This window comes from Brevundimonas sp., from assembly GCF_036405315.1.
GTDB lineage: Bacteria > Pseudomonadota > Alphaproteobacteria > Caulobacterales > Caulobacteraceae > Brevundimonas.
In genome coordinates, this window is record NZ_DASWXW010000058.1 from 1 (window position 1) to 57160 (window position 57160).

General features: G+C 67.1%; 52 protein-coding genes and 1 tRNA gene (1 of these 53 cut by a window edge). 24 read left to right on the forward strand and 29 right to left on the reverse strand.

Features of this window, described 5'->3' with window-relative positions; all coding sequences use genetic code 11:
- The 4 genes from VGE49_RS03655 to VGE49_RS03670 all read left to right on the forward strand — a co-directional run.
- Window positions 1-421, forward strand: a 421-nt coding sequence (locus VGE49_RS03655; protein WP_331033224.1) for an FAD-linked oxidase C-terminal domain-containing protein, incomplete at its 5' end; no start/stop codon positions are given.
- A 94-nt stretch (window positions 422-515) separates the two neighbouring features.
- A complete protein-coding gene (gene yaaA / locus VGE49_RS03660) occupies window positions 516-1289 on the forward strand; it encodes a peroxide stress protein YaaA (RefSeq protein ID WP_331033225.1) in 774 nt (257 codons plus the stop codon).
- 64 nt (window positions 1290-1353) lie between these two features.
- Complete coding sequence (locus tag VGE49_RS03665; protein WP_331033226.1) at window positions 1354-2151, forward strand: 3-hydroxybutyrate dehydrogenase; 798 nt, start codon at window positions 1354-1356, stop codon at window positions 2149-2151.
- Window positions 2152-2285: 134 nt separating this feature from the next.
- A complete protein-coding gene (locus VGE49_RS03670; RefSeq protein WP_331033227.1) occupies window positions 2286-3314 on the forward strand; it encodes a patatin-like phospholipase family protein in 1029 nt (342 codons plus the stop codon).
- Here the strand turns inward: VGE49_RS03670 and VGE49_RS03675 are convergent.
- Both VGE49_RS03675 and VGE49_RS03680 read right to left on the reverse strand, forming a co-directional pair.
- Complete coding sequence (locus VGE49_RS03675; RefSeq protein ID WP_331033228.1) at window positions 3311-4234, reverse strand: L-threonylcarbamoyladenylate synthase; 924 nt, start codon at window positions 4232-4234, stop codon at window positions 3311-3313. The two genes, VGE49_RS03670 and VGE49_RS03675, sit on opposite strands and share 4 nt — an antisense overlap.
- On the reverse strand, window positions 4231-4782 hold the full coding sequence (locus tag VGE49_RS03680) for a cytochrome b (RefSeq protein ID WP_331033229.1): 552 nt from the start codon (window positions 4780-4782) through the stop codon (window positions 4231-4233). Before VGE49_RS03680 ends, VGE49_RS03675 begins: the two co-directional genes overlap by 4 nt.
- 122 nt (window positions 4783-4904) lie before the next feature.
- On the opposite strand from VGE49_RS03680, the gene VGE49_RS03685 reads away from it, so the two are divergent.
- Both VGE49_RS03685 and VGE49_RS03690 read left to right on the forward strand, forming a co-directional pair.
- Window positions 4905-6689 (forward strand): acyl-CoA dehydrogenase, encoded by a 1785-nt coding sequence (locus tag VGE49_RS03685; RefSeq protein ID WP_331033230.1) that lies wholly within the window; start codon window positions 4905-4907, stop codon window positions 6687-6689.
- A 36-nt stretch (window positions 6690-6725) separates the two neighbouring features.
- On the forward strand, window positions 6726-7523 hold the full coding sequence (locus VGE49_RS03690) for an energy transducer TonB (protein ID WP_331033231.1): 798 nt from the start codon (window positions 6726-6728) through the stop codon (window positions 7521-7523).
- A gap of 3 nt (window positions 7524-7526) precedes the next feature.
- Here the strand turns inward: VGE49_RS03690 and VGE49_RS03695 are convergent, their stop codons facing one another.
- The gene (locus VGE49_RS03695; protein WP_331033232.1) at window positions 7527-8324 is read right to left on the reverse strand and encodes a trypsin-like serine peptidase; all 798 of its coding nucleotides are present in this window, start codon (window positions 8322-8324) and stop codon (window positions 7527-7529) included.
- 65 nt (window positions 8325-8389) lie between these two features.
- On the opposite strand from VGE49_RS03695, the gene VGE49_RS03700 reads away from it, so the two are divergent.
- The 3 genes from VGE49_RS03700 (at window position 8390) to VGE49_RS03710 (ending at window position 11327) form a co-directional block, all read left to right on the forward strand.
- Window positions 8390-10612, forward strand: coding sequence for a S9 family peptidase (locus tag VGE49_RS03700; protein WP_331033233.1), 2223 nt, complete (start codon window positions 8390-8392; stop codon window positions 10610-10612).
- Window positions 10609-11151, forward strand: a complete 543-nt coding sequence (locus VGE49_RS03705; protein WP_331033234.1) for a GNAT family N-acetyltransferase — start codon at window positions 10609-10611, stop codon at window positions 11149-11151. The genes VGE49_RS03700 and VGE49_RS03705 overlap by 4 nt, the downstream gene beginning before the upstream one ends.
- A 99-nt stretch (window positions 11152-11250) precedes the next feature.
- Window positions 11251-11327, forward strand: a tRNA-Asp gene (locus tag VGE49_RS03710).
- A gap of 111 nt (window positions 11328-11438) precedes the next feature.
- Here the strand turns inward: VGE49_RS03710 and VGE49_RS03715 are convergent.
- A complete protein-coding gene (locus tag VGE49_RS03715) occupies window positions 11439-12689 on the reverse strand; it encodes a glycosyltransferase (protein WP_331033235.1) in 1251 nt (416 codons plus the stop codon).
- Window positions 12690-12992: 303 nt separating this feature from the next.
- Between VGE49_RS03715 and VGE49_RS03720 the strand changes: the two genes are divergently transcribed.
- The 4 genes from VGE49_RS03720 to VGE49_RS03735 all read left to right on the forward strand — a co-directional run bounded on the left by VGE49_RS03720 (window position 12993) and on the right by VGE49_RS03735 (window position 20624).
- Entirely contained in the window at window positions 12993-16280 is a 3288-nt protein-coding gene (locus VGE49_RS03720; protein WP_331033236.1) for an autotransporter family protein, read from the forward strand.
- A 151-nt stretch (window positions 16281-16431) separates the two neighbouring features.
- Window positions 16432-17868, forward strand: coding sequence for an amino acid permease (locus VGE49_RS03725; protein ID WP_331033237.1), 1437 nt, complete (start codon window positions 16432-16434; stop codon window positions 17866-17868).
- Between the two features lie 316 nt (window positions 17869-18184).
- On the forward strand, window positions 18185-19717 hold the full coding sequence (locus tag VGE49_RS03730) for a tyrosine-type recombinase/integrase (RefSeq protein WP_331033238.1): 1533 nt from the start codon (window positions 18185-18187) through the stop codon (window positions 19715-19717).
- 706 nt (window positions 19718-20423) lie between these two features.
- Entirely contained in the window at window positions 20424-20624 is a 201-nt protein-coding gene (locus tag VGE49_RS03735) for a hypothetical protein (protein WP_331033239.1), read from the forward strand.
- Window positions 20625-20716: 92 nt separating this feature from the next.
- Here the strand turns inward: VGE49_RS03735 and VGE49_RS03740 are convergent, their stop codons facing one another.
- The 3 genes from VGE49_RS03740 to VGE49_RS03755 form a co-directional block, all read right to left on the reverse strand.
- On the reverse strand, window positions 20717-21964 hold the full coding sequence (locus VGE49_RS03740; RefSeq protein WP_331033240.1) for a copper resistance protein B: 1248 nt from the start codon (window positions 21962-21964) through the stop codon (window positions 20717-20719).
- Window positions 21961-23733 (reverse strand): copper resistance system multicopper oxidase, encoded by a 1773-nt coding sequence (locus VGE49_RS03745; RefSeq protein ID WP_414643595.1) that lies wholly within the window; start codon window positions 23731-23733, stop codon window positions 21961-21963. Before VGE49_RS03745 ends, VGE49_RS03740 begins: the two co-directional genes overlap by 4 nt.
- A 388-nt stretch (window positions 23734-24121) precedes the next feature.
- Complete coding sequence (locus tag VGE49_RS03755) at window positions 24122-24274, reverse strand: hypothetical protein (protein WP_331033242.1); 153 nt, start codon at window positions 24272-24274, stop codon at window positions 24122-24124.
- A 157-nt stretch (window positions 24275-24431) separates the two neighbouring features.
- On the opposite strand from VGE49_RS03755, the gene VGE49_RS03760 reads away from it, so the two are divergent.
- Both VGE49_RS03760 and VGE49_RS03765 read left to right on the forward strand, forming a co-directional pair.
- Window positions 24432-24659: a heavy-metal-associated domain-containing protein gene (locus VGE49_RS03760; protein ID WP_331033243.1), complete on the forward strand. Its 228-nt coding sequence runs from the start codon at window positions 24432-24434 to the stop codon at window positions 24657-24659.
- A 2-nt stretch (window positions 24660-24661) separates the two neighbouring features.
- Window positions 24662-25150, forward strand: coding sequence for a DUF411 domain-containing protein (locus VGE49_RS03765; RefSeq protein ID WP_331033244.1), 489 nt, complete (start codon window positions 24662-24664; stop codon window positions 25148-25150).
- Between the two features lie 272 nt (window positions 25151-25422).
- On the opposite strand, the gene VGE49_RS03770 is transcribed toward VGE49_RS03765, so the two are convergent.
- From VGE49_RS03770 to VGE49_RS03780, 3 genes are all read right to left on the reverse strand, one after another.
- Window positions 25423-25560 carry a hypothetical protein gene (locus VGE49_RS03770; RefSeq protein ID WP_331033245.1) on the reverse strand — a complete coding sequence of 46 codons (138 nt, stop codon included), beginning with the start codon at window positions 25558-25560 and terminating at the stop codon, window positions 25423-25425.
- A 167-nt stretch (window positions 25561-25727) separates the two neighbouring features.
- Window positions 25728-25871, reverse strand: coding sequence for a hypothetical protein (locus VGE49_RS03775; RefSeq protein WP_331033246.1), 144 nt, complete (start codon window positions 25869-25871; stop codon window positions 25728-25730).
- Between the two features lie 9 nt (window positions 25872-25880).
- Window positions 25881-26549 carry a methyltransferase family protein gene (locus VGE49_RS03780; RefSeq protein WP_331033247.1) on the reverse strand — a complete coding sequence of 223 codons (669 nt, stop codon included), beginning with the start codon at window positions 26547-26549 and terminating at the stop codon, window positions 25881-25883.
- Window positions 26550-26841: 292 nt separating this feature from the next.
- Between VGE49_RS03780 and VGE49_RS03785 the strand changes: the two genes are divergently transcribed.
- The gene (locus VGE49_RS03785; RefSeq protein WP_331033248.1) at window positions 26842-28050 is read left to right on the forward strand and encodes an MFS transporter; all 1209 of its coding nucleotides are present in this window, start codon (window positions 26842-26844) and stop codon (window positions 28048-28050) included.
- Window positions 28051-28103: 53 nt separating this feature from the next.
- Here the strand turns inward: VGE49_RS03785 and VGE49_RS03790 are convergent, their stop codons facing one another.
- The 12 genes from VGE49_RS03790 to VGE49_RS03845 form a co-directional block, all read right to left on the reverse strand.
- Entirely contained in the window at window positions 28104-28538 is a 435-nt protein-coding gene (locus VGE49_RS03790; protein ID WP_331033249.1) for a CBS domain-containing protein, read from the reverse strand.
- 354 nt (window positions 28539-28892) lie between these two features.
- On the reverse strand, window positions 28893-29267 hold the full coding sequence (locus VGE49_RS03795; protein ID WP_331033250.1) for a copper-binding protein: 375 nt from the start codon (window positions 29265-29267) through the stop codon (window positions 28893-28895).
- A complete protein-coding gene (locus VGE49_RS03800; RefSeq protein WP_331033251.1) occupies window positions 29264-32413 on the reverse strand; it encodes an efflux RND transporter permease subunit in 3150 nt (1049 codons plus the stop codon). Before VGE49_RS03800 ends, VGE49_RS03795 begins: the two co-directional genes overlap by 4 nt.
- Window positions 32410-33699 carry an efflux RND transporter periplasmic adaptor subunit gene (locus tag VGE49_RS03805; protein ID WP_331033252.1) on the reverse strand — a complete coding sequence of 430 codons (1290 nt, stop codon included), beginning with the start codon at window positions 33697-33699 and terminating at the stop codon, window positions 32410-32412. The genes VGE49_RS03800 and VGE49_RS03805 overlap by 4 nt, the downstream gene beginning before the upstream one ends.
- On the reverse strand, window positions 33696-34880 hold the full coding sequence (locus tag VGE49_RS03810; RefSeq protein ID WP_331033253.1) for a TolC family protein: 1185 nt from the start codon (window positions 34878-34880) through the stop codon (window positions 33696-33698). Before VGE49_RS03810 ends, VGE49_RS03805 begins: the two co-directional genes overlap by 4 nt.
- 455 nt (window positions 34881-35335) lie before the next feature.
- Window positions 35336-35701, reverse strand: a complete 366-nt coding sequence (locus VGE49_RS03815; protein WP_331033254.1) for a hypothetical protein — start codon at window positions 35699-35701, stop codon at window positions 35336-35338.
- Between the two features lie 109 nt (window positions 35702-35810).
- Window positions 35811-36212: a copper resistance CopC family protein gene (locus VGE49_RS03820; RefSeq protein ID WP_331033255.1), complete on the reverse strand. Its 402-nt coding sequence runs from the start codon at window positions 36210-36212 to the stop codon at window positions 35811-35813.
- 420 nt (window positions 36213-36632) lie between these two features.
- The gene (locus VGE49_RS03825; protein WP_331033256.1) at window positions 36633-37286 is read right to left on the reverse strand and encodes a copper resistance protein B; all 654 of its coding nucleotides are present in this window, start codon (window positions 37284-37286) and stop codon (window positions 36633-36635) included.
- Window positions 37287-37930: 644 nt separating this feature from the next.
- Complete coding sequence (locus VGE49_RS03830; RefSeq protein WP_331033257.1) at window positions 37931-39763, reverse strand: copper resistance system multicopper oxidase; 1833 nt, start codon at window positions 39761-39763, stop codon at window positions 37931-37933.
- A gap of 131 nt (window positions 39764-39894) precedes the next feature.
- Complete coding sequence (locus VGE49_RS03835) at window positions 39895-40458, reverse strand: RNA polymerase sigma factor (protein WP_331033258.1); 564 nt, start codon at window positions 40456-40458, stop codon at window positions 39895-39897.
- Between the two features lie 5 nt (window positions 40459-40463).
- On the reverse strand, window positions 40464-40904 hold the full coding sequence (locus VGE49_RS03840) for a periplasmic heavy metal sensor (protein WP_331033259.1): 441 nt from the start codon (window positions 40902-40904) through the stop codon (window positions 40464-40466).
- The gene (locus VGE49_RS03845; protein WP_331033260.1) at window positions 40904-41173 is read right to left on the reverse strand and encodes a hypothetical protein; all 270 of its coding nucleotides are present in this window, start codon (window positions 41171-41173) and stop codon (window positions 40904-40906) included. Before VGE49_RS03845 ends, VGE49_RS03840 begins: the two co-directional genes overlap by 1 nt.
- Before the next feature lie 398 nt (window positions 41174-41571).
- On the opposite strand from VGE49_RS03845, the gene VGE49_RS03850 reads away from it, so the two are divergent.
- Window positions 41572-42048 (forward strand): nuclear transport factor 2 family protein, encoded by a 477-nt coding sequence (locus VGE49_RS03850; protein WP_331033261.1) that lies wholly within the window; start codon window positions 41572-41574, stop codon window positions 42046-42048.
- Window positions 42049-42221: 173 nt separating this feature from the next.
- Entirely contained in the window at window positions 42222-42767 is a 546-nt protein-coding gene (petA, locus tag VGE49_RS03855) for a ubiquinol-cytochrome c reductase iron-sulfur subunit (RefSeq protein WP_331033262.1), read from the forward strand.
- Between the two features lie 93 nt (window positions 42768-42860).
- On the opposite strand, the gene copD is transcribed toward petA, so the two are convergent.
- The 3 genes from copD to VGE49_RS03870 form a co-directional block, all read right to left on the reverse strand.
- The gene (gene copD, locus VGE49_RS03860) at window positions 42861-43787 is read right to left on the reverse strand and encodes a copper homeostasis membrane protein CopD (RefSeq protein ID WP_331033263.1); all 927 of its coding nucleotides are present in this window, start codon (window positions 43785-43787) and stop codon (window positions 42861-42863) included.
- Window positions 43788-43790: 3 nt separating this feature from the next.
- The gene (gene copC / locus VGE49_RS03865) at window positions 43791-44153 is read right to left on the reverse strand and encodes a copper homeostasis periplasmic binding protein CopC (protein WP_414643596.1); all 363 of its coding nucleotides are present in this window, start codon (window positions 44151-44153) and stop codon (window positions 43791-43793) included.
- 105 nt (window positions 44154-44258) lie between these two features.
- Window positions 44259-46604, reverse strand: coding sequence for a heavy metal translocating P-type ATPase (locus tag VGE49_RS03870; RefSeq protein ID WP_331033265.1), 2346 nt, complete (start codon window positions 46602-46604; stop codon window positions 44259-44261).
- 175 nt (window positions 46605-46779) lie between these two features.
- On the opposite strand from VGE49_RS03870, the gene cueR reads away from it, so the two are divergent.
- Window positions 46780-47175, forward strand: a complete 396-nt coding sequence (gene cueR, locus VGE49_RS03875; protein WP_331033266.1) for a Cu(I)-responsive transcriptional regulator — start codon at window positions 46780-46782, stop codon at window positions 47173-47175.
- 37 nt (window positions 47176-47212) lie between these two features.
- Here cueR and VGE49_RS03880 read toward each other — a convergent pair whose 3' ends face one another.
- Entirely contained in the window at window positions 47213-47839 is a 627-nt protein-coding gene (locus VGE49_RS03880) for a class I SAM-dependent methyltransferase (RefSeq protein ID WP_331033267.1), read from the reverse strand.
- Window positions 47840-47902: 63 nt separating this feature from the next.
- Window positions 47903-48811, reverse strand: a complete 909-nt coding sequence (locus VGE49_RS03885; RefSeq protein WP_331033268.1) for a cation diffusion facilitator family transporter — start codon at window positions 48809-48811, stop codon at window positions 47903-47905.
- Between the two features lie 302 nt (window positions 48812-49113).
- Between VGE49_RS03885 and VGE49_RS03890 the strand changes: the two genes are divergently transcribed.
- Entirely contained in the window at window positions 49114-49923 is an 810-nt protein-coding gene (locus VGE49_RS03890; RefSeq protein ID WP_331033269.1) for a universal stress protein, read from the forward strand.
- 97 nt (window positions 49924-50020) lie between these two features.
- Here the strand turns inward: VGE49_RS03890 and VGE49_RS03895 are convergent, their stop codons facing one another.
- Complete coding sequence (locus VGE49_RS03895; RefSeq protein ID WP_331033270.1) at window positions 50021-50539, reverse strand: GrpB family protein; 519 nt, start codon at window positions 50537-50539, stop codon at window positions 50021-50023.
- Between the two features lie 232 nt (window positions 50540-50771).
- Entirely contained in the window at window positions 50772-51038 is a 267-nt protein-coding gene (locus VGE49_RS03900; protein ID WP_331033271.1) for a hypothetical protein, read from the reverse strand.
- A gap of 123 nt (window positions 51039-51161) precedes the next feature.
- On the opposite strand from VGE49_RS03900, the gene VGE49_RS03905 reads away from it, so the two are divergent.
- From VGE49_RS03905 to VGE49_RS03920, 4 genes are all read left to right on the forward strand, one after another.
- Window positions 51162-52415 (forward strand): TolC family protein, encoded by a 1254-nt coding sequence (locus tag VGE49_RS03905; RefSeq protein WP_331033272.1) that lies wholly within the window; start codon window positions 51162-51164, stop codon window positions 52413-52415.
- A complete protein-coding gene (locus VGE49_RS03910; protein WP_331033273.1) occupies window positions 52415-53584 on the forward strand; it encodes an efflux RND transporter periplasmic adaptor subunit in 1170 nt (389 codons plus the stop codon). Before VGE49_RS03905 ends, VGE49_RS03910 begins: the two co-directional genes overlap by 1 nt.
- 10 nt (window positions 53585-53594) lie before the next feature.
- A complete protein-coding gene (locus VGE49_RS03915; protein ID WP_331033274.1) occupies window positions 53595-56816 on the forward strand; it encodes an efflux RND transporter permease subunit in 3222 nt (1073 codons plus the stop codon).
- A 181-nt stretch (window positions 56817-56997) separates the two neighbouring features.
- Window positions 56998-57160, forward strand: partial view of a hypothetical protein gene (locus VGE49_RS03920; RefSeq protein WP_331033275.1) — the 5' portion only. 161 nt of this gene lie beyond the right edge of the window; 163 of the gene's 324 nt are visible here — the first part of the coding sequence; it begins with the start codon at window positions 56998-57000; the stop codon falls past the right edge of the window.

Here is a 57160-nt window from a genome sequence, read left to right on the forward strand (position 1 = left end):
GCGCGAAGAACACTCGGCAGGGCTCAAGCCCGAGGGCGGCGGCTGGAAGCACGATGTCTCGGTCCCGGTGTCGCGCATCGCCGACTTCATCGACGAGGCCACGGCGGCGGTCGAGAAATTCCATCCGGGCTGCCGGGTCTCCGTCTTCGGCCACGTCGGCGACGGCAACCTTCACTATGACGTGATCCCCGGCGTCGGCGAGGACGTGCCGGCTTTCATCGCCCGCTGGATGGAAGGGTCCGAAATCGTCCACGACGTGGTGGCCCGCTACAACGGCTCCATCTCGGCGGAACACGGCCTGGGACGGCTGAAAACCGAGGAGGCGCGCCGCTACAAGTCGCCGCTGGAGATCGCCACCATGCAGGCGATCCGTCAGGCCATCGACCCGCAGCGGATCATGAATCCGGCCGTCCTCTTCTAGGTCATACGACCGGCTGTGACGCCGCCGACGGTTCAAATCGTCACGGAAGCGGCCTATGAGGCCGGCTTCCCGGTGCTTCGGAGCCTGTGTCGCCTTGCTGATCGTCCTGTCCCCGGCCAAACGGCTGGACTTCACGCCCCCTGCCCTCGACGTAGCTTCGACCCCGCGTCGATGCGCCGACGAGACGGCGGAACTGGCGAAAGTCACGAAGAAGCTCAGCCGCGCCGACCTGCGTCGCTTGATGTCGATTTCCGACGCCCTGGCCGACCTCAACTACGAACGCTTCCAGTCCTTCGACAACGAGGCGGGCGAGGGCGCGCTTCAGGCCGTCTTCGCCTTCGCCGGCGACGTCTATGACGGACTGGACGCCCGCTCGCTGGCGCCGGTCGATCTTGCCTGGGCCCAGGATCACCTGCGCATACTGTCGGGCTTCTACGGCCTGCTGCGCCCGCTGGATGCCATACAGCCCTATCGATTGGAGATGGGGACGCGGCTGAAGACCAAGCGCGGCGCGAACCTCTACGACTTCTGGGGCGAGCGCATTTCGCAGCGCCTGAACGCCGACGCCGAGCCGCTGGCCGACCGGACCCTGGTCAACCTGGCCAGCCAGGAATACTTCGGCGCCGTCGACGCCAAGGCGCTGAAGCTGCCGGTGGTCACGCCTCACTTCAAGGAGCGCAAGGACGGCGAGGCCCGCATCATCTCCTTCTTCGCCAAGAAGGCGCGCGGCGCCATGGCCCGCTACGCCATCGAGAACCGCATTGAAAAGGCCGAGGATCTCAAGGCCTTCGACCGCGACGGCTATCGCTTCGACAAGGCGCTTTCCACGGATGCGGACTGGATATTCATCAGAGAAGGAAATTCCTGATCGCCAGAATGAACGACTGCGGTTAGGCTGCGTAACAGCATACTAATCCACGGGTTCTCTCTGCATGTTCGCCATGAACGATCTCAAGGGCCATGTCGCCGTCGTCTCCGGCTCGACCTCCGGCATCGGCCTGGCTCTGGCCCGCGCCGTCGCGCAATGCGGCGGCGACGTGGTGCTGAACGGGCTGGGTGATCCGGCCGTCATCGAACAGACCCGCGCCGATCTGGCCGCAGAGACGGGCGTTCGCGTCCTCTACCACCCCGCCGACATGACCCAGCCGGATCAGATCGCCGACATGGTCGCCACGGCGCACCGCGAACTGGGCCGCCTCGACATCCTGGTCAACAACGCCGGCATCCAGCACGTCGAAGCCGTCGAGAACTTCCCCGCCGACGCGTGGGAAAAGATCATTTCGATCAACCTGTCCTCGACCTTCTACGCCACCAAGGCGGCGATCCCGATCATGAAGGCGCAAGGGCGCGGCCGCATCGTCAACATCGCCTCGGCCCACGGCCTGGTCGCCAGCCCGTTCAAGTCGGCCTATGTCGCCGCCAAACACGGCGTGATCGGCTTCACCAAGACGGTGGCGCTGGAACTGGCTCAACAGAACATCACCTGCAACGCCATCTGCCCCGGCTTCGTCGAAACTCCCATCGTCGCCAAGCAGATCGAGGATCAGGCTCGCACGCGCGGCATGACGCCCGAGGACGTGATGAAGAACGTCATCCTCGGTTCGCAGCCCACCAAGCGCTTCGTCACCACCGACGAACTGGCGGGCATCTTCCTCTATCTGGTGTCCGACCTCGGCGCTTCGGCCAACGGCTCGCACTACTCGGTCGATGGCGGCTGGACAGCGCAATAGGCCGCCCATAGCGTCATCCCGGAAACGGGGCAGCCGTTATCCGGGACCGCTCAAGACACGACTATTCCGGCGACAGTGCTTCTTGCGGTCCCGGCTCTTCGCTACGCTTCGGCCAGGATGACGGAGGGTTTTGAGTGGCTCGAGCGAAACGCACACCCATATGCCTGGCGCTTCAGGGCGGCGGCTCACACGGCGCCTTTCAGTGGGGCGTGCTGGATCGGCTGCTGGAAGCCGACCTTCTCGACATCCGCGCCGTCACCGCCGCCTCGGCCGGGGCGATGAATGCGGCGGCCCTGATCACGGGACTGGAACAGGACGGGGCCGAGGGCGGTCGCGCGGCGCTCGACAAGCTGTGGCGCGAGGTCAACCAATCCGGCGGCCGCAACGTCTTCGGCGACAGCGCCATCTGGTCCAAGGCCCTGACGCCCGACTGGCTCAAGGACAGCCCGATGTGGAAGGCCGGCGAGACCCTGGCCCTGTCGATGAGCCCCTATTCGTTCAACCCCTTCAATCTGAACCCGCTGAAGCGCGTGCTGGAGACCGCTGTCGATTTCGACGCGGTGCGGGGCTCCGACATTCAGTTGGTCGTCTCGACCACGGCGGTGCGCGCCGGGCGGTCGCGCCTGTTCCGAACGCCCGAGATCACCCCCGACGTCCTGCTGGCCTCGGCCTGTTTGCCGCACCTGTTCCAGGCGGTCGAGATCGAGGGCGAGCCCTATTGGGACGGCGGCTATCTGGCCAATCCGGCGCTGTGGCCGCTTTTCTACGCCGACACGCCCGACGACATCCTGCTGTTGCCGCTCAACCCCTTCGTCCGCGACGAGGCCCCGCGCGAAGCGGGCGAGATCATGGATCGGCTGAACGAGATCCTGTTCAATGCGCCGTTGGTGGCCGAACTGCGCGCCGTCGCCTTCGTTCAGGACCTGATCGCCGAAGGCAAGCTCAGCCGCAAGGAGGACCACTATCGCGGCGTCCGCATGCACGCTGTCGAAGCCGACGACTGGCTGGGCAGCCTGTCGCTGTCGACCAAGTTCGACACGGAATGGAGCTTCCTCAATGACCTGAAGGCGCGCGGGCGTCAGGCGGCGGAGCAATGGCTGGAAACCTGCGCGGCCCAGGTGGGCAAGGCTTCCAGCGTCGATCTGAAGGCCCGCTTCCTCTAGCCGACGAACCCCGCCGCACGACGCAGCCGGTCGTTGATCGCCTCGCCCAACCCTTTGTGCGGGATCGGTGATACGGCGATGCCGACGGGCTTGGTCCTGTCCGCCTCGCGCAGCAGACGGAACAGATTGGCCGCCGCCTCACGCAGGTCGCCGGTCGGGCTCAGGCTCCAGCGCGGTTCGCCTACGCCGGGACCAAAGCCCAGCAGGATCTCGCCCTCGTTCGCCGTCTCGGCCTCTATCCGCACCGGAGCGTCGGGGGCGTAGTGCAGGGCCAGCCGACCGGGCGAGCGATGCCCCTGCCCGGCTTCTTCCGCCAGCGGCCCTACCACGGCCTCGATCTCCTCGCGCGTGACCGAACCGGGACGCAGCAGGGCGACCTTGCCGTCCAGCACCGACACGACCGTGCTTTCCACGCCGACAGCGCATGGCCCGCCGTCCACGGCGGCGCCGACCGACCGACCGGTCTCCTCCAGCGCGTCTTCAAAGGTGGTCGGACTGGGACGGCCTGAGCGGTTGGCCGAGGGCGCGACCACGGCCCCGCCGAAGGCGGCGATCACCGCCCGCGCCCGCGGATGGCCGGGCACGCGCACGGCGACGCTGTCCAGTCCCGCGCGCGCCAGATCACAGACGCGCTCGCGGTCCCGCACCGGGGCCACGATGGTCAGGGGGCCGGGCCAGAAGGCCTCGGCCAGAGCCCGCGCGCGGTCGTCGAAAACGGCGATCGTCTCGGCGTCCAGGGCGTTGGCGACGTGCGCGATCAAGGGGTTGAAACGCGGTCTTCCCTTGGCCTCGAAGATGCGCGCCACCGCCTGCGGGTTCGCGGCGTCGGCCGCCAGCCCATAGACCGTCTCAGTCGGCAGCATGACCAGCCGCCCGGTTTTCAGCGCCTCAGCGGCGATTTCGGGAGTGTCGCCTTTCATGGCCGGCGCGGGATCAGGGGAATCATGCGGTGCAGAACATTGTCCCGGTTGATGAACTGGTGCTTCAGCGCGCCCGCGACGTGCAGGAAGATCAGCACATAGAGCAGCTTGGCCACGATTTCATGCACATCCATGAACTGTCCCGCCGCCTCGCGCCCGCCCCCGATCGGCAGCAAGGGCCACTGGAACAGGCCGAACCAGCTGATGTCGCGCCCGGCCGCCGACGAGGCCAGCCACCCCGTCAGAGGCATGATCAGCAAAACCGCGTAGAATAGGAACTGCGTCCCTCGCGACAAAATCCGCTCCCACGTCGGCGTCCCCGACGGCAGGGCGATCAACGGGTGCGCCAGACGCCACACCAGCCGCGCTAGCGTCAGCACCAAAATCGTCACCCCCACAGCCTTGTGGGTCTGCGTGAACTCTCGCGACAGCGCGCCCTCCGTCGCGTCATGCGCCATAATCAGCAGAATCTGCGCGACCACGGCCAAGGCGATGATCCAGTGCAAGGTCAGCGATACGGCGGAGTAACGATTTCGAGGTTCGGCCAAGGGTCTTTCCTTCCGCGACGGCACTGGGGCACAGAGTGGCGGAACCTCGACCAAAGTCCAAGCGCCCTTGCATCCTCGACGCCCCGGGCGTCAGAAGCAGTTTGAAGATTCTGGAGACCGCCATGAGCTACCGCGCCCCCGTCCGTGACCTCGCCTTCGCCCTGGAAGCCGTCGCCGGCATTGATCAGGTCGCCGCCACCGGCGCCTTTCCCGACTACGACGCCGACGTCATGGGCGCGGTGCTGGAGGCCGCCGGCCAGTTCTCGGAACAGGTCCTGGCCCCGCTGAACCGTCCGGGCGACCTGGCCGGCGCCAAGTATGCGAGTGGCGCCGTCACCGCCGCGCCCGGCTTCGTCGACGCCTACAGGCAGTTCGCCGAAGGCGGCTGGACCAGCCTGACCGCCTCGGTCGAGGCCGGCGGCCAGGCCCTGCCCAAGGCGCTGGAGTTGGCGGCCTATGAGACCGTCCACGCCGCCAACATGGCTTTCGGCCTCTGCCCCATGCTGTCCCTGGCCTCGATCGAGGCGCTGGAACAGGTCGGCACCGAGCATCAAAAGTCCACCTATCTGCCCAAGCTGGTCAGCGGCGAATGGACCGGCGCCATGGTCCTGACCGAACCACACGCCGGATCGGACCTGGGCGCCCTGACCACCACGGCCACGCCGAACGGCGACGGCACCTACGCCCTGAACGGCCAGAAGATCTTCATCACCTGGGGCGACCACGACGCCACGGACAACATCATCCACCTGGTGCTGGCCCGCCTGCCCGACGCCCCTGCGGGCCCCAAGGGCATCAGCCTGTTCCTGACGCCCAAGTTCGCCGTCAACGCCGACGGCTCGCTGGGCGAACGCAACGCCTTCCACCCGGTCGGGGTCGAGCACAAGCTGGGCATCCACGCCTCGCCCACCTGCGTCATGGCCTATGAGGGCGCCCGTGCCGAACTGGTCGGTCGTCCGAACGAGGGCCTGGCCCATATGTTCGTCATGATGAACGCCGCCCGCCTGGCCGTCGGCGTCGAGGGCGTGGGCGTCGCCGAGCGCGCCTACCAGCACGCCCTGGCCTATGCCCTGGAGCGCCGTCAGGGCCGCAGCATCTGGACCGGCGAGAAGAACGCCCCGATCTTCGACCACCCCGACGTGCGCCGCACCCTGGGCGTCATGAAGGCCAAGATCGCCGCCGCCCGCGCCATCTGCCTGTCGACCGGTGTCGCCGCCGACCTGGCCAAGCACGCCGCCGCCGAGGCCGAGCGCAAGGCGTGGAAGGGCCGCGAAGACCTGTTCACCCCCATCGCCAAGGCCTGGTCCACCGACGTCGGCTGCGAGGTCGCCTCCCTGGGCGTTCAGGTCCACGGCGGCATGGGCTTCATCGAGGAGACCGGCGCGGCCCAATACTATCGCGATGCCCGCATCACCCCGATCTACGAGGGCACCAACGGCATCCAGGCCATGGATCTGGTCGGCCGCAAGCTGTCGATGGACGGCGGCGATTCCGCCAAGGCGCTGATCGCCGACATGAAAGCCACCCTGGCCCAGATCGACCGCCTCTATGTCGGCAAGCCGGTCGAGCGTTTCGCCACCGCCATTGAGGCGATCGAGGACGCCACCCTGTGGCTGCTGGACCGCAAGGCCGCCGCTGACGGCGCCGCCGATGTTCTGGCCGGCGCCGACGCCTATCTGAAGCTGATGGGCGACGTGGTCGGCGGCTGGATGCTGGCCAAGGGCGCCCTGGCCGCCAAGGCCCGTCTCGACGCCGGAAACGGCGATCCCGTCTGGCTGCAGGGCAAGCTGGACCTCTACGAACTCTACGCCGCCAATGTCCTGGGCCACGTCTCCAGCCGTCTGGCCGCCGTGGGGCAAGGCGGAGACCTGCTGCAGGGGCTGACGGAAGAGGCGCTGGCGGGATAGGTCAGCTAATCACCACCGAACGCGGGATATCTGGTCATGTCCGTGGGCGCTCTGCTCGGTGCGGTCCTTCTCGCGGCTGGTGATCCGTCGTCCGCCCAGGCTGCCGAACGCAAAACGGCGACGGTGGTCGTCAATCCTTCATGGCGGACGCCGCCTGAGGCGACGATCGAGGATTATCCCGCCTTCGCGCTATCCATCGGGGTTCCGGGACTGGTCGCGGTGGAATGCGTCACCACGACCCTCGGCCTGGTCAAGGACTGCAAGGCCGTGCGTGAAACGCCGGGCGGCCTGGGCTTCGGGCCTGCTGCGATCGAGATCGCCATGCGTGGGCGCATTTCCCCTCGTCGGGTCGATGGCGTCGCGACGGACAGCCGGATCGTGACCAACATCCCTTTCAGCACAGACCCTCTGGTTCGCGTTCAGCCCAAACCCTGGCGAGGCGAAGAACCGACGCCGCCCCATCTGGCCGCGGCGGAAGCCTACCTGTCGCTGATGGGAAAACTGCCGGAAGAGGATTACCGGGCTCTGCTAGCGCCGTTGCCGGAAGCTCGTCGCGCCGTTGTCCGCTCCTGGATCGAGGAACTCTTCCCCAACCGAGAGCAGACCGAGGCGATGTTCATCCGCGGTCTGGCGCGCACCATCCCTCAACGAACGCTGGAGCAGTGGACCAGCGGAGAGTTTTCCGAGAAGGACCTCTCTGAATTCAGCGACATGACCGATCTTCAGGCCGCGATGGAAGATCAGTTCGACAGCAATGCCGCCTTCCTGGAACTGCGGCGCCGCTACTGCCAAAATTACGATTGCAGCGCAGCCAGGCCGGCTTCGGCGCGATAGATCTCAGGTCTTGGGCTGATCCAGTAAGGCGATCGCCTCGCGGACATATTGGGCGTGGGCGACCACGCCCAGTTCCAACCCCTCGCCGCCGCCCTGGACCTCCTGGACCAGAACCCCCGCGATATACGGGTGATCCGGCGTGGGCGCGCCGGGCAGGCGATCAACGGCGGGCGTCCAGAAGACCGGCCCGCCCGAGTTGCCTTGGGACACGGCGAAATCCAGCAGGAAGATGGGGAAGTGGCGGATCGGCGTCAGCGGCCATGAGCTGATCCGGCCCAGACGCAGGATAGGAAAGCCCGCCTTGTTACCTGACAGGCCATGCGGATAGCCCAGCGCCATCAGTTCGTCGCCCGGCCCGACGCGCCAGCGGTCGAAGGTCGTGTCGTCCGCCAGCCACCCCATCGGAATGGCGGCGCGGGTGAAGGCGTCGGGGGCGGCGATCTCCATGACCGCCACGTCGCGCTCAGGATGCTGGGTCCACAGCGGCGCTCCGGCCGCATCGCGGATCGTCAGATTGCCCGGCGTGAACTTCCAGGCGCCGTCCGCTTCCGCCGTGCGCCAGCCGATGCGCGCCTCCACGCCGGGCATGACGTTCAGGACGTGGGCGGCAGTCACCAGCACCACACGCGGCTCGCCGCCGGGCCCTGGCGCCGCGATCAGGAAACCCGTGCCCACCTTGCGCTGACTATCACTGATCGGCTGATCCAATTGCACCGTGGCGTTGATCATCCCCACGGTCAGATCCCAGGGAACGGGCGCCACGACGGCGGGCGGTGCGGGCGGAACATCCTGAATGATCATTCCGCCATTTGACGCGGCCGGTTCACAGGCACAAGGTCCGGCCGAACCACAGGGGAGCCATGTCCATGAATCGCCGCGAACTGATCGCCTCGACCGCCGCCGTCGGTCTCGCCGCCGCCTCCCCTGCACTCGCCCGTTCGACTACCGGAGCCTCGATGTCCCTGCCCCAACCGCCCGTCGCCAAGAAGGTCCCTGTCCGCATCGAGCAATTGGGCCGTGTTCGCGTCGACGACTATCAGTGGATGAAGGACGATAACTGGCAGGCCGTGCTGCGCGATCCCTCGCTGATCAAGGCCGACGTCAAGGAGCACCTGACCGCCGAGAACGCCTATCGCGAAGCCATGATGGCCTCGACCCTGCCGCTACAGGCCGCGATGTTCGAAGAGATGAAGGGCCGCATCAAGGAGGACGACAGCTCCGTCCCCGCCGCCGACGGCGCCTGGGAATACTACACCGAGTACCGGACGGGCGAGCAGCACCCGCGCTATATGCGGATTGAGCGTCAGGGGACCTGGATGGTCGACGGCCAGCCCGTGACCAAGACCTTCATCAAAGCCCCGACGCCTCAGCTCCTGCTGGACTGCAACGCGCTGGCCGAGGGCAAGGCCTATTCGGAAGTCTCAGCGACCGAGCACAGCCCCGACCACGCCCTGTTCGCCTACGCCGAGGACGCGCAAGGCTCGGAGGTCTTCAAGATCTACATCAAGGATCTGGCGACCGGCGAGGTTCTGCCCAACCCCATCGAATCGGCGACCGAGAACTTCACCTTCTCGCCGGACAGCCAGTGGATCTTCTGGACCAATCGCGACGACAACGGCCGTCCCGACAAGATCTTCCGTCGTCCGGCGCGCGGCGGCGAGACCACCCTGGTCTATGAGGAAACCGACGACGGCATGTTCCAGAGCGTCAGCCGCACCTCAGACGACGCCTTCATCGTCATCGGCATCGGCAATCAGGAAACCTCGGAGGGCCGCATCATTCCAGGCGCGACCCCGACCGCCACGCCCGTCGTGGTCGAGCCGCGTCATACCGGCCGCCTGTACGACCTGGACCACTGGGGCGACCGTTGGGTGATCCGCACCAACGCCGACGACGCCATCGACTTCAAGGTGGTCGAGGCCCCGACCGCCTCGCCGGCCAAGGCCAACTGGAAGGACCTGGTTCCGCACACGCCGGGCCGCTTCATCGAGGGCGTGGCCCTGGTGAAGGACTATCTGGGCCGTCAGGAACGCGCCGACGCCAACACCAGGATCGTCATCCGCGACCGCGCCGGAGCCGAGCACGAGATCGCCGTGGACGAGCCGGCCTACGCCCTGTCGCTGGGCGGGGCGTCGGAGTTCGACACCACGGTCATGCGTTACGGCTACAACTCGCCGTCCACGCCGACCTCGACCTATGACTACGACCTGAAGACGCGCGAGCGGACCCTGCGCAAGGTCCAAGAAGTGCCGTCGGGCCACAACCCGGCCGACTATGTGGTCGAGCGGCTGAACGCCCCGGCTTCGGACGGCCAGCTGGTGCCGGTGACGGTGCTGCGCCGCAAGGACACGCCGGTCGACGGCTCGGCGCCCCTGCTGCTCTATGGCTACGGCTCCTACGGCATCCCGATGGCGGCCAGCTTCTCGACCAACCGGCTGTCGCTGGTGGACCGCGGCTTCATCTACGCCATCGCCCACATCCGCGGCGGCTCGGACAAGGGCTGGGGCTGGTTCCTGGACGCCCGCCGGATGACCAAGAAGAACACCTTCACCGACTTCATCGCCTGCGCCGAACACCTGATCGACCGCAACTACGCTACGGCGGGCAGGATCGTGGCCCAGGGTGGGTCGGCGGGCGGTCTGCTGATGGGGGCCGTCACCAATATGCGGCCCGACCTGTGGGCCGGGGTGATCGGCAGCGTGCCCTTCGTCGACGTGATCAACACCATGAGCGACACCAGCCTGCCGCTGACGCCGCCGGAGTGGCCCGAGTGGGGCAACCCGATCGAGGACGCCGCCGCCTACGACTACATGTACAGCTACAGCCCCTACGACCAGATCGAGGCCAAGCCCTATCCGGCGGTGCTGGCCACCGGCGGCCTGTCCGATCCGCGCGTCACCTATTGGGAGCCGGAGAAGTGGGTGGCCAAGCTGCGGCCCGCGACGACCTCGGGCAATCCGGTCCTGCTGAAGATCAACATGACGGCGGGCCACTTCAGCTCTTCGGGCCGCTTCGACTATCTAAAGGACGTGGCCCACGACTACGCCTTCGCCGTCTGGGCCGTCGACAAGGGCTGGCAGAAGGTGTGATCGTTCGGCCCTTTGCGGAAGCCGATCTGGCGGCTGTCACCACCATCTACGCCGACAGCGTGCTGCACGGCACGGGGACGTTCGAGCTGGACGTCCCCTCGGCGGAGGATATGCGAGCGCGCCTGGCCGCGCCCGCTTCGCTCGGCCTGCCGGTGCTGACCGCCGAGATCGACGGTCAGGTCGCGGGCTACGCCTATGCCGGGCCCTATCGCCTGCGCGCCGCCTATCGCTTTCTGGTCGAGGACTCGATCTATGTGGCCGAGGCGTTTCGCGGGCGCGGCGTCGGCAAGGCCCTGCTGGACGCCCTGCTGAGCGCCTGTGAGGCCCTGGGCATGCGTCAGATGGTGGCGGTGATCGGCGACAGCGCCAACGCCGGCTCCATCGCCCTGCACGCCGCCGCCGGGTTCGAGCACGTCGGCGTCTTCCACGCCGCCGGATGGAAGTTCGACGCCTGGCGCGACGTGGTCTTCATGCAGAAGGCGCTGGGCCTGGGCGCCGCCGCCGCGCCGGATGCGCCCGGCCTCGACTGCGGGCGCTAGAAGCTGAATTCGCAGCTTTTTTCGGCTTCTTCGCACATTGCGCTTGACCCCATCGTGAGTCGCCCTTAATCCGCCCTTCTCCTCCTCGCGGAGGGGAACGCGGGTGTAGCTCAGTTGGTTAGAGTGCCGGCCTGTCACGCCGGAGGTCGCGGGTTCGAGCCCCGTCACTCGCGCCATTCTCTTCAGCGAAGAGAATGGCGCACACCGCCCCAAAGAGCGTCGCCTCTCTTCTCATGAACATGGTTTTGTCGCCGCCGCGCACGTGTGCGCACGCCGACGTCGCGCCGCTAGTTCAGCGGCGCGATCTCTTGCGGCATGACGAACTCGGGTCGGCCGCTCAGTTCGCCATAGAGCATCGACAGGTCCTCGAAGACCCGGTTCCAGGCGAACTGTTCCACCATCTTGATCCGCGCCGCCTGGCCCAGGGCCTCGACGTCCCGTTCGAACAGCGCCTCGATCGCCTCGGCGTAGTCGGCAGGGTCCGCCGAACGCGCCAACTGCCCGACGTTCAGATCGACCGTCTCGGCCACGCCGCCCGCGTTGACGCCCACGACAGGACGGCCGCAGGCCATGGCCTCCAGCACGATCAGGCCGAACGGCTCCTTATCATTGGCGTGAACAAAGGCGTCGCAACTGGCTATGATCCGCGCCACGGCCTTGGGGTCCTTCTCATAGGGCAGAGAGATCACGCGATCTTCTGGCGGCATTCCCGCCCCGGCGCCGACCAGCACCAGATGATAGGGCGCGCCCAGGCGCTGCACCGCGTCGATCAGGACATCGACGTTCTTCTCCTTGGCGGGACGGCCGGCGAAGCACAGCAGACGGGCGTCGGCGCCCAGGCCCAGCTTCTTCAGCAGCCAGTCGCGATCCCGGCGATCAGGACGGAAGGTGTCGACCTCGACGCCCAACGGGCGAATCACAATGCCGCCGACGCCGGCTTCCTCCAGACGCCGCGCGATGAAGCGGCTCGGCGAGACCACACGGTCGAATTGCGAGAACAGCTTGGCCCAACGCTTCTCGACCGGCTTCTTCGCCCATTCGCCGAAATGCAGCGCCGCCAGACCCGCCGGGTCCGAGTGGCAGAATCCGACGACGGGGCAGCCCGCTCTTTGTCCGGCCTCCAGCGCGCCCTGCCCCGGCGTATAGGGATCGCCCGCCTCGATCACGGCCGGGTTCATCGACGCCACCCAGGCGCCCCATCGCCGCACCGAGCTCGGCCACCGATAGCCGTCGCCGAACGGCAGCTTGGCGGCATGAAGCTGGACGATGCCGTCCGCCCCCGCCTTATGCTTGGCGCCCGGCACCACCAGGGTGTGAGCGATGGCGGGCCGATTCGTCTCAAGCCAGGCCTTCTTGGACAGGAGATAGCGCTTCACGCCGCCGGATCGGGGCGCGAACAGCATGGTCGTGTCCACCAATCGGGGCCGAGGATCGAACGTCGAGGCCTTCAGCGCCCTCAGAGTCTCGGCGACTTCCTCGTCCAGCCCGGGAAACAGGCGAAGCTCGCTTTCCTGGACGTCGATATCGCTCATGCTCATCGAGGCGGCTTCTCCCGGATTTGAGGCCGTAACGCGGCCGGCCCGGCTTCGGATGCGACGTGCGCGTTTGGAACTCACCATGAATCGCCCGTAGCGCCGGAAACTGCTCCGCTCAAGCATCCTTTTTCAGAACCCGCATCAGACGGGGAGGAATGGCGGTTTTCATCTCCCGTTCAGCTTCGCCGCACTACCCCCGGCCTTGCATTCGCCTCAAATTCGAGAAACTTGGGGCATGGTGGCGCCGAGCCTGTTAAACGGGCGGCTGGCGTCGTTGCGCGTGTGTCCACGAGGGGTTTCTATCTGATGCGTATTCTGCTCGCGACCGCGGTGGCGATCGCCCCCTTGATGGTTGCCGCCGGGGCTCAGGCCGAGGTGGTCATTTCGACCGCCCGCACGACCCCGATCTCGACCTCCAACGCCACGGGCACGGCGCCGGACAGCATCCGCCTGGCCAACGGCGGGTCGGTCGCGGTGACGAGCGGCGCGGCGGTGACGATCGATTCCAGTCATGGCCTTGATCTGGACAACGGCTCCAACATCACGATGGCCAAGGCGGCTGACGGTGCGACCGCCATTCTGGCCCAGGGCGGAACGACGGGGCCGATCACCATCGGCGGCAGCATCAGCGTCACCGACGACATCGATGAGTATAAGGACACCGACAAGGACGGCGACGCCGACGGTCCCTTCGCCTCGGGCACGGGCCGCTACGGCCTGCGCGTCGCCGGCCCCACAGCCAAGACCGGCGACATTCTGATCGAGTCGACGGGATCGATTCTGGTCGAAGGCAACAACTCCTACGGCGTTTCGGTTGAAGCGCCCCTGGTGGGCAACCTGACCAGCTTCGGCAACATCAACGTCACGGGCAACAACACGCGCGCCATCAGCGTCAGCGGCCCCGTGACCGGCAATGTCAGCGTCCTGGGTTCCGTGAACGCCCGAGGCGAGAATGCAGTCGGCGTCGCCGTGAACGGCGCCGTGGATGGACGGCTGGCGATCCAGGGCACGGTCACTTCGTCCGGCTATCGCTACACCACGCGGCCCAACAGCAAGCCGACGACCGGCACGGTTCCCGCTGAAACCCTGTTCCTCGAGAATCTCGACGCCGACGACCTGCTCCAGGGCGGACCGGCCGTGCTTGTCGGCGGCAACGTCGCCAAGGGCGTCCTGTTCGACGCCGGCCCCGTCTATAGCGCCGCCGGCATCGACGGCGACGACGACGGCGACAGCGTCAAGAACGGCGACGAGGATGACGACGGCGACGGCGTCAAGAACCGCGAGGATTCGGATCGTGACGGCGACGGCCTGCCCGACGCCAATGAAACCACGGCCAAGATCACGTCCTTCGGCGCAGCGCCCGCCGTGGTCGTGGGCTCCACGACGAACAGCGTGACCCTCGGCGTCGCCGGCACGGGAAACAACGCATACGGCTTCGTCAACCGCGGTGAAATTTTCGGGATCGGCGTCTACGACAACGTCGCCGCCACGGCGGTCCAGTTCGGCGTCGCCGGCGGCCAGGCCGTGACGATCCAGGGCGGGGTGCGTAACGAAGGTTCGATCGCCGTCCTGGCCAACAAGGCCGACGCGACGGCTATTCGGTTCGCGGCCGACGCCGCCACGCCGACGTTGACGAACACGGGCACCATCAGCGCCGCTTCGTCCACCGACGGAAAGAACCAGGTCACGGCCGTTCGGATCGAAGCCGGTGCGAATGTCTCGTCGCTCAACAACGACGGCACCATCGCCGCGACGACGGGCGGCGGCACGGCCAATACGACCGCGATCGCCGATCTCAGCGGCAGCCTGACGTCGATCACCAACACTCGGTCGATTCAGGCCACTGTCTCGCCGAACGCCAATGGCGACCCGATCACCGGCAAGGCCACGGCCATCGACGTCAGCGCCAACACCTCCGGCGTCACCTTCACGCAGAAGGGCGTCGCCGGCACGGCCACGCCCTCCGATCCGGACACTGACGGCGACGGCGTGACAAATTCGCGCGAGCCCCTCACCATCGGCGACATCAAACTGGGCTCGGGCGCCGATCTCCTCGACATTCAAAACGGCGTGGTCGAAGGCGACATCTCGTTCGGCGCGGGCGCCGACCGCCTGTCGATTTCGGGCGGGGCCGTGGTTCGCGGCGCGATCGACAATTCGGACGGCCTGCTGGACATCGACATCTCCAAGGGCACGCTCGACGCTCGCCAAAGCGGCGTGACCACCATCAGCAATCTGAACGTGGGCGCTGACGGCGACCTGGTCGTCACCCTCGATCCCGCCAAAGGCACGAATAGCGGCTTCAAGGTCGACGGCGTCGCCAATATCGCCACGGGCGCCGGCCTCGGGGTGCGGTTCAACTCGCTGCTGCAGGACCCCACGCGTTTCACCATCATTGATGCGAACACGCTCAACGTCGGGACGATCGACGCCGACGCCATCCAGGCCAATTCGCCCTACGCCTTCGTGGTGAAGGCCGGCGCCGACGTCGCCGCCGGCGACATCTATGTCGATGCGCGTCGTCGCACGGCTGAAGAAGCCGGCATGATCGACGTCGAATCCGCCGCCTACGATTCGATCTACGGCGCGCTCGACAAGAATGAAGCCATCCGCAACGCCATCCTGAACCAAACCGGAAGAGACGGCTTCTTCGACATCTATGAGCAGATGCTGCCTGACCACTCGGGCGGCCCCCTGCTCTCCCTGGCCAGCGGCGTCGACGCCGTGACTCGCGCCCTGACCGGCCGCAACGCCTCGGCGGCGCCCGGCGAGACCAGCGCCTGGGTGCAGGAGATCAACTTCTACGCTGACAAGGACAAGACCGACTCCTACGGCTTCCGCTCCGAGGGCTTCGGCGTCGCCGGCGGCGTCGAGCGCGGCACCGGCATGGGCGCGGTCGGCCTTTCGGCGGCCTTCACCTCGTCGGACCTGGAAGATCCCGAGGCCGCCGCCGAAGAAGTCCTGTCGGCCAATCTTCTGGAACTGGGCCTCTACTGGCGCGCCCAGGGTCAGTACTGGACGACCTGGGCCCGCGCGGCGGGCGGCTACGCCTCGTTCAACGCGACCCGCAAACTGGTCGCCGACGGCATCAACCTGAAGAACGAATCCGACTGGCACGGCTTCACCCTGGCCGCCGCCGGCGGCGCCTCCTATGAGCGCACCTTCGGCCGGGTGAACATCCGCCCCGAGATCTACGGCGAGTACTTCTCGCTGAGCGAGGGCGCCCGCACCGAAAAGGGCGGCGGCGACGGCTTCGACCTCGATATCGAAGAGCGCGACGGTCATATGTTCTCCGGCGTCGCCGCCGTGAACATCGGCTACGGCTTCGGCCAGAACGGCTGGATTCGTCCTGAAGTACGCCTCGGCTGGCGCCAGAACTTCTCGGTCGACGCCGGCACGACCATCGCCCGCTTTACCTCGGGCGGCGACGCCTTCACCCTGGATCCCGCCAGCATCGAAGGCGGCGGCCCCATCCTCGGCTTCCGCCTGAACATCGGCAACGACCTCGGCATGCTCGCCATCACCGGCGACGCCGAACTGCTGGAAGACTACGTCCGCTACACCCTGCTGCTGCGGGCCAGCTTCAAGTTCTGATCGATCTCGATCTGATCCAGAAAAGGCCGCCGGTTCGACCGGCGGCCTTTTTCATGAGCGCATGACATCGGAAGCCCTCAGTCTTTTGTGATGGGTCGCTGAGCGCCTATGGCACTAATTTGATCACTCCCCCATCACGCAGGAGCCCCGAATGGGCCGTTGGAACACGCGCAAGCGCATCGATGCAACCCCTCAGGACGGCCAGAGCCTGGCGCGCACCCTGAGCTGGCCGCATCTGATCGCCATGGGCGTCGGCGCCATCGTCGGCACCGGCATCCTGACCCTGATCGGCATCGGCGCCGACAAGGCCGGTCCTGCGGTACTGCTATCCTTCCTGATCGCCGGCTTCGTCTGCGCCTGCGCCGCCTTGGCCTATGCCGAGATGGCGGCCATGATTCCGGCGTCGGGCAGCGCCTACACCTACTCCTACGTTGTCATGGGCGAGGTCTTCGCCTGGATCATCGGCTGGAGCCTGATCCTGGAATACAGCCTGGTGGTCAGCGCCGTAGCGGTCAGTTGGTCGGGCTATGCCGCGCCGTTACTGAACAGCTGGCTGGGCGCGCCCATGGCCCTGATGCAGGCGCCCCACGTTGGCGGCATCGCCAACCTGCCGGCCCTCTTCATCATCCTGGCGGTCGCCGGCCTTCTGATCGCCGGCACGCGCAAGAGCGCCGGCCTGACCATGATCCTGGTGGCGGTGAAGCTCTCGGCCCTGGCGATTTTCGTCTGGTTCGCCCTGCCGCATTTCAACGCCGCCAATCTGGAGCCCTTCAGCCCCTACGGCTTCGCCCGCAACATGAGCAGCGACGGGATCGAGCGCGGCGTCATGGCGGCGGCGGCCATCATCTTCTCGGCCTTCTACGGCTTCGACGCCATCGCCACCGCCGCCGAGGAAACCCGCAATCCGAAACGCGACCTGGCCATCGGCATCATGGGCTCGATGCTGGCCTGTGCGGCCATCTACACCGTGATCGCCCTCGCCGCGCTCGGCGCCGCCCCCTTCACCCGCTTCGCCAACAGCCCCGAGCCGCTGGCCCTGATCCTGCGCGAGATCAATCAGCCCGGCGCCGCCCGCTTCCTGGCCGTCACCGCCGTCATTACGCTGCCGACCGTGATCATGGCCTTCTTCTACGGCCAGAGCAGGATCTTCTTCGTCATGGCGCGCGACGGCCTGCTGCCCCACGGCCTGTCCAAGGTGTCGTCGAGCGGCGCGCCCGTGCGGATCACCCTGTTCACGGGCGCCGTGGTGGGCGTCATCGCCCTCTTCTTCCCGCTGGATGAGATCGTCGCCCTGGCCAACGCCGGCACCCTGGTCGCCTTCTCAGCCGTCGCCCTCTGCATGCTGATCATGCGCCGTCGCGCCCCCGACGCGCCGCGCGGGTTCCGCACGCCCCTGGCTTGGGTGGTCGGGCCCATCGCCGTCGCCGGCTGTCTCTACCTGCTGGCCAGCCTGCCGCAGAAGACCCAGATCTGGTTCCTGATCTGGAACCTGGCGGGGGTTGGTCTCTATCTGGCCTACGGCCGTCGCCACAGCCTGGCGGGACGGCCGATGGCCGGACGCGCCGACAGCACGCGGGATCCCAATTAGGTCCCGCAGTCGGGCGGCGGTCAGGCCAGGGGCCCTACCCAAGCCATCCCAGCCGCCGCCCATCAATGCTGATAGTATTTGAAATTTGGTAGGCGGCGACGGGTTCGAACCGCCGACCCTCTCGGTGTAAATCGCCCCAGATGCCATTTCTGGGCTTTTCATCACATTACAAAACTCGCCTAAGTGACTGAACATAAAAGAATCGAGGTTTGCACACCTGTGCACGGGTTTGCAGTGAATCTTGCACCGACTGCCCCCCTATTGCCCCCCTTGATGGTAGGCTGGGCGCGTCTGATTTGCTCAGGACGTAGCCTCCATGCCAACCCAGGTCATCACGACAGATCGCCAGATCGTCGGCCTCAAGCCGCTCGACTGTCGGTTCGAGCGCCGTGTTTCCGGCGCCCGAGGTCTTAGCCTGCGGGTCTGGCCGTCTGGCCTGAGGCAGTTCGAGGTTCGATACGCGGTCAAAGACGGACCTCGGCGTAGGGTGATCCTTGGCGACTATCCCGAGGTGTCGCTTGCCGATGCACGGCAAAAGGCGACCGAACTCAGGCTTGAACTTCTCAAGGGCGTCGACCCCGTCGCGGAGCGCGCCGCCGCCCAGCTTCCCGCTCCGCCCCAGGACTCTTTGGACGAAGTCGCGGAGACCTACTGGGCTGCAGCGGAGCTGGGTCTGCATGGCGGTCGCCGAAGGCCCAAACGTCCAAGGACGATCGCCAACGAGCGCCACCTCTGGAAACGTCATATCTCGCCATCCCTCGGTACGACGGCGCCGCGCGATTTGAAGCGCGCCGAGGTCAAGACCTTCATGCGTTCGCTCGTGACCGAGCGGCGCCTCTCCGCCGCCAGCGCGGCTTCGATTGGCGGGCTTCTTCACAGCGTCATGGCCTTCTGTGTTCAGGAGGAGATGATCGATGCCAATCCCGTGGTCGGTCTCGCTCGGCCTCTGGCTCTGGTTTCACGCGACCGGATGCTGGACGACGCCGGACTGAGGCTGGTTTGGGACATTGCGCTGGACGGCGTACAGCCTCGGCCGCCCGGTTACCTCAATGTCGGCCTTGCGGCGCGGCCCGAACCGGTCATGGCGCTCGCCATCCAGTTGCTCATGCTCACCCTGACGCGCCGCAACGAGGTCGCGGGCGCGCGAAAGGCGGAGTTCGACCTGAACGCCGCGCTCTGGGTGATTCCGGCGGACCGGGCCAAGGCCAACCGTCAGCACGTCGTCCCGCTGAGCCCGCAGGCTCTGGAGGTGCTCGGTGCAGCGATCGCACTCGATCCCGACAGCCCCTTCGTCTTCCCCTCCCCGCGCGTCGCCGATCAATGCATTGACGAGCAGGCGATCACGCGAACTTTTTCGCGCATCTTCGAGCGCAGGAAGCTGCCGCTTCGATCGCCTCATGATGTCCGCCGAACGGGCGCGACGACCTTGACGGGGCGCTACGGCGTCACCCGTTTCATCGTCGGTCTCGTGCTCGGCCATACGCCAAAGGACGGCGCAGCAGTCACGGCCGTCTACGACCGCTATACCTATGTGCCGGAGAAGCGCGACGCTCTCGTCAAATGGGCGGAGCACCTTACCGGAGCGCGATCCGAAACTGATGTTGCTTCGGCTGCCGACGAAGCCAGTGTTCCGGGGCGAACCGCAGACCTGGAGACGGCCAAGGTCCGTGCGCTCGCGCTCTGCGTCGATGGCCGGACGCAGCAGGCGGTGCTGACGATGTGCATGGCGGCCAGTCGGGAGGGCTCGGTCTCACCAACCCACCTGGATTTGCTTTCTGCCGTCGGCCTGGACCTCGCCAGTCGCAACGACTGGTCAGAGCTGGAGGCGTGGATCAACGGCTTCGGGTGAGGAGCGTGAGCGCTTCCGGAGAGGCGAGACCCGGATACGCCAGACTACTCAATGGCCGCTCGGCCCGCATTGCGGTTTGTAAAACTGGATGTCGCGGGTTCGATTCCTGCAACCGGCACCATTTTTTCAATATCTTAGCTCTGCAAAAGCGGACTTCGTTGACCCTCCGATCATTTGCGGCAGAGTGGACCCAGGATCGCCGTCGCCCTCAGCCGAGGGTGCCCCTGGAACGTTCATCTCATGACCTCCGACGCCTCACACCAGTCGCCGCTCGATCGTGAAATTTCCCTCCAACTTGCTGCTGATCGGACCGAGACCGGCCTGTCGCTTTCCGGCGCCGTAGCCCATGGAAGGTCTCGATCATTTCCTCGGCTGCGGTGCGGCCGGCCTTCGGGGACAGGACGCGCTCGAGGATCGACGCCAAAAGGACGAGATCCGCATCCTCGGGCTGGGGTTCGATCTGGCGATGAAGGACGACGGCAGAGTTGGTCGACATGGCGACCTCCGTTCTGGCGCTCCCGATTGGAGCGCCCCTGGCCGCCCTTCCTCCTCCTTTGCCGCAAGGGGGCAGCCTGAGGTTCGGAGTTCCCCCAACCGCCCTGCCGAACAAACACCGTTCTTCTGGACATGAGGACGCCACCCTCGTTAGAAGACCCCCATCGCCCGCAACCTCACGTAGGCGCAGACGGACAAGCGGGGGCTTTCCATGACAGAAGATGCGGCGACCCTCAGTCTGCGCGCGCACCTCGCCCGCGAGATCCTGGGGTGGATGAACGACGCTTTCGCTGGCGTCGATTTCGAGGCGCCGTCCGACAAGGTCATCGAAGGCCTGACCCTGGCCTGGAGCGGCGTGGTTCTTCGCGTCGAGGCCATAGACCACGCCGCCCTGACGACGACCCGATCCTGACCAACTGCCTATTCACCCCCGCAGGGCTTAGGGGCGCTTGACCCAGAGTAGGAACCGGAGACGGTCCTGCGACCGTCTCCGACTTTTCGACGTCAGAACCAGGCCTTGATCCCGACGACCAGACGCGTCGCATCCACGTCGTCGCCGCGGGCCTTGGCGTAGTCGGCGGTGTCGCCGAACGAGCGGCTCCACTCGACCCCGACATAGGGCGCGAACTCCTTGCGGATTTCATAGCGCAGACGCAGCCCCGCCGTGACCGAGGTCAGGCCCGAACCGATCTCCAGCTCGGGAATGTCGCTGGCCGAGAAGGCTGCCTCGATCGCGGGCTGCAGGATCCATCTCTGGGTGATGCGCTGGTCGTATTCAGCCTCGGCGCGGGCGGTCAGATCGCCCTCGGTCGACAGGAAGGCGGCGGCGCTCATCTCGAACCAGTAGGGCGCGACGCCCTGCACCCCGACCGTCAGATGGGTCGTGTCGTCGCCATCCGGGCGGAAGTCTTGCCGCACGCCCGCCTGCACGTCCCAGAAGGGCGCGACAGCGCGGCTATAGAGGGCCTGGACCTCGGCGTCGTGCAGCTGACCGCCGAACGCGCCCTCGCCTTCGGTCTTCCACCAGAAGCGGTTGATGTCGCCGCCGGTCCAGCCTTGGGCGTTCCAGCTGTAGCTCTTCTCGCCGTCGCCGAAGCCGGCCTCGATCGAGTCGATCAGGACCGCGGTGGTGCGGACGTCGCCGTTCTCGACCAGCAGTTGCTTGCGCGACGCCGCCATGACGGCAGGGTCGAACAGCAGGTCAGCCGCATGGGCGGGCGCGGCGAGGGCGGCGGCGGGCGGCGGGGTCTCGACCATGCGACCGCCGACCGCGTCCACGCTGGTCGGGATGTTGGGCGCGCCGCCGGCCATGGCCGACATGTCGTGCCCGGCATGGGGATCAGCCGCGGGCGTCTGGCCCATGTTGTGACCCGCGTGAGGATCAGCCGTCGGCGCCGTCTGCATCCCGCTCATGTCATGACCGGCGTGCGGATCAGCCGCAGCCGCCGGAGCTGCCCCCATGTTGTGGCCGGCATGAGGGTCGGCGGCAGGCGCCTGGGCCGGAGCCGTCTGCATCCTGCTCATGTCATGACCGGCGTGCGGATCAGCCGGCGCCGCCGGGGCGGCTGGCGCGACGCGGCGCGGCTGAGGTGCGGCAGCGCGCGGCTTGGGCGTCGGCCGGACCTGCGGCGGGCGGGCGGGCGCGGCGTGGGCGCCGTGGGCGCCATGCCCCCCGTGGGCCTGAGCGACGGCGGAACCGGCGGCCAGCATCAGGGGCAGAACCGCGGCAGCGGCGAACAGGGCGCGGCTCATCGGGCGGCTCCTTCCAGCGGACGAACCGTGACGACGTTGAACATCCCCGCATGCATGTGCATCAGCAGGTGGCAGTGGAAGGCCCAGTCGCCCGGCGCATTGGCGGTCAGGTCGAAGGTCACCTTGCCCCCCGGCGCCACATTGACCGTGTGCTTCAGCGGCTGATGTCCATCGTGGCCGTTGACCAGCTCGAAGAAGTGGCCGTGCAGGTGGATCGGGTGGGCCATCATGGTGTCGTTGACCAGGGTCACGCGGACCCGCTCGTTCAGCTCGAACCGGATCGGCTCGACCAATTCGGAGAACTTGCGGCCGTCGAAGCCCCACATGAACCGTTCCATATTACCGGTCAGGTGGATTTCCATCGACCGCGACGGCGGGCGGGTGTCCGTGTTGGGCGTCAGGGAGCGCAGATCGGTATAGACCAGCACCCGGTGATCGACGTCCTGAAGACCCTGCGGCCGCTCGCCCAGACGGTTGGCCGGCGCGGGCGCGATGGCGTCCACCCCGACGCCGACCGCCATGTCGGCGGGGGCATTGTTCGGGTCGCGCATACTCATGGCGCCGTGGTCCATCGGCGCGGCGGCTGCGGCTCCGGCAGCAGCGCCGTGAGCGGAGTGGTCCATCCCGGCCATGCTGCCGTGATCCATCCCGCCCATCCCCATGTCGGCCATGGTCAGGTTTGGCACCTTGCGCAGCGGCGGCACTTCGGCGGTCATGCCCAGACGCGGGGCCAGGGTCGCGCGGCCCATGCCCGAACGGTCGATGGCTTCTGAGACGATGGTGTAGGCGCGGTCCTCAAGCGGGCGGACGATGACATCATAGGTCTCGGCGACCGATATCTGGAACTCGTCGATCTCGACCGGGCGGACATGCTCGCCGTCGGCCTGGACCACGGTCATGGCCAGACCCGGAATGCGGACGTTGAAGATCGACATAGCCGAGGCGTTAATGACGCGCAGACGCACCCGCTCGCCGGGCCGGAAAAGGCCGGTCCAGTTCTCTTCCGGGCCGTGACCGTTGACCAGATAGGTGTAGGTGGTGCCGTTGACGTCCAGGATGTCGCGCGGGTCCATCCGCATCCCGCCCCACATCCGGCGCTCGGCCAGATCCATCCCGTCCGACCCGTCCAGCAAGCCCGCCAGGGTGGTCTTCTGCATGTTGAAGTAGCCGGGGCTCTTCTTCAGCTTGGCCAGGATTTCGTGCGGATGCAGGAAGCTCCAGTCCGACAGGACCAGAACGTGCTCGCGGTCATAGCCGACCGGATCGGCGCCCGCCGGGTCGATGACGATGGGGCCGTAGTGGCCCATGGCTTCCTGCAGGCCCGAGTGGCTGTGATACCAATAGGTGCCCGACTGCTTCAGCGGGAACTCATAGACAAAGGTCTCGCGCGGCTTGATGCCAGGGAAGCTGACGCCCGGCACGCCATCCATCTGGAACGGCAGCAGCAGGCCGTGCCAGTGGATCGAGGTGTCCTCGTCCAGCGTATTGGTCACCGACAGACGCACGTTCTGGCCCTCGCGCATCCGCAGCAGGGGCGCAGGCAGCAGGCCGTTGACGGTGAAGGCGTGGCCGGTGCGACCGCCGACGGTGAAGTTGGAATGGCCCACCGTCAGGTCAATGTTCGGCCCCGTGAGCGTCGGCAGGTCGGCGCGCAGCCCGGGTGAACCCGTCTGGGCCCAGGCCGGCATCAGGCCGGAGAGGCCCAGTATTCCGCCGCTGGCGGCGGCGCCCCGCAACAGGGATCTGCGATCGAGAGCCATGCTCGACATATGATGGATCATCCTTCTTGAATGCGGCTCGCCGCCGACGACTTCGAAGCGAGCTTCACTGGGTACTACGCACCCGCTAGCCGTTTCCCCTTGCGACAGGTCGCCACACAAGCGTGCGCGGGCCAGTAAGCGGCCAAGAGGTCGCATTTCAGGCGAAGCGGCGGCAAATCCTTCCAAAGACGTCGCGCTTATCTGGCGTCGAGCCGCGTCAGGATCGCCTGCATCCGGGCGACCTCATCGTCCTGCGCCCGCACGATCTGGTCGCACAGGGCCAGGATATCCCGATCGCGCATCGAGGCCTGCTCGCACGCCAGTATCGCGCCGGAATGGTGGGGGGATCATGGAGCGGAGGAACTCCCTGTCGCCCACCCCCGCCTGGCCCGCATGCCTACGAAGCCAGGTCGAACACTGCGGCGGCCTCGCCGACGATCACCAGATTCAGCTTACGCGACGGATACATGGATCCCATGAACCAGAGCATGAGGATCGCCGTGGGCGTGACCAACTCGATCCCGAATGAGCGGTATTGCCCCTTGTTCACGGCGCGCCTCCTGCCTGTCGACTATCCGGATCCCGCGGCGCCCGGCGCATGAAGGTCGCTCAGCCAACCAACCCGAAAAATCATGATTCCGGCCGTTGACCTTCCCATAAGGGGAAGGATTAGAACCGACAGGCGTCAAATGTTGAAAGGTCCGCCCATGTCCGCTCACGGCCCCGGAGTTACTGATCTACAGGTGCTCAACATCCCCAAGATCCGCTGCGGCGGCTGCGTCGCCGGCGTCGAGAAGGCCATTCATTCCGTCGACGCCTCGGCCCAGATCACCGCCGACATCGAGGCCCGCCGTGTCGAGGTGACGACCAGCGCCGACCCTAAAACCCTAATGGCCGCGCTTGCAGACGCCGGCTATCCGGCCGAGGCTGCCTGATCATGAACAAGCTCAAGCTTTCCGCTCTCGCCGCCGGCGTCGCCATCCTGGGCGGCGCGGGCTTCCTCCTGAACGGCCTGCCCACCGTGGCCCAGGCCTCGGACATGACCGTCTACAAGAGCGATTCCTGCGGCTGCTGCGGCGGCTGGGTCGAGCATATGCGCAAGGCCGGCTACGCCATCCGCGTCGTTCCGACCGACGACCTGGCCCCGGTGAAGACCCGCCTCGGCGTGCCCGAGTCCCTGTGGGCCTGCCACACGGCCGTCGTCGACGGCAAGGTGATCGAGGGCCACGTCCCCGCTGCCGCCGTCAACGCCTTCCTGAAGTCACCCGGAGCCTCGCGCGGCATCGGCGTGGGCGGCATGCCGACCGGCTCGCCCGGCATGGAGGCCCCCGGCTACGCCCCCGAACGCTACGACGTCATGCGCTTCGGCAGCGGCGCCCCCGCCCCCTTCATGACCTTTGAAGGCGCGAACCCGGTTCGTCGCTAAAAGCACAAGGCCCCGTCAGCTCGCGCCCAAGCTTGTCGACGGGGCCTTTTCATATCCTCAGTCGCGGACCGGTTCGCCGCCCGGGCGACACGGCGATGACCCGCAACGAGGTGGAACCGGCCTATGTCGCCGAACGCATCGCCCTCCTCCGCGACATTCGTCCGCGAGGCCTGCAAAGCCCGACTGGCCCAACGGCAACAAGACGCAGCATCCGATGTGTAGGCGGCTCGCTGCGGTCAGGGACGAGAACGACAGCTCGACCGCAGCCAGACCTATTTCGAGGGGGTTCGCAGGTATTTCACCAACGCCGCGATCCCAAGCACAGCCAGCACGACGGCGAGGAGCCATTGAAGGCCCATCGCCAGCATCATCATGCCGCCCATGCCGCTCATCATATTCATGCCGTTCATCGTCGCGATGCATCCTGACAATCAATCGGCGGAAGCCAGTCTGGATAGCCATTCTCGGGGCGATCGCCGCTCTGCCCTACGCAACCCCGCGAGAGCGTAGGGGTTCCGAAGCCCCGGCCCAGGTTGAGGATGGGTCGCGAAGGAAATCGCCTAGTGGCCTGGCTGGCCTATTCTTCCCGTTTCGTATCGGTGTCGTTCTCACGCTTCGGAGCGTCCGTCTTCCGCCGGCGGCGCGCCTTCATGATCATGGGCGCCACGCAGCAGATAAACAGCAACATAGCGACGATGGTTATGACGAGGTTCTGATCCATGACAGGCTCCTAGACAGATCTTCCTCCCGACCTGGGTGATGCGACCCACCGCACCAGCGAACCCCATGCCGCACGCCTTGGAATGAACATCGGGGTCTGGCTGCAGTATCGCCTGTAGGCTTCGCCGTACTGGCCGAGCAGTTGTCGTTCCTCGCTCCTGGCGAGCCATGCATAGGCGATGACAATCACCGGAAAGGCCGCGAGAGAGAAGATGGTGGGCCAGTGGATCACCCCTTCGCCCAGAATCGCCAGGAAAAGTCCGGTGTATTGCGGGTGCCGCATATAGGCGTATGCGCCCTGCGTAACGAGCCGGCCTTCCCTCGCCCCCGAATGCAGTTGCCGCCAGGCGATAACGACCAGCATGAGCCCGAAGGCCGCAACGCCGTATCCCACGACCATCGACACGTACATGATCTCGGGAATGCCGGTCAGGTAGACCCACAGATTTCCGCGCCAAAGCCCACTTCCCGCGTCGAGGCCGAAGACGCGGGTGATCACGTAGAGCGTGAGCGGAAACCCATACATCTCGGCGTAGAAGGCCATGAGGAAGGCTTGCAGGACGCCGGCGCGCGTCCATTCTCGCCATGTCCGGGGGGCCAGATAGCGGTAGAGAATCCAAGAGATCACGGCGATCGATATCGCCGCTGCTCCCCAATAGGTCCGGTCATGCATCAGCATGCCTTCCTGCTCAGGCCCACTCAGCCGCCAACTCGCGCCAGATCGCTAATGGTTAGCTTCAGGAACCCGTCCAAGGCGCCATCGTTCCGCTGACCGCCCCTTGCAGACATCGTGGTCCAACGGCAGCGACCGGCCCAATTGCGGCGCCGCCAGAACCGTCGTTTCTCGAGGACGGGCTCGCGCCGCACGTCGTATCCAGAGGACGCGCTTTGCGCTGCACGATAGTGTCGGAGCATGGAATCCGTGACGACGCTCGGGTCTGACGGACCCTTCGGCGGCAGGAGGAAGGTTGATGATCGGTCGAGGCTTGCGAGCGGTCCCGCGCGGCGTCTGGGCCCTGGGGTTCGTATCCATGTTCATGGACATCTCCTCGGAGATGATTCACAGCCTGCTGCCCATCTTCCTTGTCACCACCCTGGGCGCCAGCGTCGCCCTGGTCGGCGTGGTCGAGGGCGTATCCGAAGCCGGCGCGTCCATCACCAAGGTCTTCTCGGGCTGGCTCAGCGACCGGCTGGGCAAACGGAAACTTCTAGCCGTTCTCGGCTATGGTCTCGGCGCTGGGTCCAAGCCTTTCTTCCCCCTGGCCGTGACGCCGTTCGAGGTGCTGGGCGCCCGTTTCGTCGATCGGATCGGCAAGGGTCTGAGAGGCGCGCCGCGTGATGCGCTCGTCGCCGACATCACGGAGCCCGGGAACCGGGGCGCTGCGTTCGGGCTTCGTCAGTCGCTGGACACGATCGGCGCCTTCATGGGTCCCATGATCGCCATCCTGCTCATGCTGGCCCTGGCAGGCGACATTCGGGCCGTGTTCGCCTGGGCCGTCGTCCCCGCCGTCATCGCGGTGCTTCTGCTCGTTTTCGGCGTCGAGGAACCGAAGAAGCATGGCGAAGCCAGGACCGCGCGCGCGCCCATCCGATGGAGCGAGGTCAAGGCCATGGGACGGCCCTTCTGGTCGATCGTCGCTGTCGGCGTCGTGTTCACCATGGCCCGGTTCAGCGAAGCCTTCCTGGTCCTGAGGGCTCAGGACGTCGGCCTCGCCATCGCCCTGGTTCCAGCGGTGATGATCGTGATGAACGTGGTCTACGCTGCTGTCGCAGCGCCTGTCGGAGCCTTGTCCGACCATCTCGATCGGAGAATCCTGCTGGCCTTGGGGCTGGGCGTTCTGGTGCTGGCCGACATCGTCCTGGCCTTCGCCCCCTCGATCGGGGGCGTGCTGATCGGGGTGGTCCTCTGGGGGCTCCATATGGGCATGACTCAAGGTCTGCTGGCTGCCTTGATCGCCGACACGGCCCCCGCTCGATTGCGGGGAACCGCCTTCGGCGTCTTCAATCTCGCGACCGGCGCCGCCTTGCTGGCGGCGAGCACCCTGGCGGGCGGGCTCTGGTCTCTGGCGGGACCGCAAGCCGCCTTTCTATCAGGCGCCGCCTTCAGCATCGTCGCCATGATCGGCTTGGCGCTGCTTTATATGCGAGGGAGACCGGGCAAGCCTAACGCCCGCGGATAGGCATCAATCCAGGTCGCTCGTCTCATCACAAAAGAACGACCAGGCATGGAGCCTCAATGCTGACTATGACGAGCGCTCGGTTCGGTTACTCCTGCAAGCGCCGCAGCGGCCTGTGAACCATTTCCACCGACCTGGCTGATGTCGCCAAGGGATATGATCCCCACCAGCCGCTTGCTCCGACTAAGGACCGGGAGCCGGCGGACTTGCAGTGCGCCCATCTGGGAGGCGACGTCGTCAAGGCTCTCATCATCGAAGCAGTAAAGGACCTCGGCGCTCATGATATCGCGTACAGGCGTTTTCGGACCTCGGTCTTCCGCGACCGCGCGAACCGCCAGATCGCGATCAGTGATCATCCCGACCAACCGGTCATTCTCGCCGACCGGCAGGAAACCGGCGTCGATCTTCTTCATCATCCGCGCAGCGTCGCCGATGGAGTCGCCGGGCGAGCAGACCTGCACGTCCGTGCTCATGCATTCGTTGACTTTCATCATCCTGTTCCTTGCTAATCGCCTTGTCTCTGGAACGGACGCCAAACGCGAAGGACATCATTCCTGGGTCAAGGCTGTCCGCTGGGGCAGTCCCGATCTATCCGTGCCGGGGAAGGCGTCCGGACAGGTCGGGACCGCAGTCCTCGGGACGACCAGAGGACGTCATCGGAAACCGACCAGACCTCGCTCGGTTCCGGCGCCGCTCGGGTTGGTTTCTCGAGCCTTCTCGCCCTGACGGCTTGAAGCCCTGCCGCAGAACAGACCGTAGTCGCAATGCCCAGGGCCTGGGGCCTAGGGGCCAGCCGACGACGCAGCGTTTGCCCCATCGTCGACCTTCTCCCGGGACGACCGTGCCTATTCGGGCCGGATCGCGGTCACTTCGGATTCACGACCGCGCACCGTCACGTCGAACTGGACGCGCTCGCCGACCTTGGCCTTTTCGACCACGGTCGGGGCCGCCTTGAAGCTCATCGTCATGGCGGGCCAGTCAACGCCCGGGATCGGACCGTGATCGATCGTGACCGAGCCCGCCGCCGCATCGACCTTCGTGATCACGCCCGTTCCGACGCCGGATTTGACGGCTTCGGCCGAGGCCATGGGCGTGGCGGCCATGTCGCCGGAGGTCGCCGGGGCGGCGGCCGGCGCCTCGACCGGCGCAGGCTCCGTCTTCTGGTTGCAGGCGCCGAGGCCGATGGCCAGACCGGCCGACAGAATGAGGGCGTGTTTCATTTGGGTTCTCCAGGGTTGGACGCGGGGTTGGGTAGCTTTCGACGGCGAAGCAGGAGGTATCCGGCCGGGATCACCAGCATGGACAGCAAGGGCGCCGTCAGCATGCCGCCGATGACCGGCGCGGCGATGCGGCTCATGATTTCCGATCCGGCGCCGTGGCCGATCAGGATCGGCAACAGGCCGGCGATGATGACAGCGACCGTCATGGCCTTGGGCCGGACCCGAAGCAGCGCCCCCTCCCGGACCGCCGCCTCCACCTGATCGCGATCAGGGTTCAGTCCCCGATCCGCCAGGGCGTGCTTGAGGTAGATCAGCATCACCACGCCGAACTCGGCCGACAAGCCGGCCAGGGCGATGAAACCGACGCCGGTCGCCACCGACTGGTGATAGCCCAGCAGGTAGAGCATCCAGATTCCGCCGGTCAGGGCGAAGGGCAAGGTGGCCATGATCAGCAAGGCCTCGTCGAAACGACCGAACGTCAGATACAGCAGAATGAAGATGATCACGAGCGTGACCGGAGCCACGATCTTGAGCCGGTTCGCCGCCCGCTCCAGATATTCGTACTGCCCCGAGTAGGCGATGACGACGCCCTGGCTCAGGCGCACATCCCTGGCCACGGCCTTTTTCAGATCGGCGACGACAGACGCCAGGTCTCGCCCACGGACATCGACATAGACCCAGGTCGAGGGGCGTCCGTTCTCCGACTTCAGCATGGGAGGGCCGTCGGCGATCTCCAGCTTCGCGACCGTGCCCAGGGTGATCTGCTGACCCGACGGCGTCAGGACCGGCAGCGCCCGCAGTTGCTCAAGATCATCCCGTAGTTCGCGCGGATAGCGCACATTGATCGGATAGCGAGCCAGGCCCTCGACGGTCTGGCCGATCGTCTCGCCACCAATGGCGCCGGCCACGATCGACTGGACATCGGCGATGTTCAGCCCGTATCGGCCCGCCGCCTCCCGGTCGATGTCGATATCGACATAGCGCCCCCCGGTCAGCCGCTCGGCCAGGGCCGAGGTGACGCCCGGCACGGTCTGGGCGACCTTGGCCACGTCGGCGCCGATGCGGTCGATCTCGGCAAGGTCAGCCCCGGAGACCTTGACCCCGATCGGGCTCTTGATCCCGGTCGCCAGCATGTCGATGCGGTTGCGGATCGGAGGCACCCAGAGATTGGCCAGGCCTGGCGCGCGCACGACGCGGTCCAGCTCCTCGACCAGTTTCTCCGGCGTCATGCCGGGCCGCCACTGATCGCGCGGCTTGAACTGGATGGTGGTCTCGAACATCTCCAGCGGCGCGGCGTCGGTCGCGGTTTCGGCTCGCCCCGCCTTGCCGAACACGGTGGCGACCTCGGGCACGGAACGGATCATCCGATCCGTCTGCTGCAAAAGCTCGGCGGCCTTGGCGGTCGAAAGTCCCGGCAGGGCCGAGGGCATATAGAGCAGGTCGCCCTCGTCCATCGGCGGCATGAACTCCCCGCCCAGCTGGCTCAGGGGCCAGGCCGTGGTGGCGAAGGCCAGGACGGCTATGGCCAGGGTGGTCCGGGGCCGTTTCAGCACCCAGTCGAGCGGCCGACGATAGAGCCGCGTCAGCCAGCGATTGATCGGATTGCTCTGTTCGGCGGGTATTCGTCCCCGGATCAGATAGCCCATCAGCACGGGAACCAGGGTGACCGACAGAATGGCCGCCGCGGCCATGGCGTAGCTCTTGGTGAAGGCGAGCGGAGCGAACAGCCGCCCCTCCTGCGCCTGGAGCGTAAAGACCGGCACGAAGGACAGGGTGATGATCACGAGGCTGAGGAACAGGGCCGGGCCGACCTCGGCGGCCGCCTCGGTGATGACGGTCCAGCGCGTCTCGCCGGTCAGCTTCTGGTCGGGATGGTCGTGCTCCCATCGCTCGATATGCTTGTGGGCGTTCTCGATCATGACGATCGCCCCGTCGACCATGGCCCCGATGGCGATGGCGATCCCGCCCAGCGACATGATGTTGGCGTTCACCCCCTGGGCGTGCATCAGCAGAAAGGCCGCCAGCACCCCCAGCGGCAGGGTCAGGATGGCGACGAGCGCCGAACGCGCGTGCCACAAGAACAGGCCGCAGACGAGCGCGACGATCATGAACTCCTCGATCAGCTTCTGGCTGAGGTTGGAGACGGCGCGGTCGATCAGTTGCGAGCGGTCGTAGGTCGTGACGACCTCCACGCCCGCCGGCAGGCCGGCCTTCAGGGTCTGGAGCTTGTCGCGCACGGCCTTGATGGTGGCCCGCGCGTTCTCGCCCGAGCGCAGCACCACCACGCCGCCGGCCACCTCGCCCTCGCCGTTCAGTTCGGCGATGCTGCGCCGCATCTCCGGGCCGATCTGGATCGTCGCCACGTCGCCCAGCGTCACGGGCGCGCCGCCGGCCGCGGTGCGGATCGGTATGGCGCGGAAGTCATCCAGATTGGTCAGATAGCCATTGGCCCGGACCATGTATTCGGCCTCGGCCAGTTCCAGCACCGAGCCGCCTGTTTCGGCGTTGGCGCGCTGGACGGCCTCGACCGCCTGCTGGTGCATGACGCCGTAGCCAGCCAGTTTGATCGGGTCCAGAACGACCTGATACTGCCGCACCATGCCGCCGATGGCCGCGACCTCGGCGACCCCCGGCACGGTCTTGAGCTCATAGCGCAGGAACCAGTCCTGCAGGCTGCGAAGCTGCGCCAGATCGTGACGCCCGGTCCGGTCGACCAGGGCGTATTCATAGATCCAGCCAACGCCGGTGGCGTCCGGCCCCAGCGCGGGCCGGGCGCTGTCGGGGAGCCTGGACTGGACCTGGCTGAGGTATTCCAGCACCCGCGACCGGGCCCAGTAGAGGTCGGTTCCGTCCTCGAACAGGACATAGACATAGCTGTCGCCGAAGAAGGAGTAGCCGCGCACCGTCTTGGCGCCCGGCACCGACAACATGGTGGTCGCCAGGGGATAGGTGACCTGGTTCTCGACGATCTGCGGCGCCTGGCCGGGGTAGCTGGTGCGGATGATGACCTGGACATCCGACAGGTCCGGCAGGGCGTCGACCGAGGTGTTCCTGACCGCCCACAGCCCCGCGACCAGCAGGGCCAGCGCCGCCATCAGGACGAAAACCCGCCCCTTGACCGAGGCTCTGATGATGCGGGCGATCATCGGCCCGGCTCCTTCATCGCCATCCCGGCGGCGGGCGACGCCGCCGGGGGCGCGGCGTCGCCGATGGGTCGCGCCGCGACGCCCGACAGGCTGGCCTCGGAATCGATCAGGAACTGCCCCGAGGCGATGACCTGCTCTCCGGCGCGGAGGCCCGCCAGGATTTCCGTCTGGCCGCCGCTCTCACGTCCGATACGGACCTGGGCCGGCTGATAGCGCCCCTCGGGCAGGGCCAGCATGACGATGTCGCGCTGACCCGTGCGGATGACCGCCTCGGACGGCACAAGAAGCGCAGAGGTCGTCGCCCCGCCGAACACGACCCGGCCGAACATGCCCGGCCGCAGACGTCCGCCCCGGTTCGCCAGTTCGATGCGGCCCGTGAGGGTGCGGCTGTCGCCCGACACCTCGGGCAACAGGGCGGTCAGGCGGCCGGTGAAGCGTTCGGACGGGAAGGCCGTCAGGCCTACCTCCACGGATTGTCCGACCCGCAGTTGTCCGGCGAGGACCTCCGGGATGGCGGCGTTGAGCCAGACGGTCGACAGGCCGCTGATCTCGGCCAGGGCGGCGCCCTGCGTCACGCTCATGCCGCGCCGGACCGCCAGGGTGCGAATGGCGCCGGCCGTCGGACTGGCGATGGTGATGGTGTCCCGCGGCCGACCACTGCGTTCGACCGAGGCGATCAGGCCGTCGGACATCCCCAACAGGACCAGCCGGCGCCGCGCCGCCTGGATCAACGCGGCGTCGCCGGTGCGCCGCAGCGCCAGGTATTCCGTCTGCGCCCCGCCCCAGCTGGGAACCAGCAGATCGACCAGGGGCGCGCCGGCGGCGACGACGTCGCCGGGCGCGCGATCATAGACCCGCTGCACGAAGCCGTCGGCCCGCGACTGCACGATCGCCACATCACGCTGATTGTAGTCGATCACGGCCGTGGCGATCAGATCGCCGCCCAGGCTTCCCATGCGCGCCGTCGCAAACCGAACCCCCAGGTTCTGCGTCAGGGCCGGATCAATGCGCACGCCGCCGGAGGCCGCTCCAGCCCCGCCCTCGTCGGCGTATTTGGCGACCAGGGGCATGTCCATGAAGGGCGACTGACCCGGCTTGTCGAACTTCCGGTCCGGATACATGGGATCATAATAGTAGAGGACCTTGCGGCCCCCTGCCCCGTCAGCGGCAGGAGCGCCCGCGCTCCCGGATCGCTGACCGATCACCAGGCCGGTCCCGACGCCGATCCCCACCAGCACCAGAGCGCTCAGGGCGACGCCGAGGCGATTGTAGCTGAGCCCGCTCATCGGTCGCTCCCATAGGTCAGGGTGATTTCGGCGGCGTGACGCATCACCGCCGCCTCCTTGTCCAGCGCGTCCAGCCGGGCGTTGGCCACGGCGGTGAAGGCCTGGACGATTTCGGCGAGCCCGATCCGACCGGCGGCATAGGCGGCGGTCTCCAGATCGGACTGCTGCACGACGGCGGGCAGGACGATGTCGCGCGCCCTGATCCACTGATCGTGGTCCGTGGCGTGCTGAGCCAGATCGCGCTGCAGGTCCGCCTCCAGTTGGCGGCGCGCCCCCTCGCGCGCCGCTCCCACCCTGCGCGCGTCCGCGGACCGTGCGGCGATCAAGGGTTCCTGACGCTGCCCCTGGAACAGCGGCAGACGCACGCTGGCGCCCACCGAAACCATGTCGCCGAAGGCGGGGTCGCGGCGCTGATAGCTGGCCTCGACCGACCAGTCCGGACGTCGTCCGGCCCTTGCCAGGTCGAGTTCGGCCTGGGCCCGCCGATCCTCGGCATCGTAAGCCTTCAGCACAGGCAGGTTTCCAAGCCCCATGCGCAAAGCCGACGAGTCCGGCGCGTCCGACGGCGGCGCGCCGTCCGTGGTGGGCGCCGGGTCGCCCGTCCACCGGGTCAACACGGCGCGCGCAGCCTCCCGTTCCGCAACCAGCCGGCTGCGCCGATCGTCCAGCGCCGCCTTCAACTGGATCGGCGCCAGGGCCATGGCCGGACGATCCGCGCCCGACGCCACCCCGGATGGCGCAGCGTCCCAGAGCGGTTGAAGCGCCGCCAGGACCGCGTCCACGGCGGACAGCTTGCGGTCTGAATAATAGAGATCGATCCAGGCCAGGCCCGCCGCGATCCGCACCTCGCGCAGCGCCGAAGCGTCGTCGGCGACCGCGACGCCGATCGCGGCCTCGGCCAGGCTGCGCTCCGCTCGACGGCGCGCCCGGCTGGGCAACTCCTGCTCTACGCCGACCCGCAGAGCGGTGAAGTCGTCCTCGCCGAACCGGCCCGCCATGGGGCCGGTCACGGGAAAGCCGTCCAGTCCGAACTTGAGGCTGGGATCGGGCAGCCGTCCGGCCGCGACCACGGCGGCGCGGGCCGCATCGACGCCAAGAGCGCTGGCGCGAAGATCAGGGGCGTCAGAGGCCGCCCGCGCCAGGGCGGCCTCGAAGGTCAGGGGCTCGGCTTGGGCCGACATGGCGCCGAAGGACGCCAACAACGCAAGGACCGAAGGCAGGCCAAGCGCGCGCACTACAGCCCCTCCTGGTCAGGGCGATGCGTCGAGGCGGCCGACGCCGCCTCCCCTTTCGTGCGCTCGACGACAGCCGGAGCCCGATGGGCGGAGCGGCCTTCACGTGGGGCCACGCAAACCACACGGCGAAACACGTCATGGGGGGCGGAAGACGGCGGCGAGACTTGGCGAACACAATCAGAAGCGCTGGTGCGTTCTACGGACTGGCAGGCAGCGACGCCTGACAGGCTGGCGACGGCGAGCACAAGCACGGTCGACCTGGCCGACTGGAAACGGGGGAGCATGGATCCTCCTTTGAAACAGCGTGCATCGGCCACGAACGGCGCGACGCATGGGGCATGGCGTTCCATCGGGATGACAAGGGCGCGCCGCTTGGGGCGCCGATCAAACCGATGGGCGGATCAGGCCTGCTGTTGTGGAGGAGAATGAAGCGGAGCGGGCCCGGCCCCTTCACGCGAGACGTTCAAATGGAGAAAGGCGATCGTACCGCGCGAGGCCGGCGGAGGGATCAGGACGAGCGGCGGCATCGGCGCGGCCACAGCAGCGCACCCCATCTTGGCCATGCAGTCCGGCGTCATGTCCTTGCAGCAGTCGCCGGGGTTTTCGGACCTGTCCCCGTCCATATCCATGGCCTCGGCGCAGTCCATCGCCTCGGCGCCGATCCCGACGTTCTGGAACATCTGGATCGGCATGGCGTGCGCCGTCGACTGGCCGAAGAATCCGGCCAGAGCCAAGGCGACCAAAACTGTGCGGATCAGGTTCCACATCACGGCGTCAGGTTACGCGCTCCAAGCGTCGGCAAGTCAAGATGGGCGGCGAAGCCGACCGACCAGGCCCATATCGGCGCCGGTCGGTCGGCTTCGCCATGAAGACGTCCTAGTGGACCATGAAACGCGTTGCGCCATTCATACGGTGGCCGTCGGCGCCCTCCGCAGACCACGTCAGCACGTGATTTCCCTTGCCCAGAGCGGGCAAGGGCGTCGTCACTGTCGTGCCTGCCGCGGCCTGCACGGGGATGGAGACCGGACGACCGCCGTCCGTAGCCACCGTAAGCGACGTCAGCTTCATCGAATGAGGAAAGGTGATGGTGAAGACGGTCGGCGCCGTCGAAGACATCCAGCCATCGGCCGGCGTCGTCTTCACGCCGTCTTGCGACGGAGCCGGCATCGACATGTTCCCATGACCCGCATGGGGATTGGTCGACGAGCTCTGGGCGGCGGCGGCGCCAACGGAAACCATCGTCATTGCGGCGACGGCGAGGGGAAGGATTTTACGCATATGGGTTGTCTTCCTTAGTTCGGGCTTGGTTTCGGAGAGTGGTCCATGCCGGGCATGTCCGGCATGGTCGACATGTCGTGGCCCGGCATATCATGGCCCGGCATGGGCGCAGACTGGGGCTTGGGTTGCGACGGGCTCACGTTCGGGGTCTGGGACGGACGCCGGGGCTCTCGCGGTGGCGCAGCCTGGACGGGTTCAGCCGTTTTCTGAGGGACGTCCTTGGCCTGCCCCGTCGTCTCGGTCGCTGGGGCTGCTTCCGTAACCGGCGCGACGGCCGGGGCGGTTGTGGTCGCGGCCGGCTCGGCGACCGAGATCGCTTCCTTGGGTTGCGACTGTTCGGCCGCCGGCTGACAGGCCGCCAACAGGCCTGTAGCCGCGAGGGCTGCGGCGATTTGAATCTTCATCATCTTCTCCAAAAAACTAGAACCAGGCCCTGACGCCGACCACCACGCGGGTGTCTTCGGCGCTTCGCCCTCGGGCTTCGGCGAAATCGCGCGTGTCGCCAAAGCGCCTGGTCCATTCGACCCCGACATAGGGCGCGAATTCACGGTGGATCTCGTATCTCAGACGGGCGCCGACCTGCAGGGTGGACAGACCTGACCCGATACCCAGCTCCGGAATATCTTCCGCCGACAGGTTCACCTCCGCACGGGGCTGAAGGATCAGCTTCTGGGTGATCCTCTGATCATATTCGACCTCGGCGCGCGCCGTCAGTTCGCCCTTGCTGGACAGGAAGGCTGCGGCGTCGACTTCAAACCAGTAGGGCGCCAGGCCCTGGACCCCGACGACAAGGTCAGTCCGGTCGCCCTCTGGCCGATAGGTCTGCCTCAGGCCCGTCTGAAAGTCGAAATAGGGCGTGAAGGCGCGGCTGTAGAGGGCCTGGAGTTCAGCTTCCTCGAGCTCTCCGCCGAACTCGCCCTCGCCTTCGGATTTCCACCAGAAGCGATTGATATCTCCGCCGCGCCAGCCCTGGGCCTCCCAGGCATAACCCTCTTCGCCATCCACGGATGTCGCTTCTAGTTGGTCGATCATCACGGCGCTGGCGCGAACATCGCCATGTTCGGCAAGAAGCACCCTTCGCGCCGCCGCCATATCTTCAGCGTTGAAAACCTGATCCGCGACATGGGGGGACCCGCTTAGGGCGCCGGGCGGAGGCGGCGCCTGGGGCGGACGTCCAGGATTGTCTGCCCCAGTGGGAACACTGGGCGGCATGGCCATTCCAGCCATGCCGGACATGTCGTGTCCGGCATGAGGGTCCGTCTGTCCTGAGGGCGCGGCGCCCATAGGCATCATGGACATGTCGTGCCCGGCCGGCGTCGTCGGCGAAGGCTGCGCCTGGCCCATGGTGGACATGTCGTGACCGGCGGGAGGGCTCGCCTGCCCGGTTGGAGCCGCGCCCATCGGCATCATGGACATGTCATGCCCAGCCGGCGTCGTCGGCGAAGGCTGCGCCTGGCCCATGGTGGACATGTCGTGACCGGCGGCGCCGTCTCGGGCGGGCACGGTTCCTGGCGGGCAGGCCGGAGCGCGAGATGCGGTCGTCCTGGCGGAATTCGCCGCCGTGGAAGCCGCAGCAGACGAACCCGGCGCGCCGCATTCCGCGGTCGCGGCCGGAGCCTGACGCGTTGTGGGCAGGGTCGCGCCATGACCGGCGTGGGTCTGGGCGAAGGTCGGCGTCGACGCCAGCAACAGCGGAACCAGAGCAACGGACAGCCGGATCATGACCCCGCGCCTTCCATCGGCCGAATGGTGACGACGTTGAACATGCCTGCGTGCATGTGCAGCAGCAGATGGCAGTGGAAAGCCCAGTCCCCGGGGTTGTCGGCCGTAAGATCGAAACTGACCTTGCCGCCCGGCGCGACGTTGACGGTATGCTTCAACGGCTGATGCCCGTCAGGCCCGCCCGTGACGAGCTCGAAGAAGTGGCCGTGCAGGTGGATCGGGTGGGCCATCATGGTGTCGTTCACCAGGGTGACCCGCACACGCTCATTTCGTTCAAACCGGATCGGTTCGACGAGCTCGCTGAATTTGCGGCCGTCGAAGCCCCACATGAACCGCTCCATATTGCCGGTCAGATGGATCTCCATCGAACGGCTGGGCGGGCGCATGTCCTTGTTCGGAGCGAGCGACACAAGGTCAGTGTAAACCAGCACCCGGTGATCGACCTTCTCCAGGCCCTGCGGCCTTTCGCCCAGACGGTTGGCGGGCATGGGCGAAATGGTCTGAACCCCGACGCCCACGGCCATATTGGGCGGCGCATTGTCAGGATCGCGCATATTCATAGCGCCCATGGATCCGTGATCCATTCCAGCCATGGAGGCGCCGGCCTGGGCGCCTGCGGCGCCATGGTCCATCCCGGCCATGGAGCCGTGATCCATTCCGGCCATGGGTGCGGCCCCCATGCCCTCCATGGCCCCCATGCCGTCCATCCCTCCCATGTCGCCCATGCCCATGTCCTTCATGGTCAGGGTAGGGATTTCACGCAGAGGCGGAACCTCAGCCGTCATGCCCATACGCGGGGCCAGGGTCGCGCGGCCCATGCCCGAACGGTCGATGGCCTCCGACACGATGGTGTAGGCGCGGTCCTCAAGCGGGCGGACGATGACGTCATAGGTTTCGGCGACTGAGATCTGGAACTCGTCCGTTTCAACCGGACGCACGTTCTCGCCGTCGGCCTGGACCACGGTCATGGCCAGACCGGGAATGCGGACGTTGAAGATCGACATGGCCGAGGCGTTGATGACGCGCAGACGCACCCGCTCGCCGGGCCGGAACAGGCCGGTCCAGTTCTCCTGCGGGCCGTGACCGTTGATCAGATAGGTGTAGGTCGTGCCGTTGACGTCGAGGATGTCCCGAGGATCCATCCGCATCCCGCCCCACATCCGGCGCTCCGCGAGGCTCATGCCGTCTGAGCCCGAGAGCAACCCGGCCAGCGTCGTCCGATGGCGATTGAAATATCCGGGGCTTTTCTTGAGCTTCTCCAGGATCTGGTGCGGATGCATGAAGCTCCAGTCCGACAGGACCAGGACATGCTCGCGGTCATAGCCGACCGGATCGGCGCCCGCCGGGTCGATGACGATGGGGCCGTAGTGGCCGAGCGCCTCCTGAAGACCCGAGTGGCTATGATACCAGAAGGTCCCGGACTGCCGGACAGGGAACTCATAGACGAAGGTCTCGCGCGGCTTGATCCCGGGGAAGCTGATCCCGGGCACGCCGTCCATCTGGAAGGGCAAGAGGATGCCGTGCCAGTGGATCGAGGTGTCCTCGTCCAGTTGATTGGTCACAGCCAGGCGAACGTTCTGCCCCTCGCGAAGCCGCAGGAGCGGGGCAGGAAGTTGGCCGTTTATCGTGGTCGCCGTGGCCGTCCGACCATTCACGGTGAAGGGCGACTGTCCGACCGTCAGGTCAATATTTGCCCCCGCCAGCGTCGGGTAGTCTGCACGCAAGCCAGGAGAGCCTGTCTGCGCCCAGGCCGGCAGCAAACCCTGCATCCCCAGCAGTCCGCCGCCAGCGACAGCGGCGCGCAGCAGACTTCGACGATCAAACGTCATGGCACAGTCCTCACCGCCGGTTCGTTCCGAGAAGCGAACCTGGCTCTCCAATAGGATACGCACGCGAGACCGCCCTCCCCTCAGAGGTGTCTGGTGCAGCAAGTCCGGAACGCGAACGCGGTTCCAGCGGATCAGTCGGCCAGGCCGGCCCGGAACTGCTGGGACAGCTTCTGGCGCGCCCGGGCGACCCGCATCTCAACGGCCTTGACGGACAGGCCAAGGATTTCGGCGGCCTCTGGATGGCTGCGTTCCTCGATCGCGGTCAGCAGCAGGGGTTCCTTCAACTTGGGCGGCAGGGCGGCGATGGCCGCATGCAGGCGCTGCGCCTGCTCGACGGCTTCGTACCGGTCTTCCGCGCCGACTTCGTCATCCGCCACAGCCAGGGCCTCGGCGGACTGAAGGTCGGCTCCGCCCATGAACAGCCTGCGGATGTTGCGACGGCGGCTCCAGTCCCGGCATTTGTTGATGGCGATCGTCCTCAGCCAGGCTTCAAAGGACCGTTCCGGATCATAGCGGCGGATGGCCAGCCAGGCGGCGGCATAGGCCTCCTGAACGAGATCATAGGTTTCGTCGGCGTCGCCGACATAGCGACGGACAAACCTGTAGAGACCCGCCTTGGTCTCTCCCACGAGCGTTTCAAAGGCCACGACGTCGCCGTGGGCCGCTCTCGTCTGCAGGGGGTGGCGTTCCTGCACGGACGCTATTGAGCGTCGGCGGTGAGCGCCTCGACAACGCTCCGGTCGAAGCGTCGCGCCTGGGCGTCGTTCATCACCGTCCGCATCTCGAAGATGTGGGCGATGGTCGCCTGTTGCAGGTCGCCCATGGCGTCGTGAAAATGGTCGACGGCGGGCTGAACCACCCGGCTGTCGCCATTGCTGACCCTGATCGCCTCGGCCAGCTCGCGATTGGCGGCCTGGACGCGGCCTTCCAGCAGGACGCGCTGTCCAGCGAACCGGGTTTCTATGGCTTCGATCTTTTTGTGCTGCTCAGGCGACAGATCAAGATCATTATGAACGATCTCGTGCAGGGACGGCGGCGTCTGCTTGTTCAGCACCCAGGTGGCGCCGGCCCATGCGCCGACCCCGCTCGCTGCGGCGGCCAGCGCGACCGTCACGACGATGGATTTCCAGGCGATCGCCATCAGCCCGCTTCCAGGCGAACCAGGGGCGACGTCGCCGCCATCGAGAAGATCGCCATCTCCGATGCGGTCGTCTGAGCGAATTTCGCCCCGAGACCGCCGTTGGCGAGTCCGACCACGAGGGCGACAGCGACCGCGGCCACGCGGATCCGCTCGGTCGCCCGCTGGGCCTGGATCGCGCTTACGCGTCTCCAGACGTCTTCCTCGAGCCGATCGAGCGATACGCCGTCGCCGGGCGCCGCGCGCCTCAGCCAATTTTCTAGATCATCCATGATCGGTGCCTTTCGACGTTCTTATTGAGGATACGCATGACCCGGCGCTCATCCCTCAAGACGGGGGCCGTCGTCTCACTGTGGCGTATTTTGAGGGGCCCAAGCCAGACCGTGCGTAGGGGAATTAGAGCGGGTCTTCGCCGGGAGGGGCGAAAGCATGGTCAGCACGTGCCTGGATACGACCGTCGCCCGTGGGTTCAGATCGGACGGTTCCCTGGAAGCTCGCCCGGCTCCTCGCGCTCTTACTCGCCCGGACCGCCTTCGTATGGGCCTGGAGCGGCCCGGTCGACGCATCATTTGTCGGATCTTCGCCCGACGCAGCCCCACGCCCCGACCCGGCCCGAACCGAGCCGTTTCGTTCACAGTGACCAAGGAGACTTCCTTTGACCTATCGTTCCATGATCATCGCCGTCGCCGCTCTCGCCGCTCCGGCCCTGGTCGCCGCGCCCGCGCTGGCGCAAACGACCACGCAAACGACCGCAGAATCCGAAGTGGTCGCCGTGCTGGACGGCTACCGCGGCGCGCTCGAGGCGCTTAGCGCCTCCCGCTCCGAAACCTTCTTCTGGCCCGACGCCCAGGTCTTCGAACAGGGCAGCGCGGAGGGCTCCATCTCCCAGTACCTGTCCCATCACCTCGCCCCGGAGCTCGAGGAATTCTCCAGCTTCGCCTTCCAGGATCATGTGACCAAGGCGACCGTCGTCGGCGACGTCGCCTATGCGACGGAGACCTATCGGTTTCGGATCGCCTTCAAGACGGCCGGCCGCGCTCCGGTCGAACGCCGCGGCGTCGCCACGAGCGTCCTGAGACAGCGCGATGGCGAATGGCGCATCGTCAGCTACCACTCCTCGACCCGGGCGCCGCGACCCGCCTCCTGATACCCGCCCGGATCGCGCCCCACGCCCTGGCGCGCCCTGTTCCCGGCCCCTTCTTCAGCGCAGGGCCGGGAACAGCCAAGGCCAGTCTGACGTTGATCCATGAGGATCGATTCAGCCGCCGATCGAGACGGCGGCCACGGGCCTGCGAAGGATCCATTTCGAGAGGAACTCGAATGCCTTCTCCTGAAACCACCGAGATCCCGCCCTCCGTCGAAGATACCGATCGTCGGGACTTCATCCATGTCGCGGCTGGAGCCATGGCCGTCGGCGCCGTCGGCATGGCGCTCTGGCCCCTGATCAACTCCATGAACCCGGCGGCCGACACCCTGGCGTTATCCTCGGTCGAGGTCGACTACGGCAAGGTCCAGCTCGGCCAGCAGATCGTGGTCAAATGGCGCGGAAAGCCGGTCTTCATCCGCCACCGCACCCCCAAGGAAATCGCCGAGGCCGTCGCCGACGACGATGCGCCTCTGCGCGACCCTGCGACCGACGCCAGCCGTCACAAGCCCGGCAAGGCCGAATGGCTCATCCTGATCGGCGTCTGCACCCACCTGGGATGTATTCCGACGTTCGGGACGGGCGACTACGGCGGCTGGTTCTGCCCGTGCCACGGCTCCCACTACGACACCGCCGGCCGCATCCGGAAGGGACCCGCGCCCAAGAACCTCTTCCTGCTGGACTACACCTTCCTGAACGAGACACGGGTCAAGTTGGGCTAGGGAACGCCCTCCCCCGCGCTGACGACGCAAGGGGAGGACTTCATCGCTCCGAGGCGCCCGAAGGCGACGCTGGCCGTGTCGAGCGCGATGACGTTACATCATCATGGCGGCGGGCGGCGCAAGCGTTCCCATGATGGCCACAAGGCCCAGAAGGACGACCGCCAGGAGCGTCTCCAGCACCAGGCTGCGCTGCAGGGCGCGGATCGCCGACGGCTTCTGGCTCTCATCCTCCAGGGCGCGATGAAGACAGGGCGTGAGGACGAATCGATTGGAGGCGGCCAGGGCCAGCATGCCGAGGAAGACCGCCAGTTTGGCGCTCAACAGAAGGCCGTAGGGCGTCGTCAGCAACGCGCCCAGCCGGTCCGGACCAACCAGGAACCAGGTGTTCACCAGACCTGTCGCGACCAGAAGCCCGACCGCAAGCGTGCCCATGCCTGCGAAGCCGTGCAAGGCGTCATGCGTCAGCCGGTCCCGTTCCGGATCTCCGTGAGGAATAGTCAGAAACAGGCCCAGCGCCGCGAGCGCGCCCAGCCACATGGCCGCAGCCGCGGCGTGGATGACATCCGCCACGAGGTGAACACCACCCAGGGCGCCCTCGGTAGCGGCGCCATGGCCCGTCCAGGCCAGACTGGCGCAAACCACCAGACCCAGCACCGTCAGGCCGATCCAGCTCGCCCGGCCTGGACGCAGCACAAGAAGCAGGACGCCGGCCAGGGCGGAGACCACCGCTCTCGCCAGGAAGGCGCGGCCGATCTCCATGTCGAAGGCCATGTAGGACAGGGACGCCGCCTTCAGCGCTTCCGTCATTGATCCCGCCATGACGGCTGTCTGCAGAACCAGAGCCGCGAGCGAGGCGATCGCGGTCACGAACGCCGCAGCGAGCAAGGTCTTTCGCGGCCATCTTTCGACGGCCGCGGCGGACAAGGGCATCCTCAGGGCGAAGAACAGGGGCACGCCCAGCAGGAGCATGGCGCCCAGATACTGCGCCAGCCTCAGGAGGACGACCGAGATCTCGAGCACGGCCTAGCGCACGATGAAGGTCGTGGAGCCTGTCATGCGGTGGCCGTCGGGCGAAGCCACACGCCAGTTGACCGTATAGGCGCCGGCCGCCAGGGCGGAGCGCGGAGACCCGCTCAGGGTCTTGCCGTCCTTGGAGACCTGGGCCTGGACCGGAATGACGGTTCCCTGGGCGTTGGCGACGTCAAAGCCGGAAAAGGCCGGCGCCACGCGCTCGCTGAAGGTGAGGCTGATGGTCCGCGGGGCCGCGACGGTGGCGCCGGCCGCCGGGGTGGCGCTGACGAGGCGGGCGTGGGCGTCGGCCTGACCCGCGAACAGGGAAAGCGCGGCGGCCGCGCCGGCCAGGGTTGCGATCTTGAAACGGTTCACGTGTGTCTCCTTGGGGAAGCGCCCCTCTCTCATGAATACGCAAGCGCGCAGCTTTCCCCTCAAGACCGGAAACATCCACACGGGGACCTCCTCGCGAAACGTCGCCTACAGCCTGACCGCCCTGAGACGCAGCGCATTGGCGATGACGCTGACCGAGGACAGCGCCATGGCCAGAGCCGCCAGCGCCGGCGACAGCATCAGGCCGAAGACCGGATAGAGGACCCCGGCCGCCACCGGGATCCCCAGGGTGTTGTAACCGAAGGCGAACAGCAGATTCTGGCGGATGTTGCCCATGACGGCCCTGGACAGATGTCGCGCCCGGACGATGCCCTGGAGGTCGCCGCCCAGCAGAGTGACCCCGGCGCTTTCGATGGCCACGTCAGAACCGGCGCCCATGGCGACGCCGACGTCCGCTGCGGCCAGGGCCGGGGCGTCGTTGACGCCGTCGCCGGCCATCGCCACGACGCGGCCCTCGGACCGAAGCTGCTCCACGACAGAGGCCTTGTCCTGGGGCAGAACCTCGGCGCGGACGTCGTCGATGCCCAGACGGCGGGCGACCGCCTGCGCGGTCGTGCGGTTGTCGCCTGTCATCATCACCAGCCGAAGGCCTGCGGCCTTGAGGTCACGGATGGCGTCCGCAGTCGTGGCCTTCACCGGGTCGGCGATGCCAAGGACGCCGGCGACGCGCCCGTCGACAGCGACGAAGATGGCCGTGGCGCCGTCCTCTCTCAGGGCTTCAGCCTCGGCCTCAAGGGTTGCGACGTCGATGCCAGCCGCCTTGAGATAGTGCGCATTGCCCAGGAACAGTCGACGGCCGTCGACCAGGCCGGTGACGCCGCGCCCCACCGGACTATCGAACTCACTGGCTTCCGAGAGCGTCAGGTTACGATCCGCCGCTGCACGCAAGATAGCGTCAGCGAGGGGATGCTCGCTGCCCCGCTCCAGACTGGCCGACAGGCGAAGAAGCTCACCCTCGTCGAATCCGTCCGCCGGAAGGATCGCCGTGACCGACGGCCGCCCTTCGGTCAGGGTGCCGGTCTTGTCGAGCACCAGGGTGTCCACCTTCTCGAACCGCTCCAGCGCCTCGGCGTTCTTGATCAGGACGCCGGCGCGCGCCCCGCGCCCCACCCCCACCATGATCGAGATCGGCGTGGCCAGACCGAGCGCGCAGGGACAGGCGATGATGAGGACCGACACCGCCGCGACCAGGGCGTAGGACAGGCGCGGGTCTGGCCCGACCAGACCCCAGACAACAGCGGCGACGACGGCGATGCCGACCACGGCCGGCACGAACCAGCCAGAGACCAGATCGGCCAGGCGCTGGATGGGCGCGCGGCTGCGCTGGGCCTGGGCCACCATCTGGACGATCTGGGCCAGAAGGGTGTCGGCGCCGACCTTGTCCGCACGCATGAGGAAGGAGCCGGTCTTGTTCAATGAGCCCGCGATGACCCTGGCCCCGGCCTCCTTGGTGACCGGCATGGATTCCCCGGTCACGAGGGACTCGTCGATAGCCACGCGCCCTTCGAGGATCTCGCCGTCAACCGGGACCTTTTCACCGGGCCGGACGCGCAGCCGGTCGCCGACGGCCACGAGATCAAGCGTCACATCCTCGTCGGCGCCGTCCTCGCGCACGCGCCGGGCCGTCTTGGGCGTCAGGTCGAGCAGGGCCCGGATCGCGCCCGAGGTCTGCTCGCGCGCTCGCAGTTCCAGAACCTGGCCGACCAGGACCAGCACCGTGATCACCGCCGCCGCTTCGAAATAGACGGGCGCGCTGCCGTCCATGCGCAGCATGGCCGAGGGAAACAGCCCCGGCGCCAGCACGGCGACGACGCTGTAGATCCAGGCCGCCCCGACGCCGAGGGCGATCAGGGTGAACATGTTGAGGCTTCGATTGAGGACAGACTTCCATCCCCGTTCGAAGAAAGGCCAGCCGGCCCACAGGACCACCGGCGTCGCCAGAGCGATCTGGATCCAGTTCGACGTCTGGCCGGGGATCCGATCGGCCAGTCCCGTGAGATGCCCGCCCATCTCGAGGGCTACGACCGGCAAAGTCAGAATGGCGCCGATCCAGAGACGACGGGTAAAGTCGATCAGCTCGTGATTGGGCGCAGCCTCGGCAGTGACCGTCTCGGGCTCCAGCGCCATGCCGCAGATCGGACAGTTACCTGGCCCCTCCTGACGCACCTGCGGATGCATCGGACAGGTGTAGATCGTCCCTGGCGACGCCGGAGCCGCCTTCAACGCCTTGCCCAGGTATTGGGCCGGGTCCGCGATGAACTTCGTGCGACAGCCCGCCGAGCAAAAGACGTAGTCGTGTCCCTCGTGCTCTGCGCGATGCTGGGCGGCGGCGGCATCCACGGCCATGCCGCAGACCGGATCGATCGCCTTTCCATCTTCATGCGAAATACCGTCGTGAGCATGGCTCTGGTGAGGGTCGTGGGCCGTCGGCATGGCGTCACTCCTGTCAGCTTCCGTCCAGCCGCGTCTCTTGAAGGCTATGGTTCGGGACGCGTCGGAAGCGTATGCTGGACTGCCCATCAAGACCGATGATGCAGACGGAAACAAGCCCAAGCTGCTGAACTGATCAGGCGCTGAAGGTCAGGCGCCGCATCACGGGAGTCCCAGCGTGAATATCGGCCAAGCCTCCCGCGCCACGGGCGTGTCCGCCAAGATGATCCGCTACTACGAATCCACGGGGCTGATCCGGCCGGCGGAACGCACCGGCGGCAACTATCGCGCCTTCGGCGATCGCGACATCAACGAGCTCCGGTTCATCCGCCGCGCCCGCACGCTCGGCTTCTCGATTGAGGAGATCGTCATACTGCTCTCCCTGTGGCGCGACCGGACGCGGCCCAGCCGGGAGGTCAGGGCCGTCGCCGAGCAACGCATCGCCGACCTTCATGCCCGCATCGCCGAAATGCAGGCCATGGCCGACACCCTGGAGACCCTGGCGCGTTGTTGCACAGGCGACGACAGGCCTGATTGCCCCATCCTCGCGGACCTGGCTGCGGCGCGTCAATGAAGCGGACGGTGGACGCAGCCCGCCCCTCCTCCGAGCCTCAGGCTGATCGCTTCAACACCGACCAGAGGAAGGGCTGCACCCTGCCGCTCGGCGTGACATGGTCATCCTGCCAGCTATCGAGCAGTTCGAAATGGTCCGAAAACTCCGCAGCGAGAGCGCGCGCATCGTAGCGTCGAACAGGCAGGCCGCTGCATCGCTCGGGACCGGTCAGGGCGAACGTCGCGAAAATCGCCAGCGAGCCCTCGCGCGTGCCCAGGCGCAAGGCTGTCTTGTACCCTGCCCTCTGCTCGGGCTCGGTCATGAAGTGAAACACCGCCCGATCATGCCAGATCTGGAAGGAACGGGACGGCGTCCACGCCGAAATATCGACCGCGAGCCAGTTCACGCCGTGCGCCCGTTCGCCCAACCTCTGCTGCGAGACAGCCAGTGCTTCGGACGCGATATCGACAACCGTAAGGTCGGACCATCCGCGATCCAAAAGTTGGTCCACCAGCCGAGAGGCGCCGCCTCCGACATCGACGAAAGATCGGGCGCCAGACACACCCGCACGCGCCAACGCCTCAAGAGATGCGCTGGGCTCGGCTTCATACCAACTCACGGCGTCGGCGCCGGTCTCGCGATAGACCTTGCGCCAATGGCCTTCGCCCGCATCGCTCCCGGTCATTTGCAAACCCCGTGACTATGAATCCTGGGCTCAGAGATCGTGGCGGACGAGCCGATTTCAACGTCATCGATGAGGAACAGGCCCGTGGCCGGCCCCATCCCGGTCGCCGCCCGCACCGGTTTCGATCTGGACGGTGGCGTGTTCGATGCCGTGGACGTCATTCATCTGCCCCAGCACCGCGCGGCGCACCGGTTCTGGCGCCTCGCCCGGCGCGAGCACCAGATGGACCGAGCCGTTCACATCGTCGCTGCTCACGCCCCAAAGGTGCAGGTCGTGGACCTCCGCCACGCCAGGGACCGCGGCGATCGTCGCTCGCACCGCCTCCAGCGACAGGCCCTTGGGCACGCCTTCAAGCAGGATATGGGTGGTGTTCTTCAACAGCATCCAGGTCCGCGGCAAGACCCAGAGGCCTATGCCGATCGCGACGACCGGATCGATCCATGTCCAGCCCGTCAGCATGATGAGAAGGGCGCCCCCGATCACCCCCACCGAACCCAGCATGTCGGCCCAGACCTCGAGATAGGCCCCCTTCACGTTCAGGCTGGCGCTCGCTCCCGAGGCCAGCAGTCGCATCGACACCAGGTTCACGACCAGGCCCAGAGAGGCCACGACCAACATCCCGACAGAACCGACGGGTTCGGGCGCAACCAGGCGCAGCACCCCTTCATAGAGGACGTAGCCCGCCACCAGAAACAACAGGACGGCGTTGAAGGCGGCGGCGAGAATTTCGAACCGGCGATAGCCGAATGTCCGCACGGCGTCGGCCGGCCGCTCTCCGATCTTGATCGCCGCCAGCGCGATCGCCAAGGCGGCGACATCGGTAAACATATGGGCCGCGTCCGACAGCAGGGCCAGGCTCTTGAACACCACCGCCCCGACGACCTCAGCGATCAGGAAGGCAGACGTCAGGGCGAGCGCCCACGTCAGGCGTCTGCTGCTGGCCCCCGCGCCATGAGCATGTCCTTCAGCCATGATGGTCTGCTCCTCGTCGGCGCCGATCGGCCCCCGTGTTGATCATTGGCGAACCTGCATCGCCTCGCAACATTCATGATCGGCCAGGGTTCTGTTCTCATAGGCCCGCCGAACATCATGTCCGGTCGGCTCCGGAACGGGTCCGTGGAGCGCTAGCGCGGGATGATCGGGATGCATCAAGGATCCTGCCAGCTGAGGCGTGATCTGGATCAAGGCGACAACGCCTCCCCCAGGGCAGGCTTGCGGATCAGGTTCGACAGCCTGCGACTGCCGGCGCAGGCTGTCCCTACAGGAGAACAGCCATGACCTATCGTGACATCATCGTGGATGCGACGCCGAGGTCCGATCTCGTCCAGACGCTGGAACATGCGCGCGATCTGGCGGCGAGGTTCGACGCCCGGCTGACGGCGGTGTGTTTCGCCTGGCCCCGGACATCGGCGCTCAGGACGGCGGTGACGAGTTCGCCCCTGTCAGTCCTGGAGGACACGCGAAGAATGGACGCCGCCCTCGCCAGCGCCCACGACGCCTTTCTTCGGGTGTTCGGCGCCGGCTCGAAAGCCGCCGCATGGCTTTCCGGCATGGCGGAGCCCGCCCCCCTGTTGGGCCATCACCTGCTCACCGCGGACCTGCTCGTCACCTCGTCGCCGCCGCCGACCGACTGTCTTCTGGCCGCTCCCGGCGAGCTTGCCATCCACGGCGGCGGTCCCGTCCTGCGTCTTGGACAGGCAGACGCTAGCGGCGGCTTCAGCAATGCCGTCATCGGCTGGAAAGACGCGCCTCAGGCCAGACGCGCCCTGCATGACGCCCTGCCTCTGCTCAAGCGCGCACAAACCGTGACCGTGGTCGGGGTCGGCGACGAGGTCGATCCGGATCGACTTGGAAACGTCGCCGCTCATCTCAAACGGCACGCTGTGACAGCCGCCGTCCGTCATGTCCCGGCGACATCGGGCGCCACGGGCGCGCAAGACCTTCTCGCCGAAGCCCGCCGTCTCCATGCCGACCTCATCGTCACGGGGGCTTTCGGTCGCGGGACGCTGGCGCAACGCCTCTGGGGCGGCATGACCAGCGGCCTGCAGAACGACCCCGACCTGTCCTGGCTCATGTCGCACTAGAACAGCCCCTCGCATGGGGCTTCGCTCATCGCCAACCCCGCCCTTGTTCGCCGTCTTCAAGGAAGGAATGACCGTCCGAAGCCGGGGCGAAACGGCCCTATGGGCGGCCTGTCGACTTCCGCCATGCAGCGGCTTCGGCATCCAGCGCCGCGACGAAAGCCGCCTTGGCCTCCTGATAGGTTGCGCTCCCGCCGGACAGGATCCGGGCCTTCAATTCCGAATAGGCCGCCGCCCGATCCGGAAAAGCCAGGAGGTAGTCACGAAAGGCCAGGTGGCGAGCGATCTGGGGCGAACCGATCTCGTACACATGGAGATGATGGGTGCGCGCGCCATCCGCGGCGCTCTTGCGAAAATACCTCCGGCCCTCGATCCCGAAGGCTCCCATGCTCTCGTACCCGATCGCTTCGAGGCGGCGGGAAGACCGATCGAACGCCCCCAGGCTGGACGTCTCCCCCAGCATGTCGATGATAGGCTTCGCCAGGATCCCCGGTACGGCCGTGCTTCCGATGTGGTGGAGCCCGATATCGGCCGGAGCGACAGCGGCCGCCAGCACCCGCGCCTCGTCCCTGAAGTTCTGCATCCAGCTCGGATCATGGGGAAGGACCAGGGTCGCCATTCTGTCCGCGTCGCACCTCCGTAAGGAGCAGGAGCCTACCTGATCGGCATGCTCAGGTTCTGGCGTTTTCCTCACAGGCCCAGCCCCGCCTCCCTTGAGGCTGACCGGGGGCGACGGAGATCGACAACGGGCCGTGAAAACACATCAATTCCCGCGAACCTGCCGCAATCCGGACTCTATAACACGTTGTCATGCCGATCCGCCGGGCCTAACTAGCGGAACAATGACCTGGTCAATGGCGAGTCTGGCACGACTTTTCGCGGCGCTGACGCTGGTCATCGCCGCCTTTGTCGTGGTCCCTGTCTCGGACGCCGCCGCCTGCGCGCCGGAACCCGTCGCCGCGCATCAGGCTTTCGATCATGACCCTGCCGCCGGCGACCATAACGGTCCCGGAGGAGAGCATGGCCTTTGCGCCCACGGCCATTGCCATCACACCGCCTCCGAACGCCACGCCACATCTGAATTCGGTCTCGCCGAAGCCTTCGTCCAGACGCGCCACGGCCGTCCCCAGGACGACGGCGTAGCCTCGTTCGCCGCCAATGGACTGATGCGGCCTCCCAGAAGCTGAGCAGAGGTTTGCGCCATCGCGCGCCCTTCTGTTCATCACTTCTGGAAATGAAACATGTACTCGACAATTCGTCGTCGGCCGCGCCTTGCGGTCGGCTGCGCCCTCGCCGTTCTGGCGACTATGGCGGCCGGCCCGGCATGGGCCGACCCTGCCCCCTCCTACGCGGAACTGCTCGCCCGACTGGACCAGACACCCGCTTCGGCTGAAGCCAATGCGCTTGTCGACGCCGCTGAAGCACGTGTCCGGCAAGCCCGCGTCCGTCCCAACCCCAACCTGTCCCTGACCGCCGAGAACGTCGGCGGAACTGGACCCTATAGCGGCTTTGGCGGCGGCGACCTCAGCCTGTCCGTCAGCCAGGATCTCGAACTCTGGGGTCGTCGTCCGGCGCGCGTGAACGTGGCCCGCGCCGAGGCGGGAACCGCGGGCCTGCGTCGCGATCTCGCCCTCGTGGATACGGCGGGCCGACTGGCCCTGACCTATGCCGAAGCCGAAGCGGCGCAGCGCCGGGCGCAACTGGCCGAAGAAGGCCTGGCCCTCGCCCTGGCCGACGCTCGCGCCGCCCTGGCTCTCGTCGAGGAAGGCCGGGAACCCCTGCTGCGCGGCATCCAGGCTGAAAGCGAGGCCGCCTCGGCCCGCGCAGGCCTGGACGAGGCCAAGGCCGAACAGGCCGCCGCTTTTGCGCGCCTCTCCGCCGTGGCCATGCTGTCGACGTCCCCGACCTCCATCGGAACAAGCCTGCTGGACGCCGGCGCCGGCCCAGGAGTCGTCCAGAGCGACAACGTACCGACAGTGCGCGTGGCGGAAGCGGAAAGAACGGCGGCCGAACGCCGTATTGATGTCGAGCGCATCCGCGCGCGTCCCGATGTCACGGCCAGCGTCGGCGTGACCCGGTTCGGCATCGAGGATGAGACCGCCCTCACCGTCGGCCTCAGCCTGCCCCTGCCCCTCTTCGACCGGAACCGCGGAAACATCGACGCCGCGCGCGCCGAATTCCGCGCCGCCGAAGCCCGCGTGGCCCAGGCCCGGCAGGACGCCGGCGCCGACCGGGCGGCGGCGGTCGCCCGACTGGCGGCGTCCGGAAGCCGGGTTTCCGCAGCCGACGCCGGGGTGACCTCCACCGAGGAGGCCTATCGCCTGTCGCGTATCGGAGCCGAAGCCGGCCGCATCTCGCAACTGGAGCTGCGCGTCTCGCGCGCCGCCCTGATCAACGCCCGCACCGCCGCCGTTGACGCCCGCCTCGCGCGCGTTCGCGCCGAAATCGATCTGGCGCGCCTCGACGGCCGCGCCCCGTTCCAAGGAAACCCGTGATGCGCCCAGTCACATCGAACAAGACCCTCCTGATCGGAGGGGTCGCCGCCCTCGTCCTCCTGGGCGGCGGCGGTCTCTATCTGGCGCTCCAGAAGCCGGACGCGACGCCCGTTGCGGCGCAAGGCGAAACCGAGCCTGCCGAAGAAGGCGAAGCCCCTGAAGGCGTGGTCGAACTGACCGCTGAACAGCAAAAGGCGGCCGGCATCGCCGTCGTCGCCGTTTCGCGCGGCGGCGGCGGCGAGACGCGGCTTTCCGGCCGGGTCGAAGCCATGGTCGACGCCCGCGCGGCCGTCGGCGCCGTGGTCGGCGGCACGGTCGAGCGGGTGCTGGTCGCGCCGGGCCAGTCGGTTCGCGCCGGACAGGCCCTGGTCAGCCTCGTCAGCGGTGAAGGCGCCGCTCTCAGGGCCGACATCGACGCCGCGGCGGCCGCGGCGACCGCGGCCAGCCAGGCCCACCAACGCAATCGAAACCTCGCGGATCAGGGCGTCGTCGCCCGCCAGGAAGTCGAGGCCTCGCAGGCTCAAGCCGCCAGCGCCGAGGCCATGGCGCGCGCAGCCCGCGCGCGGGCCGCTGCGGCGGGCTCGCCGAGCGCCTCGGGGCGAATGAGCATCGTCAGCCCCATCTCCGGCGTGGTCACGAACGTGCAGGTTGGACCGGGCGGCTTCGTACCCCAGGGCGGGGTGGTCGCTGAAGTGACCAATCCGGCGCGGATGGAGATGGTCTTCAACGCGCCGCCGCATCTGGCGGCCCTGGTTCGCGCGGGCTCTCATATCCGGGTCTCCGGACCGCAGGGCGAGTTCGACGCCCTGGTCACCGGCGTCGCTGCGGACGCAGGTCTTCAGAACAGCGGCGCGGCCGTCATCCGCGCCCGCCCCCAGGGCGCAAGCCTGCCGCCCGCCGGATCGGCGGTCACCGGATCCGTGGTCACCGAAAGTCAGGGCGCCGGTCTCACCGTGCCGTCCGAAGCGGTCCAGACTGTGGAGGGGGCGACTGTGGTCTTCGTCCAGACGGACGGCGGCTTCCGCGCCCAGCCCGTCCTGACCGGACGGCAGGCCGGCGGCGGCACTGAAATCCTGCGCGGCCTGACCGGAACCGAGCGCGTCGCCTCCACCAACGCCTTCCTGCTCAAGGCCGAGTTGGCCAAGGGCGAAGCCGAGCACGGCCACTAGGAGGGCGACCATGTTTAAATCCCTCATCGAGGCGTCCGTACGCTTCCGCTGGTTCATCGTCCTCGCCACCGCTCTGGTGGCCGCCTGGGGGCTGGTCCAGCTGACCAGACTGCCGATCGACGCCGTGCCGGACATCACCAACCGGCAGGTGCAGATCAACACCGTGGCCCCCGCCCTGGCGCCCGAACAGATGGAGCGTCAGGTCACCTATCCCCTGGAGACCGCCATGGCGGGTATTCCAGGGCTCGAGAACACGCGCTCCCTGACCCGGAACGGCTTCAGCCAGGTCACGGTCATCTTCAGCGACGCCACGGACATCTACTTCGCCCGCCAGCAGGTGGCCGAACGGATGGCCCAGGCCCGCGAGAAGCTGCCCGCGGGCGTCGAGCCCGTCCTGGCTCCGATCACCACGGGTCTGGGCGAGGTTCTGATGTGGACCGTCGACTTCAAGCCGTTCGACGCCGGGACCGCGCGGGTCGGCCGACCGGGTTGGCAGCCCGACGGCGCCTATCTGACGCCGGACGGCGAGCGCCTGACCACGCCCCAGGCCCGCGCCACCTATCTGCGCACGGTGCAGGACTGGATCATCGCCCCACGCATGCGCACCGCGCGCGGCCTTGCGGGCGTCGACGTCAACGGCGGCTATGTGAAGGAATACGCCGTTCGCCCCGACCCGGCGCGCCTGGCCGCCTACGGCCTCAGCCTGGCTGACCTGATCCAGGCCCTGGACCGGGCCAACACCCAGGCGGGCGCGGGTTATGTGCAGCGGGCGGGCGAGGCCTTGACCGTCCGCACCGATGCTCTCGCCCAGACGATCGAAGACCTGGCCCAGGCGCCGGTCGTCAATCGCAATGGTCTGGTGGTTCGCGTCGCCGACGTGGCCGCGGTCGAGATCGGCCAGGCGCCGCGCCTCGGCGGGGCCAGCCGCGACGGCCATGAAGCGGTCATCGGCACGGCCCTGATGCTGGCCGGAGAGAACAGCCGCACCGTGGCCCAGGCGGCCGCCGATCGGCTGAAGGAGGTCGGCGCCAGCCTGCCGCCCGACGTTGTCGCCGAGCCGGTGCTGAACCGCAGCGCCCTGGTCAACTCCACCATCAAGACAGTGGCCAAGAACCTGACCGAGGGGGCCCTGCTGGTCATCGTCGTGCTGTTCCTGCTTCTGGGCAACATCCGCGCCGCGACCATCACGGCCCTGATGATCCCGATCAGTTTCCTGTTCGCGGTCATCGGCATGAACCGCTTCGGCATCAGCGGAAATCTGATGAGCCTGGGCGCGCTGGACTTCGGCCTCCTGGTCGACGGCGCGGTGGTGGTGGTCGAAAACACCCTGCTGATGCTGAGCCAGCGGCGGGCGGAAGCCGGCCGGACGCTCACGCGTCACGAGCGTCTGGGCGTCGCCGCCGCCGCGGCTCGTCAGATGGTCAAGCCGGCCGCCTTCGGCCAGCTGATCATCCTTCTGGTCTTCACGCCCCTGCTCATGCTCGAGGGGGTCGAAGGCAAGACCTTCATCCCCATGGGGGCGACGGTGATGCTGGCCCTGGTCGGCGCCTTCATCTTCTCCTTCACCTTCGTGCCGGCCATGACGGCCCTGCTGGTGCGCGAACCCAAGACCGTCCACCTCGACGAGAACGGAGAGGCGCAGGAACATGAGACCTTCCTGCTGCGCCATGCGCGCCGCTGGATCGAGCCAGCCATCCGTGCTGCGGTCGCCCGGCCCAGAACGGTGCTGGCCTCTGTCATCGGCGCCCTGCTGGTCGGCGGTCTAGTCTTCTCGATCCTGGGCCGGGAGTTCATCCCGACCCTGGACGAAGGCGACATCGCCATGCAGGCGCTGCGCGTGCCCTCGGCCTCCCTGGAGCAATCGCTCGCCATGCAGATGGCGCTGGAACGCGCCATCAAGGCTCAACCCGAAGTGAAGACCATGTTCTCGCGGACCGGCACCGCCGAGGCGGCGGTGGACCCCATGCCGCCCAACATTTCCGACGCGGTCATCGTGCTGAAGGACCGCAAGGAATGGCCCGACCCCAAGCTGGCCAAGGAAGATCTGATCGCGCGTATCGAGAAGGTTGCTTCGACGCAGCTAGGCAACAGCTTCGAGTTCAGCCAGCCGATCGAGCTGCGGTTCAACGAACTGATCTCGGGCGTTCGAACCGATCTGGCCGTCATGGTCTACGGCGACGACTTCGCCCAGCTTCAGAAGACGGCGGACCAGGTGGCCGGCGCCCTGCGCAACACCCCCGGCGCCGCTGACGTCCGTGTCGAGCAGGCTTCAGGCCTGCCGACCCTGACGATCAGCGTCGACCGTTTCGCCGCCGCCAACTACGGCCTCTCGGCGGCGGATGTGTCCGAAGCCGTCTCGGCCGCCATCGGCGGCGCCGAGGCGGGGCAGATCTTCGAAGGGGATCGCCGGTTCGACGTGGTGGTGCGCCTCGACGACGCCGAACGCAACGATCCGGCCGCCCTGGCCGCCCTTCCGGTCACCACGGCGACGGGCGTGACGGTGCCCCTCTCCTCGGTCGCCCGGATCCAGGTGGCGGAGGGCCAGAACCAGATCAGCCGCAACGACGGCAGCCGGCGCATGGTGGTCCAGGCCAATGTGCGCGGCCGCGATCTGGGCGGCTTCGTCGCCGACGCCCAGGCGAAGGTCCAGCAACAGGTCAAGTTGCCGACAGGCTATTCCCTGACCTGGGGCGGGCAGTTCGAAAACCTGAAGCGAGCCGAGCAGCGACTGGGCCTGGTGGTCCCCGTGGTCTTTATCCTGATCGGCATCCTGCTGTTCATGGCCCTGGGGTCGTTCGCCGAGGCTGGCCTGGTCTTCGCCTGCGTGCCCCTGGCCCTGGTGGGCGGAGCCCTGGCCCTCTTGCTCAGGGGCATGCCCTTCTCGGTCTCGGCGGCGGTCGGCTTCATCGCCGTATCCGGGGTCGCGACCCTGAACGGCCTGGTGCTGATGCAGGCGATCCGCGAACGGCTGACCGCCGGACAATCGCCGCGCGACGCCGCCCTTCTGGGCGCCTTCAGCCGCCTCCGCGCAGTCCTGACCACGGCCCTGGTCGCCATCGTCGGCTTCAGTCCCATGGCGCTTGCGCATGGGGCCGGCGCCGAGGTGCAGAAGCCTCTGGCCACCGTGGTCATCGGCGGCCTGCTCACCGCAACGGCTCTGACGCTGCTTGTCCTGCCGACCTTCGCCGCCAAGGCCGTCAAGCATCGCAAGGCGGAGGGGATCGAAGACTGATGGACGGGGGCCACGACGCAGAGGCCGTGCCGCGCCACCCTCTGCAAGCGATGTCGCCCCTCGACCTCGCCCCCTTCGTGAGCCTCGGGGTCGGCGGCCTGTTCGCCGACCCCGCCCCCCCAAGGGGCGGATCTGACATCCTCCGGGCCGCCAGGAGCGGCCTCGGTGAAGGAGAAAAACAATGAATGCGACCGACCCGGGTCCAGACGTCGCCGCCGCGTCGGCGGTCGACCTTCAGTCGATCCAGCACTGGCGCAAGCTCTTCACTCTTGCGGGGCTTTTCACGCTTCTGGCGTGGACCCCGCTGGTGAAGGCCCAACCTGTGCTTGAGCACCCGGTCGAGC

Bases quoted from the DNA above. Each gene is read 5' to 3' on its own strand.
- VGE49_RS03690 (WP_331033231.1), top strand. From the start codon at position 6,726: ATGTCCGTGGGCGCTCTGCTCGGTGCGGTCCTTCTCGCGGCTGGTGAT.
- VGE49_RS03700 (WP_331033233.1), top strand. From the start codon at position 8,390: ATGAATCGCCGCGAACTGATCGCCTCGACCGCCGCCGTCGGTCTCGCC.
- VGE49_RS03870 (WP_331033265.1), bottom strand. From the start codon at position 46,604: ATGCCGACGGCCCACGACCCTCACCAGAGCCATGCTCACGACGGTATT.
- VGE49_RS03765 (WP_331033244.1), top strand. From the start codon at position 24,662: ATGAACAAGCTCAAGCTTTCCGCTCTCGCCGCCGGCGTCGCCATCCTG.
- VGE49_RS03775 (WP_331033246.1), bottom strand. From the start codon at position 25,871: ATGGATCAGAACCTCGTCATAACCATCGTCGCTATGTTGCTGTTTATC.
- VGE49_RS03845 (WP_331033260.1), bottom strand. From the start codon at position 41,173: ATGGATGATCTAGAAAATTGGCTGAGGCGCGCGGCGCCCGGCGACGGC.
- VGE49_RS03790 (WP_331033249.1), bottom strand. From the start codon at position 28,538: ATGAAAGTCAACGAATGCATGAGCACGGACGTGCAGGTCTGCTCGCCC.
- VGE49_RS03805 (WP_331033252.1), bottom strand. From the start codon at position 33,699: ATGAGCGGGCTCAGCTACAATCGCCTCGGCGTCGCCCTGAGCGCTCTG.
- VGE49_RS03665 (WP_331033226.1), top strand. From the start codon at position 1,354: ATGTTCGCCATGAACGATCTCAAGGGCCATGTCGCCGTCGTCTCCGGC.
- VGE49_RS03820 (WP_331033255.1), bottom strand. From the start codon at position 36,212: ATGCGTAAAATCCTTCCCCTCGCCGTCGCCGCAATGACGATGGTTTCC.
- VGE49_RS03800 (WP_331033251.1), bottom strand. From the start codon at position 32,413: ATGATCGCCCGCATCATCAGAGCCTCGGTCAAGGGGCGGGTTTTCGTC.
- VGE49_RS03715 (WP_331033235.1), bottom strand. From the start codon at position 12,689: ATGAGCATGAGCGATATCGACGTCCAGGAAAGCGAGCTTCGCCTGTTT.
- VGE49_RS03815 (WP_331033254.1), bottom strand. From the start codon at position 35,701: ATGTGGAACCTGATCCGCACAGTTTTGGTCGCCTTGGCTCTGGCCGGA.
- VGE49_RS03730 (WP_331033238.1), top strand. From the start codon at position 18,185: ATGCCAACCCAGGTCATCACGACAGATCGCCAGATCGTCGGCCTCAAG.
- VGE49_RS03725 (WP_331033237.1), top strand. From the start codon at position 16,432: ATGGGCCGTTGGAACACGCGCAAGCGCATCGATGCAACCCCTCAGGAC.
- VGE49_RS03780 (WP_331033247.1), bottom strand. From the start codon at position 26,549: ATGCTGATGCATGACCGGACCTATTGGGGAGCAGCGGCGATATCGATC.
- VGE49_RS03675 (WP_331033228.1), bottom strand. From the start codon at position 4,234: ATGAAAGGCGACACTCCCGAAATCGCCGCTGAGGCGCTGAAAACCGGG.
- VGE49_RS03795 (WP_331033250.1), bottom strand. From the start codon at position 29,267: ATGAAACACGCCCTCATTCTGTCGGCCGGTCTGGCCATCGGCCTCGGC.
- VGE49_RS03740 (WP_331033240.1), bottom strand. From the start codon at position 21,964: ATGAGCCGCGCCCTGTTCGCCGCTGCCGCGGTTCTGCCCCTGATGCTG.
- VGE49_RS03695 (WP_331033232.1), bottom strand. From the start codon at position 8,324: ATGATCATTCAGGATGTTCCGCCCGCACCGCCCGCCGTCGTGGCGCCC.
- VGE49_RS03910 (WP_331033273.1), top strand. From the start codon at position 52,415: ATGCGCCCAGTCACATCGAACAAGACCCTCCTGATCGGAGGGGTCGCC.
- VGE49_RS03735 (WP_331033239.1), top strand. From the start codon at position 20,424: ATGACAGAAGATGCGGCGACCCTCAGTCTGCGCGCGCACCTCGCCCGC.
- VGE49_RS03895 (WP_331033270.1), bottom strand. From the start codon at position 50,539: ATGGCGACCCTGGTCCTTCCCCATGATCCGAGCTGGATGCAGAACTTC.
- VGE49_RS03905 (WP_331033272.1), top strand. From the start codon at position 51,162: ATGTACTCGACAATTCGTCGTCGGCCGCGCCTTGCGGTCGGCTGCGCC.
- VGE49_RS03810 (WP_331033253.1), bottom strand. From the start codon at position 34,880: ATGTCGGCCCAAGCCGAGCCCCTGACCTTCGAGGCCGCCCTGGCGCGG.
- VGE49_RS03890 (WP_331033269.1), top strand. From the start codon at position 49,114: ATGACCTATCGTGACATCATCGTGGATGCGACGCCGAGGTCCGATCTC.
- VGE49_RS03915 (WP_331033274.1), top strand. From the start codon at position 53,595: ATGTTTAAATCCCTCATCGAGGCGTCCGTACGCTTCCGCTGGTTCATC.
- petA (WP_331033262.1), top strand. From the start codon at position 42,222: ATGCCTTCTCCTGAAACCACCGAGATCCCGCCCTCCGTCGAAGATACC.
- VGE49_RS03685 (WP_331033230.1), top strand. From the start codon at position 4,905: ATGAGCTACCGCGCCCCCGTCCGTGACCTCGCCTTCGCCCTGGAAGCC.
- VGE49_RS03760 (WP_331033243.1), top strand. From the start codon at position 24,432: ATGTCCGCTCACGGCCCCGGAGTTACTGATCTACAGGTGCTCAACATC.
- VGE49_RS03830 (WP_331033257.1), bottom strand. From the start codon at position 39,763: ATGACGTTTGATCGTCGAAGTCTGCTGCGCGCCGCTGTCGCTGGCGGC.
- VGE49_RS03770 (WP_331033245.1), bottom strand. From the start codon at position 25,560: ATGAACGGCATGAATATGATGAGCGGCATGGGCGGCATGATGATGCTG.
- VGE49_RS03840 (WP_331033259.1), bottom strand. From the start codon at position 40,904: ATGGCGATCGCCTGGAAATCCATCGTCGTGACGGTCGCGCTGGCCGCC.
- VGE49_RS03885 (WP_331033268.1), bottom strand. From the start codon at position 48,811: ATGGCTGAAGGACATGCTCATGGCGCGGGGGCCAGCAGCAGACGCCTG.
- VGE49_RS03850 (WP_331033261.1), top strand. From the start codon at position 41,572: ATGATCATCGCCGTCGCCGCTCTCGCCGCTCCGGCCCTGGTCGCCGCG.
- VGE49_RS03880 (WP_331033267.1), bottom strand. From the start codon at position 47,839: ATGACCGGGAGCGATGCGGGCGAAGGCCATTGGCGCAAGGTCTATCGC.
- VGE49_RS03785 (WP_331033248.1), top strand. From the start codon at position 26,842: ATGATCGGTCGAGGCTTGCGAGCGGTCCCGCGCGGCGTCTGGGCCCTG.
- VGE49_RS03720 (WP_331033236.1), top strand. From the start codon at position 12,993: ATGCGTATTCTGCTCGCGACCGCGGTGGCGATCGCCCCCTTGATGGTT.
- VGE49_RS03745 (WP_414643595.1), bottom strand. From the start codon at position 23,733: ATGTCGAGCATGGCTCTCGATCGCAGATCCCTGTTGCGGGGCGCCGCC.